This is a genomic window from Pseudomonas sp. IT-196MI5 (assembly GCF_949767415.1).
Lineage (GTDB): Bacteria > Pseudomonadota > Gammaproteobacteria > Pseudomonadales > Pseudomonadaceae > Aquipseudomonas.
The window spans coordinates 283,448-341,118 of sequence record NZ_CATKPZ010000011.1; the positions used below are offsets into that span (position 1 = coordinate 283,448).

46 protein-coding genes and 2 pseudogenes (2 of these 48 running past the window's edge) are annotated in these 57,671 nt (G+C 60.6%); 26 read left to right on the forward strand and 22 right to left on the reverse strand.

Translation table 11 applies throughout. The annotated features are described in order from the left end of the window. The 9 genes from prfB to ACM6IK_RS08915 form a co-directional block, all read right to left on the reverse strand. Positions 1-100, reverse strand: a protein-coding gene (gene prfB / locus ACM6IK_RS08875) for a peptide chain release factor 2 (RefSeq protein ID WP_414873997.1) whose coding sequence is annotated in 2 segments (ribosomal slippage) — positions 1-27 and positions 29-100 — 1,095 coding nt in all (it extends 996 nt beyond the left edge of the window). Because the reading frame shifts where the segments join, the coding sequence is not laid out codon by codon here. A 259-nt stretch (positions 101-359) separates the two neighbouring features. Then, complete coding sequence (locus tag ACM6IK_RS08880; RefSeq protein ID WP_414873998.1) at positions 360-1,361, reverse strand: diguanylate cyclase domain-containing protein; 1,002 nt, start codon at positions 1,359-1,361, stop codon at positions 360-362. A gap of 48 nt (positions 1,362-1,409) precedes the next feature. Continuing rightward, complete coding sequence (locus ACM6IK_RS08885) at positions 1,410-2,420, reverse strand: chemotaxis response regulator protein-glutamate methylesterase (RefSeq protein WP_414873999.1); 1,011 nt, start codon at positions 2,418-2,420, stop codon at positions 1,410-1,412. Next, the gene (locus ACM6IK_RS08890; protein WP_414874000.1) at positions 2,417-4,696 is read right to left on the reverse strand and encodes a hybrid sensor histidine kinase/response regulator; all 2,280 of its coding nucleotides are present in this window, start codon (positions 4,694-4,696) and stop codon (positions 2,417-2,419) included. Before ACM6IK_RS08890 ends, ACM6IK_RS08885 begins: the two co-directional genes overlap by 4 nt. Beyond that, the gene (locus tag ACM6IK_RS08895) at positions 4,693-5,373 is read right to left on the reverse strand and encodes a chemotaxis protein CheW (RefSeq protein ID WP_414874001.1); all 681 of its coding nucleotides are present in this window, start codon (positions 5,371-5,373) and stop codon (positions 4,693-4,695) included. The genes ACM6IK_RS08890 and ACM6IK_RS08895 overlap by 4 nt, the downstream gene beginning before the upstream one ends. Next, on the reverse strand, positions 5,370-6,641 hold the full coding sequence (locus ACM6IK_RS08900; RefSeq protein WP_414874002.1) for a CheR family methyltransferase: 1,272 nt from the start codon (positions 6,639-6,641) through the stop codon (positions 5,370-5,372). The genes ACM6IK_RS08895 and ACM6IK_RS08900 overlap by 4 nt, the downstream gene beginning before the upstream one ends. Beyond that, a complete protein-coding gene (locus ACM6IK_RS08905; protein WP_414874003.1) occupies positions 6,638-7,174 on the reverse strand; it encodes a chemotaxis protein CheW in 537 nt (178 codons plus the stop codon). Before ACM6IK_RS08905 ends, ACM6IK_RS08900 begins: the two co-directional genes overlap by 4 nt. Continuing rightward, positions 7,174-8,796 carry a methyl-accepting chemotaxis protein gene (locus ACM6IK_RS08910; RefSeq protein ID WP_414874004.1) on the reverse strand — a complete coding sequence of 541 codons (1,623 nt, stop codon included), beginning with the start codon at positions 8,794-8,796 and terminating at the stop codon, positions 7,174-7,176. Before ACM6IK_RS08910 ends, ACM6IK_RS08905 begins: the two co-directional genes overlap by 1 nt. 321 nt (positions 8,797-9,117) lie before the next feature. Continuing rightward, the gene (locus ACM6IK_RS08915) at positions 9,118-9,810 is read right to left on the reverse strand and encodes a tellurite resistance TerB family protein (RefSeq protein WP_414874005.1); all 693 of its coding nucleotides are present in this window, start codon (positions 9,808-9,810) and stop codon (positions 9,118-9,120) included. Positions 9,811-10,004: 194 nt separating this feature from the next. Between ACM6IK_RS08915 and ACM6IK_RS08920 the strand changes: the two genes are divergently transcribed. The 8 genes from ACM6IK_RS08920 to ACM6IK_RS08955 all read left to right on the forward strand — a co-directional run bounded on the left by ACM6IK_RS08920 (position 10,005) and on the right by ACM6IK_RS08955 (position 20,070). Then, positions 10,005-10,919 carry a LysR family transcriptional regulator gene (locus ACM6IK_RS08920; protein WP_007975056.1) on the forward strand — a complete coding sequence of 305 codons (915 nt, stop codon included), beginning with the start codon at positions 10,005-10,007 and terminating at the stop codon, positions 10,917-10,919. Positions 10,920-11,068: 149 nt separating this feature from the next. Next, a complete protein-coding gene (locus ACM6IK_RS08925; protein ID WP_414874006.1) occupies positions 11,069-12,526 on the forward strand; it encodes a gamma-aminobutyraldehyde dehydrogenase in 1,458 nt (485 codons plus the stop codon). Between the two features lie 84 nt (positions 12,527-12,610). Continuing rightward, positions 12,611-13,762: a putative ABC transporter substrate-binding protein YdcS gene (gene ydcS, locus ACM6IK_RS08930; RefSeq protein ID WP_414874007.1), complete on the forward strand. Its 1,152-nt coding sequence runs from the start codon at positions 12,611-12,613 to the stop codon at positions 13,760-13,762. A gap of 210 nt (positions 13,763-13,972) precedes the next feature. Beyond that, entirely contained in the window at positions 13,973-15,010 is a 1,038-nt protein-coding gene (locus ACM6IK_RS08935; RefSeq protein ID WP_414874008.1) for an ABC transporter ATP-binding protein, read from the forward strand. Position 15,011: 1 nt separating this feature from the next. Beyond that, positions 15,012-15,959: an ABC transporter permease gene (locus ACM6IK_RS08940; protein WP_414874009.1), complete on the forward strand. Its 948-nt coding sequence runs from the start codon at positions 15,012-15,014 to the stop codon at positions 15,957-15,959. Next, the gene (locus ACM6IK_RS08945; RefSeq protein WP_414874010.1) at positions 15,949-16,773 is read left to right on the forward strand and encodes an ABC transporter permease; all 825 of its coding nucleotides are present in this window, start codon (positions 15,949-15,951) and stop codon (positions 16,771-16,773) included. Before ACM6IK_RS08940 ends, ACM6IK_RS08945 begins: the two co-directional genes overlap by 11 nt. 159 nt (positions 16,774-16,932) lie before the next feature. Continuing rightward, complete coding sequence (locus ACM6IK_RS08950) at positions 16,933-18,357, forward strand: gamma-aminobutyraldehyde dehydrogenase (RefSeq protein WP_414874011.1); 1,425 nt, start codon at positions 16,933-16,935, stop codon at positions 18,355-18,357. 228 nt (positions 18,358-18,585) lie between these two features. Next, positions 18,586-20,070 (forward strand): APC family permease, encoded by a 1,485-nt coding sequence (locus ACM6IK_RS08955; RefSeq protein ID WP_414874012.1) that lies wholly within the window; start codon positions 18,586-18,588, stop codon positions 20,068-20,070. 225 nt (positions 20,071-20,295) lie between these two features. On the opposite strand, the gene ACM6IK_RS08960 is transcribed toward ACM6IK_RS08955, so the two are convergent. Then, positions 20,296-21,333, reverse strand: coding sequence for a type II toxin-antitoxin system PemK/MazF family toxin (locus ACM6IK_RS08960; protein WP_108216601.1), 1,038 nt, complete (start codon positions 21,331-21,333; stop codon positions 20,296-20,298). A gap of 551 nt (positions 21,334-21,884) precedes the next feature. On the opposite strand from ACM6IK_RS08960, the gene ACM6IK_RS08965 reads away from it, so the two are divergent. Further along, complete coding sequence (locus tag ACM6IK_RS08965; RefSeq protein ID WP_414874013.1) at positions 21,885-22,397, forward strand: Bro-N domain-containing protein; 513 nt, start codon at positions 21,885-21,887, stop codon at positions 22,395-22,397. Between the two features lie 63 nt (positions 22,398-22,460). Here the strand turns inward: ACM6IK_RS08965 and ACM6IK_RS08970 are convergent, their stop codons facing one another. Continuing rightward, positions 22,461-22,646, reverse strand: a complete 186-nt coding sequence (locus ACM6IK_RS08970; protein WP_414874014.1) for a hypothetical protein — start codon at positions 22,644-22,646, stop codon at positions 22,461-22,463. Positions 22,647-23,063: 417 nt separating this feature from the next. On the opposite strand from ACM6IK_RS08970, the gene ACM6IK_RS08975 reads away from it, so the two are divergent. The 7 genes from ACM6IK_RS08975 to ACM6IK_RS09005 all read left to right on the forward strand — a co-directional run bounded on the left by ACM6IK_RS08975 (position 23,064) and on the right by ACM6IK_RS09005 (position 31,634). Further along, positions 23,064-24,692 (forward strand): glucan biosynthesis protein D, encoded by a 1,629-nt coding sequence (locus ACM6IK_RS08975; protein ID WP_414874015.1) that lies wholly within the window; start codon positions 23,064-23,066, stop codon positions 24,690-24,692. A 277-nt stretch (positions 24,693-24,969) separates the two neighbouring features. Then, entirely contained in the window at positions 24,970-25,884 is a 915-nt protein-coding gene (locus ACM6IK_RS08980; RefSeq protein ID WP_414874016.1) for a glutamate/aspartate ABC transporter substrate-binding protein, read from the forward strand. A 193-nt stretch (positions 25,885-26,077) separates the two neighbouring features. Next, entirely contained in the window at positions 26,078-26,824 is a 747-nt protein-coding gene (locus ACM6IK_RS08985) for an amino acid ABC transporter permease (RefSeq protein WP_223458269.1), read from the forward strand. Continuing rightward, the gene (locus tag ACM6IK_RS08990; protein WP_414874017.1) at positions 26,824-27,495 is read left to right on the forward strand and encodes an amino acid ABC transporter permease; all 672 of its coding nucleotides are present in this window, start codon (positions 26,824-26,826) and stop codon (positions 27,493-27,495) included. The genes ACM6IK_RS08985 and ACM6IK_RS08990 overlap by 1 nt, the downstream gene beginning before the upstream one ends. After that, positions 27,492-28,226 (forward strand): amino acid ABC transporter ATP-binding protein, encoded by a 735-nt coding sequence (locus ACM6IK_RS08995; protein ID WP_007985725.1) that lies wholly within the window; start codon positions 27,492-27,494, stop codon positions 28,224-28,226. The genes ACM6IK_RS08990 and ACM6IK_RS08995 overlap by 4 nt, the downstream gene beginning before the upstream one ends. 181 nt (positions 28,227-28,407) lie before the next feature. Then, positions 28,408-30,309 carry a sensor histidine kinase gene (locus ACM6IK_RS09000; protein ID WP_414874018.1) on the forward strand — a complete coding sequence of 634 codons (1,902 nt, stop codon included), beginning with the start codon at positions 28,408-28,410 and terminating at the stop codon, positions 30,307-30,309. Beyond that, a complete protein-coding gene (locus tag ACM6IK_RS09005) occupies positions 30,306-31,634 on the forward strand; it encodes a sigma-54-dependent transcriptional regulator (RefSeq protein ID WP_414874019.1) in 1,329 nt (442 codons plus the stop codon). Before ACM6IK_RS09000 ends, ACM6IK_RS09005 begins: the two co-directional genes overlap by 4 nt. A 125-nt stretch (positions 31,635-31,759) precedes the next feature. Here ACM6IK_RS09005 and ACM6IK_RS09010 read toward each other — a convergent pair whose 3' ends face one another. Continuing rightward, a complete protein-coding gene (locus ACM6IK_RS09010) occupies positions 31,760-32,794 on the reverse strand; it encodes an alpha/beta fold hydrolase (protein ID WP_414874020.1) in 1,035 nt (344 codons plus the stop codon). 241 nt (positions 32,795-33,035) lie between these two features. On the opposite strand from ACM6IK_RS09010, the gene metR reads away from it, so the two are divergent. After that, the gene (metR, locus tag ACM6IK_RS09015) at positions 33,036-33,953 is read left to right on the forward strand and encodes a transcriptional regulator MetR (protein WP_007985733.1); all 918 of its coding nucleotides are present in this window, start codon (positions 33,036-33,038) and stop codon (positions 33,951-33,953) included. A gap of 121 nt (positions 33,954-34,074) precedes the next feature. On the opposite strand, the gene ACM6IK_RS09020 is transcribed toward metR, so the two are convergent. The 4 genes and pseudogenes from ACM6IK_RS09020 to ACM6IK_RS09035 all read right to left on the reverse strand — a co-directional run. Beyond that, on the reverse strand, positions 34,075-34,572 hold the full coding sequence (locus ACM6IK_RS09020; RefSeq protein WP_414874021.1) for a GNAT family N-acetyltransferase: 498 nt from the start codon (positions 34,570-34,572) through the stop codon (positions 34,075-34,077). A gap of 2 nt (positions 34,573-34,574) precedes the next feature. After that, positions 34,575-34,691: pseudogene (locus tag ACM6IK_RS09025) on the reverse strand (LysE family translocator); the annotation flags it as partial. Between the two features lie 65 nt (positions 34,692-34,756). Then, complete coding sequence (locus ACM6IK_RS09030; RefSeq protein WP_414874022.1) at positions 34,757-35,191, reverse strand: NUDIX hydrolase; 435 nt, start codon at positions 35,189-35,191, stop codon at positions 34,757-34,759. Between the two features lie 89 nt (positions 35,192-35,280). Beyond that, positions 35,281-35,406 (reverse strand): annotated as a pseudogene (locus ACM6IK_RS09035) (HD domain-containing phosphohydrolase); the annotation flags it as partial. A 211-nt stretch (positions 35,407-35,617) separates the two neighbouring features. Between ACM6IK_RS09035 and ACM6IK_RS09040 the strand changes: the two are divergent. The 4 genes from ACM6IK_RS09040 to ACM6IK_RS09055 are packed head-to-tail and all read left to right on the forward strand — an operon-like array spanning position 35,618 to position 42,565. Then, positions 35,618-37,882, forward strand: a complete 2,265-nt coding sequence (locus ACM6IK_RS09040; protein ID WP_414874023.1) for an EAL domain-containing protein — start codon at positions 35,618-35,620, stop codon at positions 37,880-37,882. Beyond that, positions 37,879-39,753, forward strand: coding sequence for a putative bifunctional diguanylate cyclase/phosphodiesterase (locus ACM6IK_RS09045; protein WP_414874024.1), 1,875 nt, complete (start codon positions 37,879-37,881; stop codon positions 39,751-39,753). Before ACM6IK_RS09040 ends, ACM6IK_RS09045 begins: the two co-directional genes overlap by 4 nt. Beyond that, entirely contained in the window at positions 39,750-40,754 is a 1,005-nt protein-coding gene (locus tag ACM6IK_RS09050; protein WP_414874025.1) for a cytochrome-c peroxidase, read from the forward strand. Before ACM6IK_RS09045 ends, ACM6IK_RS09050 begins: the two co-directional genes overlap by 4 nt. Further along, the gene (locus ACM6IK_RS09055) at positions 40,751-42,565 is read left to right on the forward strand and encodes a DAHL domain-containing protein (protein WP_414874026.1); all 1,815 of its coding nucleotides are present in this window, start codon (positions 40,751-40,753) and stop codon (positions 42,563-42,565) included. The genes ACM6IK_RS09050 and ACM6IK_RS09055 overlap by 4 nt, the downstream gene beginning before the upstream one ends. A 70-nt stretch (positions 42,566-42,635) precedes the next feature. Here ACM6IK_RS09055 and ACM6IK_RS09060 read toward each other — a convergent pair whose 3' ends face one another. Together ACM6IK_RS09060 and ACM6IK_RS09065 are read right to left on the reverse strand one after the other, a co-directional pair. Then, positions 42,636-43,961 carry an APC family permease gene (locus tag ACM6IK_RS09060; RefSeq protein ID WP_414874027.1) on the reverse strand — a complete coding sequence of 442 codons (1,326 nt, stop codon included), beginning with the start codon at positions 43,959-43,961 and terminating at the stop codon, positions 42,636-42,638. Positions 43,962-44,201: 240 nt separating this feature from the next. Continuing rightward, complete coding sequence (locus ACM6IK_RS09065; RefSeq protein WP_414874028.1) at positions 44,202-45,023, reverse strand: carbon-nitrogen hydrolase family protein; 822 nt, start codon at positions 45,021-45,023, stop codon at positions 44,202-44,204. 124 nt (positions 45,024-45,147) lie between these two features. On the opposite strand from ACM6IK_RS09065, the gene ACM6IK_RS09070 reads away from it, so the two are divergent. Together ACM6IK_RS09070 and ACM6IK_RS09075 are read left to right on the forward strand one after the other, a co-directional pair. Beyond that, positions 45,148-45,948, forward strand: a complete 801-nt coding sequence (locus ACM6IK_RS09070) for a response regulator transcription factor (protein WP_414874029.1) — start codon at positions 45,148-45,150, stop codon at positions 45,946-45,948. A gap of 165 nt (positions 45,949-46,113) precedes the next feature. Further along, on the forward strand, positions 46,114-47,733 hold the full coding sequence (locus ACM6IK_RS09075) for an FMN-binding glutamate synthase family protein (RefSeq protein WP_414874030.1): 1,620 nt from the start codon (positions 46,114-46,116) through the stop codon (positions 47,731-47,733). 27 nt (positions 47,734-47,760) lie between these two features. On the opposite strand, the gene ACM6IK_RS09080 is transcribed toward ACM6IK_RS09075, so the two are convergent. The 3 genes from ACM6IK_RS09080 to ACM6IK_RS09090 are packed head-to-tail and all read right to left on the reverse strand — an operon-like array spanning position 47,761 to position 50,583. Next, entirely contained in the window at positions 47,761-49,269 is a 1,509-nt protein-coding gene (locus ACM6IK_RS09080) for a glucosyltransferase domain-containing protein (protein WP_414874031.1), read from the reverse strand. Between the two features lies 1 nt (position 49,270). Next, positions 49,271-50,212, reverse strand: coding sequence for a glycosyltransferase family 2 protein (locus tag ACM6IK_RS09085; protein ID WP_414874032.1), 942 nt, complete (start codon positions 50,210-50,212; stop codon positions 49,271-49,273). Beyond that, complete coding sequence (locus tag ACM6IK_RS09090) at positions 50,209-50,583, reverse strand: GtrA family protein (protein WP_414874033.1); 375 nt, start codon at positions 50,581-50,583, stop codon at positions 50,209-50,211. Before ACM6IK_RS09090 ends, ACM6IK_RS09085 begins: the two co-directional genes overlap by 4 nt. A gap of 245 nt (positions 50,584-50,828) precedes the next feature. Between ACM6IK_RS09090 and ACM6IK_RS09095 the strand changes: the two genes are divergently transcribed. Then, positions 50,829-51,968, forward strand: a complete 1,140-nt coding sequence (locus ACM6IK_RS09095; RefSeq protein WP_414874034.1) for an OpgC family protein — start codon at positions 50,829-50,831, stop codon at positions 51,966-51,968. A gap of 113 nt (positions 51,969-52,081) precedes the next feature. Here ACM6IK_RS09095 and ACM6IK_RS09100 read toward each other — a convergent pair whose 3' ends face one another. Continuing rightward, on the reverse strand, positions 52,082-53,503 hold the full coding sequence (locus ACM6IK_RS09100) for an amino acid permease (protein ID WP_414874035.1): 1,422 nt from the start codon (positions 53,501-53,503) through the stop codon (positions 52,082-52,084). Positions 53,504-54,124: 621 nt separating this feature from the next. Here ACM6IK_RS09100 and ACM6IK_RS09105 point away from each other — a divergent pair. Together ACM6IK_RS09105 and ACM6IK_RS09110 are read left to right on the forward strand one after the other, a co-directional pair. Beyond that, positions 54,125-54,583 (forward strand): REP-associated tyrosine transposase, encoded by a 459-nt coding sequence (locus ACM6IK_RS09105; protein WP_414874036.1) that lies wholly within the window; start codon positions 54,125-54,127, stop codon positions 54,581-54,583. 292 nt (positions 54,584-54,875) lie between these two features. Further along, on the forward strand, positions 54,876-57,671 hold the 5' portion of the coding sequence (locus ACM6IK_RS09110; protein ID WP_414874037.1) for a transglycosylase domain-containing protein. It continues 315 nt past the right edge of the window; only the first 2,796 of its 3,111 coding nucleotides appear in the window; it begins with the start codon at positions 54,876-54,878; its stop codon lies off the right edge, out of view.

Sequence of the window (57,671 nt, forward strand, 5' to 3'; positions counted from 1 at the left end):
CAGACGCTCATGCTTTTGATCGTAGTCAAAGATACCCCCGAATAGTTTCGGAGCGCTCGGACAAGTCCTTGATGGTGTTCAGGATCGGGTTGATTTCCATGACGGGCAGCACTCGTTGGCGAACTTTTGAAAGCCGGCGAGTATACCGGGAAACGGTCGGTAACGGCAGTCCGCTTGGCCGAAAAGGCGGGGTTGCAGACGTTCTTTACAGCGATTGAGGCCATTGTGGGAGCGAGCTTGCTCCGGGCGGCGTTCCGACGATGACGGCGTGTCAGTCCATGGAACTATCGACTGACACAACGCCATCGCGAGCAAGCTCGCTCCCACAGGGCTTTGCGTCGCTCAGGAAATAGGGTAGATCACTCCACCCCCACCTGATTACGCCCATTGTTCTTCGCCGAATACAGCCCCTTGTCCGCCGCCAGGATCAGGTCGCGGCAATTGCTGCCTGTTTTCGGGGTGATGGTCGACAGGCCGATGCTGATGGTCAGGCTCGAACCTTCGGTGGGCGAGTTATGCGGGATCTTCAGGGCGGCCACGGTCATGCGCAGCTTTTCCGCCACCAGCCGTGCACCGCCCTGGGAGGTGTTGGGCAGCACCAGGGCGAACTCTTCGCCGCCGTAGCGGGCCGGCAGGTCCGAAGGCCGGGCACTGGCGTCCTTGATCGCCGCGGCGACCTTGCGCAGGGCTTCATCGCCTTCCAGGTGGCCGAAGCTGTCGTTATAAGCCTTGAAGTAATCCACATCGATCATCAGCAACGACAACTGGCTTTGCTCACGCAGCGAACGGCGCCATTCCAGCTCCATGTATTCATCGAAATGCCGACGGTTCGACAACCCGGTCAGGCCGTCGGAATTCATCAGGCGTTGCAGCACCAGGTTGGTGTCGAGCAACTGCTGCTGGCTGACCCGCAACGCGCGGTACGCCGCGTCCCGTTGCAGCAGGGTCATGTAGGAGCGCGAGTGATAGCGGATGCGCGCGACCAGTTCGATGTTGTCCGGCAGCTTGACCAGATAATCGTTGGCCCCGGCCGCGAAGGCCGCGCTCTTGATCAACGGGTCTTCCTTGGTCGACAGGACGATGATCGGAATGTCCTTGGTCGCCGGGTGATTGCGGTATTCACGTACCAGGCTCAGACCGTCCAGCCCCGGCATCACCAGGTCTTGAAGAATCACCGTCGGCTTGATGCGCACGGCGTGGGCGATGGCCTGGTGCGGGTCGGCGCAGAAGTGGAAATCGATATTCTCTTCGTTCGCCAAACCGCGGCGCACGGCTTCGCCGATCATGGCCTGATCGTCCACCAGCAACACCATGGCGGCGTTTTCGTCGGTCTTGAAGTCGTCGAGCTGTAATTCAGTCATGTGCGGTCACCTGAGTACTACCTGAGCCAGGAATGAGGGCAAAAGTGCTCATTTGGCGAAAATCTCCAGCAATCGTGGCGCTATCTTGTCCAGCGGGCGAATCTCCACGGCAGCGTCGATGGCCGCAGCCGCCTTCGGCATGCCGTACACCGCACTGCTGCGTTGGTCTTGTGCGATGGTCAGGTAGCCCTGTTGGCGCATGAGTTTAAGCCCCTGGGCGCCATCGCGCCCCATGCCGGTGAGCAAAACCCCCACGGCGTCACCATTCCAGTAACTGGCCACGCTTTCGAAGAACACATCGATGGAGGGCCGGTAGATCTCGTTGACCGGCTCGGCGGTGTAGGCCAGCGTGCCGTTTTTCAGCAAGCGAATATGGTGATTGGTGCCGGCCAGCAATACCGTGCCGCTTTGCGGCGACTCGCCGTTCTCGGCCAGGCGCACATTGAGGCCGCTGGCGCTGCTGAGCCATTCAGCCATGCCGGCGGCAAACACCTGGTCAACGTGCTGCACCAGCACGATGGCCGGAGAGAAATCGCGCGGCAGTCCCTTGAGCAAGACTTCCAGCGCTGCCGGCCCACCGGCGGATGAGCCAATGGCGATCAGGCTCTGACGTGAGCCCGAACTGCGCAACGGTGCCGGCGTCGGACGCGGGAGGTTGCCCTTGTCGCCGATCAGCCAGCTGATGTTGAGGATCTTGCGCAACAACGGCGCGGCCGCTTCCTGGGCATTGCCGGTGCCGATGGCCGGGGTGTCGACCACGTCCAGCGCACCGTGGCCCATGGCCTCGAACACACGGTGCACGTTCTGCTGGCGATCCACGGTGACGATGACGATGGCACACGGGGTCTCGGCCATGATCCGCCGCGTGGCCTCGACGCCATCCATCACCGGCATGATCAGGTCCATCAGAATCAGGTCCGGTGTGTCCTGCGCACACTGGCGCACTGCCTCGGCACCGTTGCCGGCAACCCAGACCACCTCGTGGGCCGGCTCGAATGCCAGGGCGCGGCGCAGGGCCTCCACAGCCATGGGCATGTCATTGACGATTGCGATCCTCATGCCCGCGCTCCTCCGATGAGCTCGACCACTGCATCGAGCAAGGCGTCGTCATGAAAACTGGCCTTGGCTAGATAATAGTCGGCTCCGGCATCCAGTCCACGGCGCCGGTCCTCTTCACGATCCTTGTAGGACACCACCATCACCGGCAGCGATTGCAGGCGATTGTCCCGACGCAGCAGCGTGACCAGTTCGATGCCGTCCATGCGCGGCATATCGATGTCGGTGATCAGCAGATCGAAATCCTCCGAACGCAGCGCGTTCCAGCCGTCCATGCCGTCCACCGCAACCGTCACGTCGTAGCCGCGATTGAGCAACAGCTTGCGCTGCAACTCTCGCACGGTCAGGGAATCATCCACCACCAGAATTCGTTTGCGGGCCGCCTCGACCACCTGGTCGCTGCGACGGGCAATGCGCTCCAGACGCCCGGTGTTGAGCAATTTATCCACCGAACGCAGCATGTCTTCGACATCGACGATCAGCACCACCGAACCGTCGTCGAGCAAGGCCCCGGCGGAAATGTCCTGCACCTTGCCCAGACGCTCATCCAGCGGCAACACCACCAATGTCCGCTCACCGATAAACCGTTCCACTGCCACGCCGTAGATCGCATCGCGCTCGCGAATCACCACGACGCTCAGGGTTTGCCCGCTGTTCTGGCTGGCCGGACGTTGCAGCAACTGACTGGCCGCCACCAGGCCGACATGCCGGCCTTCGTGCCAGAAATGCTGACGGCCTTCGACCTGCACGATATCCGCCGGCTCCAGGTCGCACATGCGCTCGATATGCGCCAGCGGGAAGGCATAGGCTTCGTCGCCGACTTCCACCACGAGGCTGCGCACCACCGACAGGGTCAGCGGCACCTCAAGGTGGAAACGACTGCCCTCGCCCGCCGTCTGCTCCAGCACCACCGCACCGCGCAACTGCCGGACCATGTGCTGCACCGCATCCAGGCCAACGCCGCGACCGGACACCTCGGTGACCGTGTCGCGCAGACTGAAACCGGGCAGAAACAGGAATGTCAGCAACTCCTCTTCGCTCAACTGAGCAGCGGTTTGCGCGGGCGACAAACTTCGCTCAACGATGCTGCGACGGACCTTTTCCAGGTCCACGCCATTGCCGTCATCGCTCAATTCAAGCACCAGCAAACCGGCCTGATGGGACGCGCGCAGGCGAATCAAACCTTCAGCCGGCTTGCCCGCCAGCAGGCGTTGTTCCGGGGTTTCGATGCCGTGGTCGACCGCATTGCGCAACAAGTGAGTCAGCGGCGCTTCGAGCTTTTCCAGCACATCGCGATCAACCTGAGTCTTCTCGCCTTCAATCTCCAGTCGCACCTGCTTGCCCAGATCGCGCCCCAGATCACGGACCATACGCACCTGACCGGTCAGCACATCGGCAAACGGCCGCATGCGACAGGCCAGCGCCGTGTCGTATAACACCTGTGCCCGCTGGCTGGCATGCCAGGCGAACTCATCGAGTTCGGTGTTCTTTTCCATGAGCAGTTGCTGGGATTGCGCGAGCAAGCGGCGCGCATCCTCAAGGGTTTCCCGGGCCTCCAGGCTCAAGGCATGATCCTTGAGATGCACGTTGAGACTCTCCAGTGCACGCAGGCTGTTGCTCTGCATGCGCTTGAGGCGCTGCATGGTCGCAAGGTGCGGTTTGAGCCGCAGGGTTTCCACCAGGGACTTGCTCGACAGATCGAGCAGGCTGTTCAGGCGCTCGGCGGTGACACGCAGCACACGTTCGCCGTTTTCGGTGGTGCGTGTGGTCTTGCGCGGAGCTGGCGCCGATGGCGGTTCGTCGGCAGGCGCCGGCGACTCGACCCTGGGCGCGGGTGCTTCGAGTTGAAGTTCGGCCATCAGCGGTTCTGCTGGCGCGATCAACGGCGCCGTCGGGTCCAGTAACCGCGCCATCAATGCCACATAGGCGTCGATGTCCGCGTCCCCCGGCGTGCTGCCTGGCGTGGCAATGCGCATCAGCAAATCGGTGCCTTGCAACAACGCATCGATGTGCTCCGGACGCAGCACCAGGCGCCCTTCCTGGGCACTGACCAGGCAATCTTCCATCACATGGGCAACGCTGACCCCGGCATCGACGCCAACGATCCGCGCCGCCCCCTTGAGCGAGTGCGCCGCACGCATGCACGATTCAAGTTGATCGGCCAGGGTCGGGTCGCGCTCGAGCGCCAGCAAGCCGACACTCAAGACCAGGGTCTGGGCTTCGGCCTCCAGGCTGAACAGCTCCAGCAAAGAGGCATCGCGCATTTGCTCGGGGGTCATGTGAGGCTCCGGGTCACGGCGGACAGCAGCTGTTCTTCATCCAGCCAACGCAGGCTGCGACCTTTGAATTGCAACACGCCACGGGTGTATTTGGCGCTGGCCTGAGCACCCGAGCGCGATGCGGTATCGAGGATGCGCTCATCGATGGCGTGAATCCCGTCGACTTCGTCCACCGGCACCACCACTGGCCCGCCATGGGCCGCGATGATCAGCATGCGCGGCACGACCCGCGTGCCGGGTGCGACGTTGCTGGTGCCATCGAGGCCGAGCAGCTCCACCAGTGACAGGCAGGCAACCAACGCGCCGCGCACATTCGCCACGCCGAGCAAGGCTCGGGAGCGCTGGTGCGGCAAGGAGTGAATCGCCTGCAGTGGCGCCACCTCGACCAGACTGCGCGTGGCCAGGCCCAGCCATTCTTCACCCAGGCGGAACATCAACAACGAACGGGTTGTCACCTCGCTCTCGACCGTGACGGACACCGGCCCGCGGTCGTCCTGCTGTAACGCGTAGCGATCGAGCAAGCGTGTGGCGGCCGCCGAATACACCGCACAATTGCGGCAATGAATATGCTCGGCCAGCAACGGGCAGGACTTGTCACCGTGGATACCGATGCGGTTCCAGCAGTCGTCGATGGCCTGGGCATCCCGGGTGACGCGAAAGGTGTCGGAGGCGATCATCGTTTAAGCTCACTGTCGGCGGCGCGTGTACTGCGGGCGGCACGCACCTGCAATCGTCTGGCCCCCGCCGCGTCACCCTGGGCCTGCAGCAACGCGGCCAGGTGCATCAGCGCTTCGGGATGTTGCGGTTCGAGGTACAAGGCCTTGCGATAAAAGCCCTGGGCTTCGAGGACGTTTCCGACGACATCACTGAGCAGTCCCAGCCAATAGAACACCTGGGCCACCGGCTCATGACTGCGCAAATAGCTTTCACAAGCGGCCCTCGCCTCGGCACTTTTGCCTTCATTGGCCAGCGCGGCGATGTTCGCCAGCAGCACGGTCGTATCGGTGTCAGACGTTTTCGGCACAGAAGCCAGCGGCACAACACTGGCGAATGGACGACTGCGCACTGGCACTGGCGGTGGATTGCGCAACGGTTGTGGCACAGGCAATGGCGCTGGAACGAATGCCGGCAAGGGATCAGGGTCCGGCGTCCCCTGTCGACTGAATGCGAAAGACTGCGCGATACCGATCGAGCGCATCCCCAAACGCCCCAGCAGACCGCCTTCGGCCGGACCGATAAACAGCACGCCGTCAACGTGGGTCAGATGCTTGAGCACTTCGAAGACTTGCTTCTGGGTCGGCTGGTCGAAATAGATCAGCAGGTTGCGACAAAACACGAAATCGAACGGTGGTTCGCCGGCCAGCAACGCCGGATCCAGCAGATTGCCGACCTGCAAACGCACTTGCTCAAGCACCCTCTGATCGAGGCGATAGCTCTCGCCTTCATTGATGAAGTGACGGTCGCGAAACGCAATGTCATCACCCCGAAAGGAGTTCTTGCCATACAACGCCCGCCGGGCTTTTTCCACTGACAATGGGCTGACGTCCATGCCGTCGACCTTGAACTGGTGTGGCTTGAGCCCGGCATCGAGCAACGCCATGGCGATGGAATAGGGTTCTTCACCGGTAGAGCACGGCAGACTGAGAATCCGCAGTGCGCGCAAGTTATTGATCTCGGCCAGACGTTTGCTCGCCAGCTTCACCAGGGTGGCGAAGGATTCCGGGTAACGGAAGAACCAGGTTTCCGGAACGATCACCGCTTCGATCAATGCCTGCTGTTCGTCCCGCGAGTCCTGCAAGATGCGCCAGTATTCATCGGCCGAGGGTGCTTGCGCCGCAATGCTGCGCTGGCGCACCGCTCGCTCGATGATTGCCGGCCCCACCGAGGTCACGTCGAGTCCGATACGCTCTTTGAGGAAGTCGAAAAAGCGCTGATCGCTGCTCATGACCGCTCCTCCAGCAGCGCCGGATCCAGTGGCGGTGAGGGGAACAACAAGGCGCGAACCTGTTCGTCCAGCAGATCGCTGACCCGTACCCATTGCAGCAAGCCCTGCTCGTCCTTGCGCACAGGCCCGAGATAAGGCGCCTGGCGATTGTCCAGACCGTAGGGTTGAAAATCCGCCGGATCGCAGCGCAAGGTGTCGGTCGCCTGTTCCAGAATCAATCCGAGCAGCTGTGCTTCGCCAGTTTCATCCGGGCGATAGTTGACCAGCACCAGTCGCGTGCTGGTACGGGCCTGTGCAGGCGTACCGAACGTCAGTGCGCTCAAGTCGATCACCGGCACCACGGCGCCCTGATAGGCAAACACCCCGGCGACCCAGACGGGGGCATGGGCAATGGGCTTCAAGGGCAGGCGCGGCAACACTTCCGTCACTTCGATAGCTTGCAAGGCATAGCGCTCGCTGCCGATGCGGAACACCAGGAACAATGCATGCAGCGCCTGCTTCACAGCAGAGCGTTTGGCCAGGATTTCACTCATCAGACTTTGAATCGCGAAACGCCGCTGCGCAGCCCGACGGCCACCTGGCTCAGCTCATCGATGGCGAAACTGGCCTGACGCAGAGACTCGACGGTCTGGCTGCTGGCATCACCCAACTGCACCAGCGCGTGGTTGATCTGCTCGGCGCCGGTGGCCTGGGCCTGCATGCCTTCGTTGACCATCAGCACCCGCGGTGCCAGCGCCTGAACCTGATGGATGATCTGCGACAACTGCTCGCCGACCTGCTGCACCTCGGACATGCCGCGACGCACTTCCTCGGAGAACTTGTCCATGCCCATGACCCCGGCCGATACCGCCGACTGGATCTCGCGCACCATTTGTTCGATGTCGTAAGTGGCCACCGCCGTCTGGTCCGCCAGGCGCCGCACTTCGGTGGCGACCACGGCAAACCCGCGCCCGTATTCCCCGGCCTTCTCGGCCTCGATGGCGGCGTTGAGCGACAGCAGGTTGGTCTGGTCGGCGACCTTGACGATGGTCACCACCACCTGATTGATATTGCCGGCCTTCTCGTTGAGGATCGCCAGCTTGGCGTTGACCAGATCGGCCGCGCCCATCACCGAGTGCATGGTTTCCTCCATGCGCGCCAGGCCCTGTTGCCCGGAGCCGGCGGCCACGGAAGCCTGATCGGCGGCGGTGGAGACCTCGGTCATGGTGCGCACCAGATCCCGGGAAGTGGCGGCGATCTCACGGGAGGTCGCACCGATTTCCGTGGTGGTGGCGGCGGTTTCAGTGGCGGTCGCTTGCTGCTGCTTGGAGGTGGCAGCAATTTCAGTGACCGACGTGGTCACCTGCACCGACGAACGCTGGGCCTGGGACACCAGAGATGTGAGCTCGGTCATCATGTCGTTGAAACCGGTCTCTACCGCGCCGAACTCGTCCTTGCGTTCCAGATTCAGGCGGCTGCTAAGGTCACCGGTGCGCATGATTTCGAGGATTTTCACGATGCGGCTCATCGGCGCCATGATGGCGCGCATCAATAGCAGACCGCAGAGGCCGGCGGCCAGCACCGCGATCACCAGGGAAATGCCCATGATGGCTTTGGCGGTGACCACCGCATCATCAATGGCCGCGATCTCTGTGTCCGCCACGGTCTTGTTATGCTGCAGGATGTCATTGATCTTCATTCGACCCGCTATCCAGGTCGGGGTCAGCTCACCGTTGAACATGTTGACGGCCTCGGCGTTCTGGTTGCGTTTATGCAGCTCGATCACCGCGGCCAGAATCCGGTGGTAGTCCTCATGGAGTTTTTCGAACGCTGCGTAATCGACCCTGTCTTCTTCGTCGGCCATCGTTGCACGGTAGAGGTCCATCTGCTCCTTCAACCGCTCGGCGAAGCCCTTGAAGTTCGCGGCATCCTCGGCAGTGAAGCCCAGCCCTTCCCCCAGGCCGAGCATGGCCTGAATGCGTACATAACTGTCGGACCACGCGCCACGAATCATCGAACTGTAATACACCCCTGGCAGAGCGTCCTCACGCACGCTGGCCTCGCTGTTTTCGATCGTCAACAGCCGGGAATACGAGACGACCACCATCAGCAACATGATGGTGATAATTACCGCAAAGCTCGCCAAAATGCGTTGGCGCAACGTCCAGTTCTTCACAGTCATTCCTCGGGGCTGATACGAAATGCGGGGGAGTATAGCTGAGGGCGGTGTTTCATTTATAAGACGCTTGCACACCGCCGCTCATCCCACGGGCAAGCCGGGGGGCTCGGGATTGGGACTGTCCGCTAATTGAGGGGGCGGGTGTCAGGGATGATTGGGCAGAAAGAGACCGTGGAATGGTCATTGGAGATGTGGTGCGACTGAAAACGCCATCGCGAGCAGGCTCGCTCCCACATTGAATCTCTGGCGTACACAGAATCTGTGATCACTGAAGATCCCCTGTGGGAGCGAGCCTGCTCGCGAATGCAGCCTGAAGGCTTACAGGGAAGCCTGTCGAACCTGCTTCTCAAGCTCGGCTTTCAACCCCGGCTCCAGCTCGAGCTGCCGCGCCAGCTCATCGAGGTAGGCCTTCTCCATGAAGTTTTCCTCGTCCACCATCATCACGCTGGCGATGTACATTTCGGCGGCGATTTCCGGGGAGTGGGCGGCGCGGGCGACATCGCTCGGGTCCAGCGGCTTGTTGAGTTCGGTGTGCAGCCAGCGTTGCAGTTCCTGGTCGCTGTCGAGCCGGCTGAATTCGCCTTCGATCAAGGCTCGCTCACGCTCATCGACATGACCGTCAGCCTTGGCCGCAGCCACCAGCGCCTTGAGAATCGCCTGACTGTGCGACTCCACTTGCGCAGCCGGTACGCGGTTCAGGGTCTGCGGCTCCGTACCGGCCGCAACGCCCTGCTGCGCCTGCCAGTTGCCGTAGGCTTTATAGGCCAGCACGCCCAACGCGGCGAGACCGCCGTAGACCGCGACCTTGCCCCCGACTTTACGGGCCTTTTTGCTGCCGAGCAGCAAGCCCATGGCGCCTGCGGCCAATGCCCCGCCGCTCGCGCCGGAGAGCAATCCACCGAGGGCACCGGTACCACCGTTCGCGCCCTTTTGCGGTGAGCTACCGGCCTTGTTCTGCAACAGGTCCTGGCCGGACTTGAGTAGTTGATCGAGTAATCCGCGGGTGTTCATTTACCGCCTCCACAAGACGTTTAACCTGAAACCAAGACCATCAGCCTAAAACGAAAGTGCCCACGCCCCGGGGGCGAGAGTGCTTCCAGATGTTGCATTGCATTGATCCGCGCATTGCCGCCTGGCCCGGCCCATCAGAAAAAAAGATATACACTCTGGCCAATCGATAAAAACAGCCCACCGGGTGCTTTCCCATGATGACCTTGCGTCAGATCCGTCACTTCATCGCCGTGGCCGAGACCGGCTCGATCTCGGCCGCCGCGCAAACCGCGTTCATTTCCCAGTCGACCCTGACCCTGGCGATCCAGCAACTGGAAGAGGAAATCGGCGTCAGCCTGTTCAGTCGCCACGCCAAGGGCATGACCCTGACCCACCAGGGGCATCAATTCCTGCGTCAGGCGCACTTGATCCTGGCCACCGTGGACAACGCCAAGCGCAGCCTGCAACAGAGCACCGACCAGGTCGCCGGGCAGTTGATCGTCGGCGTGACCAGCCTGGTCGCCGGTTATTACCTGGCGGATTTGCTCACCCGTTTCCAGCGTGCCTACCCCAACGTGGAAATCCGCGTGATGGAGGACGAACGCCCGTACATCGAGCATTTGCTGGTCAGCGGCGAGATCGATGTCGGCGTGCTGATCCTGTCCAACCTCGAAGACCGCCACGCCCTGCAGACCGAAGTGCTGACCCACTCGCCGCACCGTCTATGGCTGCCGGCCCAACACCCGTTGCTGGAGCACGACAGCATCAACCTCGCCGACGTGGCCCGCGAGCCATTGATTCAGCTGAACGTCGATGAAATGGACCGCAATGCCCAGCGCATGTGGTCGGCAGCCTCGCTGCAACCGCGCATCACCCTGCGCACGGCCTCGACCGAAGCGGTGCGAAGCCTGGTGGCCGCCGGGCTGGGTGTGTCGATCCAGCCCGACATGACGTATCGCCCATGGTCACTGGAGGGCGACATCATCGAAGCGCGGCCGATTGCCGACCTCAGCCAGACCCTGGATGTCGGCCTGGCCTGGCGTCGCGGCACCGCGCGGCCGGCGCTGGTCGACCCGTTCCTCACGGTCGCCCGCGAACAACCCCACGGCGGGCGCAAGCCATCTATTTAATCGAACGCCACCTTCAGTATTTAGAATTTGTCGACCTCGGGTCCGCGCTCTAGTCTTGTTGCATCCAATAAAGACGGCCGGGCCCCAGTCACAGGGAGCGCCGCCATATGTCTACACAACAAGCCACACAAAAAAAGAGAACCCGAAAAATGGCTGGCGCGCAGACCCCGTTGTTCACCGCCCTGTTGATCGATGGTGAACTGGTCGCCGGGCAAGGCTTTGTCGAGCCGATCCTCAACCCGGCCACCGGCGAAGTCCTGACGCAGATCGCCGAAGCCAGCACCGAGCAAGTCGAAGCCGCGATCCTCGCCGCCCACCGAGCCTTTGCCGGGTGGTCACGCACCACGCCACAACAGCGTTCGAACCTGCTGCTGGAGATCGCCAACGCCATCGAAAAAAACGCCGACCTGCTGGCCCGCCTTGAATCCATGAACTGCGGCAAACCGCTGCACCTGGCCCGCCAGGATGACCTGAATGCCACGGTCGACGTGTTCCGCTTCTTCGCCGGTGCCGTGCGTTGCCAGACCGGCCAGCTCAGCGGCGAATACCTGCCGGGCTACACCAGCATGGTCCGTCGCGATCCTATCGGGGTCGTAGCGTCGATTGCGCCGTGGAACTACCCGATCATGATGGCCGCGTGGAAAATCGCCCCGGCCCTCGCCGCCGGCAACACCCTGGTGTTCAAGCCGTCGGAACACACGCCGCTGTCGATCCTGGCCCTGGCGCCAGCGCTGGCCGAGATCCTGCCACGGGGTGTGATCAACATCGTTTGCGGTGGTGGCGAAGGCGTCGGCAGCCACCTGGTGAGCCACCCTAAAGTGCGCATGGTGTCGCTGACCGGCGATATCGTCACCGGGCAAAAAATCCTCCAGGCCGCATCGAAAACCCTCAAACGCACCCACCTCGAACTCGGCGGCAAGGCCCCGGTGATCGTCTGCAACGATGCCGACATTCAGGCCGTGGTCGAAGGCGTGCGCACTTACGGCTATTACAACGCTGGCCAGGATTGCACCGCCGCTTGCCGGATTTACGCCCAGGCCGGGATTCATGACCGTTTGGTGGCCGAGCTCGGTGCCGCCGTCAGCAGCCTGCGCTTCGCCGGCAAACGCGACGCCGACAACGAAATCGGCCCGCTGATCAGCACCCGCCAGCGCGACCGCGTGGCCAGTTTTGTCGAACGCGCCCTCGGCCAGCCGCACATCGAGCGGGTGACCGGCGCAGCCGTGCATTCCGGCGCCGGATTCTATTACCAGCCGACCCTGTTGGCCGGCTGCAGACAAGGCGATGAAATCGTCCAGCGCGAGGTGTTCGGGCCGGTAGTTACCGTGACTCGCTTCGATGAGCTGGAACAAGCGGTGGACTGGGCCAACGATTCGGAATACGGCCTGGCTTCGTCGGTCTGGACCCAGAACCTCGACAAGGCCATGCAGGTCGCGGCGCGCTTGCAGTACGGCTGCACCTGGATCAACAGCCATTTCATGCTGGTCAGCGAAATGCCCCATGGCGGCCTGAAGCGCTCGGGCTACGGCAAAGACCTGTCCAGCGATTCGCTTCAGGACTACAGCGTGGTGCGGCACATCATGGCCCGCCATGGCGAACATCTCTGACTACGCTAATAACAAGCCACCAACGGCATGCTTCACCACGTTCAAGACACTGCCCCGACCATAATTAAAGAAGAGGGAATTCCCATGTTCGTGCACAAGACCGCACTGCTCAGTGCAATCACCACCGCACTGCTCGCCAGCGCCAGCGTCCAGGCCGCCGAGCCGCTCAAAGCTGTCGGGGCGGGCGAAGGCCAACTGGATATTGTGGCCTGGCCTGGCTACATCGAACGTGGCGAGAGCGACAAGGCCTACGACTGGGTCACCGGTTTCGAGAAGGAAACCGGCTGCAAGGTCAATGTCAAGACCGCCGCCACCTCCGATGAAATGGTCAGCCTGATGGCCAAGGGCGGTTACGACCTGGTGACGGCGTCCGGCGATGCCTCTCTGCGCCTGATCGTCGGCAAGCGTGTGCAGCCGATCAACACCGCGTTGATCCCGAGCTGGAAAAACCTCGACCCGCGCCTCAAGGATGGCCCCTGGTACGTGGTCAACAAGCAGACCTATGGCGCCCCGTATCAGTGGGGTCCGAACGTGTTGATGTACAACACCAACGTATTCAAGACCGCGCCCACCAGCTGGGGCGTGCTGTTCAATGCGCAAGACCTGCCGGACGGCAAGCCGAACAAGGGCCGCGTGCAGGCCTATGACGGCCCGATCTACATCGCCGACGCGGCGCTGTACCTGAAGACCGCCAAGCCGGAACTGGGCATCCAGAACCCCTACGAACTGACCGAGGCCCAGTACAAAGCCGTGCTCGACCTGCTGCGCGCCCAGCAGCCGTTGATCCACCGCTACTGGCACGACACCACGGTACAGATGAGCGACTTCAAGAACGAAGGCGTGGTCGCCTCCGGTGCGTGGCCGTATCAGGTCAACGGCCTGATGAACGAGAAACAGCCGATCGCCTCGACCATCCCGAAAGAGGGCGCCACCGGTTGGGCCGACACCACCATGATGCACGCCGAGGCCAAGCACCCGAATTGCGCCTACAAGTGGATGGACTGGTCGCTGCAACCGAAAGTCCAGGGTGACGTAGCGGCGTGGTTCGGCTCGCTGCCAGCGGTTCCGGCGGCGTGCCAGGGCAGTGAATTGCTCGGTGCAGAAGGCTGCAAGACCAACGGTTTCGACCAGTTCGACAAGATCGCCTTCTGGAAAACCCCGCAGGCTGAAGGCGGCAAGTTCGTGCCGTACAGCCGCTGGACCCAGGACTACATCGCGATCATGGGCGGCAGGTAACCCGCCCTCCCCTGTGGGAGCGAGCCTGCTCGCGATGGCGGTGTGTCAGTCGACAGAGATACTGACTGTTCTGCCCTCATCGCGAGCAGGCTCACTCCTACAGTTGGTCAGCGCCGTTGTTGCTACCGCGCTCAGTTTAAAGATGTTCGTTTTTTCAGAAGTCCAGGCAGGGCCGCTGCGACGGCCTTCGTCTTTTTGGAGCACCGCACCATGACGCTTGCAGTCCAGTTCACCAACGTTTCCCGTCAGTTCGGCGAAGTGAAAGCCGTAGACCGGGTTTCCATCGACATCCAGGACGGCGAGTTCTTCTCCATGCTGGGGCCATCCGGCTCGGGCAAGACCACCTGTTTGCGCCTGATCGCCGGTTTTGAACAACCGAGCGCAGGTTCCATCCGCATTCATGGTGAAGAGGCCGCCGGCCTGCCGCCGTACCAGCGCGACGTGAACACCGTGTTCCAGGATTACGCGCTGTTCCCACACATGAACGTGCGCGACAACGTCGCCTACGGCTTGAAAGTCAAAGGCATTGGCAAGGCCGAGCGCCTCAAGCGCGCCGAAGAATCCCTGGAGATGGTCGCCCTCGGTGGCTACGGCGACCGCAAGCCGGTGCAGCTCTCCGGTGGCCAGCGCCAGCGTGTAGCCCTGGCCCGCGCCCTGGTCAACCGTCCACGGGTGCTGCTGCTCGACGAACCCCTCGGTGCCCTCGACCTGAAACTGCGTGAGCAAATGCAGGGCGAGCTGAAGAAGCTGCAACGCCAGCTCGGCATCACGTTCATTTTCGTCACCCACGACCAGACCGAAGCACTGTCGATGTCCGACCGCGTGGCCGTGTTCAACAAAGGCCGCATCGAACAAGTCGACAGCCCGCGCAACCTGTACATGAAACCGGTCACCACCTTCGTCGCGGAATTCGTCGGCACCTCCAACGTGATTCGCGGCGACCTGGCCAGACAGTTGAGTGGCAACCCGCAGCCGTTTTCGATTCGCCCGGAGCATGTGCGTTTCGCCGAAGGCCCGCTGGCCAGCCACGAAATCGAAGTCACTGGCTTGCTCCACGATATCCAGTACCAGGGCAGTGCCACCCGCTACGAACTGAAACTGGAAAACGGCCAGACCCTGAACATCAGCAAGGCCAACAACCAATGGCTGGACACCAGCGCACAACACCAGACCGGCCAGCGCATCAGTGCTCGTTGGGCGCGTGAAGCCATGATCACATTGCATGACACCATTGCGGGCGGGGTGTGAGATGAACACCCTGGCTATCTCCCAAACCCGGTCGGGCAGCTCGCCGTTGCGCCGGTTCTCAAGCCTGCTGTATCGCCGGCCAAACCTGTACCTGTCGATGCTGTTGGTGCCACCGCTGCTGTGGTTCGGCGCAATCTACCTGGGCTCATTGCTGGTGCTGCTGTGGCAGGGTTTCTACACCTTCGATGACTTCACCATGGCGGTCACCCCCGACCTGACCCTGGCCAACTTCACCGCGCTGTTCCAGCCATCGAACTTCGACATCATCCTGCGCACCCTGGGCATGGCAGTCGTCGTGTCGATGGCCAGCGCCATCGTCGCGTTCCCGATTGCCTACTACATGGCGCGCTACACCACGGGCAAGACCAAGGCGTTTTTCTACATCGCGGTGATGATGCCGATGTGGGCCAGTTACATCGTCAAGGCCTACGCCTGGACGCTGCTGCTGGCCAAGGGCGGTGTGGCGCAGTGGTTCGTGCAGCACCTGGGGCTGGAACCGGTCCTGCAGTTCGTGCTGGGTATTCCGGGGGTTGGCGGCAGTACCTTGTCGACCTCGCACCTGGGGCGCTTCATGGTGTTCGTCTACATCTGGCTGCCGTTCATGATCCTGCCGATCCAGGCCTCGCTGGAGCGCCTGCCACCGTCGCTGCTGCAAGCCTCCGCCGACCTCGGTGCCAAGCCACGCCAGACCTTCATGCAAGTGATCCTGCCGCTGTCGGTGCCGGGTATCGCCGCAGGTTCCATCTTCACCTTCTCGCTGACCCTGGGCGACTTCATCGTGCCGCAGCTGGTGGGCCCGCCCGGCTACTTCGTCGGCAGCATGGTGTATGCCCAGCAAGGCGCGATCGGCAACATGCCGATGGCCGCCGCCTTCACTCTGGTGCCGATCGTGCTGATCGCCATCTACCTGTCCATCGTCAAACGACTGGGGGCCTTCGATGCACTCTGACTCTTCATCACAGGGGCAGGCCTCAATAGGCCTGAAAATCGCAGCATGGGGCGGGTTGCTGTTCCTGCACTTCCCGATCCTGATCATCTTTCTGTACGCCTTCAACACCGAAGACGCGGCGTTCAGCTTCCCGCCCAAGGGTTTCACCTGGAAGTGGATCGGCGTGGCGTTCTCGCGGCCGGACGTGCTGGAAGCGATCAAGCTGTCGTTGCAGATCGCCTCGATTGCCACCCTGATCGCCATGGTCCTCGGCACGCTGGCATCCGCCGCGTTGTACCGCCGGGACTTCTTCGGCAAGCAAGGCATCTCGCTGATGCTGATCCTGCCGATTGCCCTGCCGGGGATCATCACCGGTATCGCGCTGCTGGCGACCTTCAAGACGCTGGGAATCGAACCGGGGATGCTCACCATCATCGTTGGCCACGCAACCTTCTGTGTGGTGATCGTCTACAACAACGTCATCGCCCGCTTGCGTCGTACCTCCCACAGCTTGATCGAAGCCTCGATGGACCTTGGCGCCGACGGCTGGCAGACCTTCCGCTACATCATCCTGCCAAACCTCGGTTCGGCGTTACTGGCCGGCGGCATGCTGGCGTTTGCCCTGTCGTTCGACGAAATCATCGTCACCACCTTCACCGCCGGCCATGAACGCACCCTGCCGTTGTGGCTGCTCAACCAGCTCAGCCGCCCACGGGACGTGCCGGTAACCAACGTCGTGGCGATGCTGGTGATGATCGTGACCATGCTGCCGATTCTTGGTGCCTATTACCTGACGCGGGGTGGTGAGAGCGTGGCGGGGAGTGGTGGGAAATAAACTCAAAATAGACACCACTACCCCTGTGGGAGCGAGCTTGCTCGCGATGAGGCCATCACATTCAGCATGGTTGGTGGCTGACACACCGCCATCGCGAGCAAGCTCGCTCCCACAGGGACCGGTTTCAAAACAAGATCTGCATTGATGAGGACAAATGCCATGCAAACCAAACTCTTGATCAACGGCCAACTGCTCGACGGCGAAGGCCCCGCCCAACCGGTGTTCAACCCGGCGCTGGGGCGTGTGCTGGTGGAAATCAACGAAGCCAGCGAAGCCCAGGTCGATGCCGCCGTACGCGCCGCCGACGCCGCGTTCGACAGCTGGTCGCAGACCCCGCCGAAAGCGCGTTCGCTGCTGCTGCTCAAACTCGCCGATGCCATCGAGGCCCATGGCGAAGAGCTGGCCAAACTGGAATCGGACAACTGCGGCAAGCCCTACAGCGCCGCGCTGAACGACGAGATTCCGGCGATTGCCGACGTGTTCCGTTTCTTCGCCGGTGCCAGCCGCTGCATGAGCGGATCGGCCGGTGGCGAGTACCTGCCGGGGCACACCTCGATGATCCGCCGCGACCCGGTGGGCGTAATCGCCTCCATCGCGCCGTGGAACTACCCGCTGATGATGGTCGCCTGGAAAATCGCCCCGGCCCTGGCCGCCGGCAACACCGTGGTGCTCAAGCCGTCGGAGCAGACTCCGCTGACCGCCCTGCGCCTGGCCGAACTGGCGTCGGACATCTTCCCGGCCGGCGTGCTCAACCTGGTGTTCGGCCGTGGTCCTACCGTCGGCAGTCCGCTGGTCACTCACCCGAAAGTGCGCATGGTGTCGCTGACCGGTTCGATCGCCACCGGTTCGAACATCATTTCCAGCACCGCCGACAGCGTCAAACGCATGCACATGGAACTGGGCGGCAAGGCCCCGGTGATCATCTTCGACGATGCCGACATCGACGCCGCAGTGGAGGGCATCCGTACCTTCGGCTTCTACAACGCAGGGCAAGACTGCACCGCCGCCTGCCGCATCTATGCCCAGGCAGGCATCTACGACAAGTTCGTGGAGAAACTCGGCGCGGCGGTCAGCAGCATCAAGTACGGCCTGCAGGATGATCCGTCAACCGAACTCGGCCCGCTGATCACCGCGCAACACCGCGACCGCGTGACCGGTTTCGTCGAGCGCGCCATCGCCCAGCCACACATTCGTCTGATCACTGGCGGTAAAGCTGTCGAAGGCGACGGCTACTTCTTCGAACCGACCGTGCTGGCCGATGCGCTGCAGGACGACGAAATCGTGCGCCGCGAAGTGTTCGGGCCAGTGGTGTCGGTGACCCGATTCAGCGATGAAGCACAGGTGCTGGGCTGGGCCAACGATTCGGACTACGGCCTCGCCTCTTCCGTGTGGACCGCCGACGTCGGCCGCGCCCATCGCCTGTCGGCCCGTTTGCAGTACGGCTGCACCTGGGTCAACACGCACTTCATGCTGGTCAGCGAAATGCCCCACGGCGGTCAGAAACTGTCCGGTTATGGCAAGGACATGTCCATGTACGGGCTGGAGGACTACACCGTTGTGCGGCATGTGATGTTCAAGCATTAAGAAAAGCATCGCGAGCAGGCTCGCTCCTACAGTTGATCGCATTCCCCTGTAGGAGCGAGCCTGCTCGCGATGGCGTCACCGCAACACTCAAGGAAGAAACCGGCACCAACACCACCAGGCTCCACCCCGAAGAAGACCAAACAATAACCACCGATCCGGGCGGCGCCCCCAAGGCCCCGCCACGGTTTCGGACATCCGAAATCTGCCGATTTTCCGGAGCAAACACACATGAGTGCATCACCCGAACTCTCTGCAGCCCTTGCCGACAGCGATGCCGAGCAATTACGCAAGCTGGGTTACACCTCCAACTTCAATCGCAGCATGAGCCTGTGGGAAAACTTCGCCCTCGGCTTCACCTACCTGTCCCCGGTCGTCGGGGTCTATACCCTGTTCGGCTTGTGCCTGGCCGCGGGCGGACCACCGATGTTCTGGGCTTACTTGCTGGTCGGTTGCGGCCAGTTGCTGGTGTGCCTGATCTTCGGCGAAGTGGTTTCGCAATTCCCGATTTCCGGCGGCGTGTACCCATGGGCTCGCCGCTTGGTGGGCAAGCGCTGGGCGTGGATGGTCGGCTGGATCTACTCCATCGCCCTGTGCGTGACCATCGCTGCCGTGGCGGTGGGTGCCGGTCCGTACCTCGCCGCCATGATGGGCTTTGAACCGAGCAACAACACCAACATCATCATTGCCCTGTTCCTGACGCTGTTCGCCACCCTGGTCAACCTCAGCGGCACCAAAGTGCTGGCACGGATCGCCATGTTCGGCTTCCTCTGCGAGCTGGTGGGCGCGGTGATCGTTGGCGTTTACCTGCTGATCTTCGAGCGTCATCAATCTATCAGCGTGTTGTTCAACACCTTCGATATCAGCGTCGACGGCTCGTACCTGCCAGCGTTCCTCACCGCTTCGCTGGCGGGGATGTTCCTGTACTACGGCTTCGAGGCCTGCGGCGACGTGGCCGAAGAAACCCCGAACCCGAGCAAGCAGATCCCGGTGGCCATGCGCATGACCATCTACATCGGCGGCATCGCGGCGATGTTCGCCTGCCTGGCGCTGATCCTGGCCGTGCCGGACATGCAGGCCGTGATCAACGGTACCGACAAGGACCCGGTCACCACCATCCTCAACAACGCCTTCGGCCCGGTGGGTTCGAAAGTGGTGATGGGCGTGGTGATGATTTCCTTCATCTCCTGCGTGATCAGCCTGCAAGCGGCGGCCAGTCGTCTGCTGTATTCCTACGCCCGTGATGAAATGGTCATCGGCAGCCGACTGCTGAAAAAGATTTCACCTACGACTCAGGTACCCGTTGCCGCACTGTTCGTGTCCGGTGTCCTGCCGGCACTGATCATCATCCTCGGCTTCTTCCTGCAGGACGCGGTAGCCACCATCGTCAGCTTCGCGGCCATCGGCATCTACCTGGCGTTTCAGATGATCGTGCTCGCAGCCCTGTACGCCCGCATGAAGGGCTGGAAACCCAGCGGCAAATTCACCCTCGGCGCCTGGGGCTGGGCGGTGAACATCGGCGCGCTGGTGTACGGCGTCGGCGCCATCATCAACATGGCCTGGCCACGTACGCCGGACGCCGCCTGGTACATCAATTACGCGATGGTGCTGAGTACCGCCATCGTGATTGGTCTGGGCCTGCTCTACATGTGGATCGCCAAGCCGTATGACCACGGGAAGGCGCCTGCGGGGGATGCGTGGAAGGTTGGTCGGTAATAGTTCTTTGATCGGACGCGCTGCCCGCAGCGATGCGGGCAGGATTGAGGTTGCTAAAACATATTGAGCATTTGAACAGACATAAAAAAACCGCCCCTAAAGGCGGTTTTACTTTCACAGAAGAGGGTATTAACCCTGTCGCCTGGGTAGAGTTCTGCTCTCTTTGCCAGACCATGTGAGCCAATGGTATTAACCGATGAAGGCGGTGTCAATTCGTTTTGCTTGTTAAAAAACAGTGGCCGCGACTTCATTTTCAGCATCCAGATTTCGTTGAAATTCGAGCTCATCCTCATACTCAAGCCCCATTTCCGCCGCCCACCTTTTGGCTAGCTTCTGGACAGCAACAAGCTGCCTCAATGCGGTATTGCGAATGTCCAACTCTGTATTGAGTTGGTCGACGACCTCCTGCAGCTTTTGAGCTTTAAGCTGAGCCTGAAGTAAATCGTTGTACGGAACATAACCGGAGGCTCCCACGGCGTGAATCAGCGCTGACCTCAGCAACTTGCTCTCGGTGACACTCAGCGCAACAGGGTACTTAACGCTCCTCCCTGTATCCCTCCCGTCGCCGAAATAGCTGATTGGAGGCAAAATTCGTTGGGTCGAAACGCACTCAAGCATGCTGCAAAGCACATAGCTTTCTTTTCCGCTGTTTTGGTAGCGAGGCATTTTGTCCAAGGTAGCCTGTTCCAGCTTGAAGGCTGACCTGTCTTCGACGGCAATAGCTCTTGATGTCACAGGGGCAACCTGAACAAGATTTTTTGATATCACCTTCACAACGACAGCAAGCCTGCGCTTATGCATCTCGGCCTCAAGCAGCGTGTCCATGTACCGCTTGTTGGACTTGCTCGACGCATCTGTGCGTGCGCTTCGCTGCACGAACCCATAGTCCACTTCGACCAGTTTCCCTTGGCGCCCCAGAAGTTTCTGTAGCTTCAAGCTTTTGTCTTTTTTCAGCGTCTGATTCAGAAAAATCTCTTTAGAAACATCCTGTCTTTGAATCAGCACCGAAAAAACAGCGGGCCGCGTAGCCGTGGCGGCGGTCGACTTTATCGATTCGAGTCGCCAAAGGTGATTGCTGTCATTGATGAAGCATTTGGTCAGGAAAACCGGGTGTGGGGCTGTCCCCGGCTTGGAGCGCGGCATCCCTGGAATCAGTGTTTCACGGATATCTTCGTAAATTTCCGTTCCCAGAACGACTTGGCTGGATCCGCCGGTAGTTTTATTGATCACCGTTTCGAGATAACGGACAACGATCGTCTGCATTTGCTTCCCTGACTTGTAGAAAGAACGTTTTTTTCGCTGGACTCTTCTGAAAAAACTCGCGCCTCCCACAAGCGATTTATAGAAGAAGCACTAGCTGGAAACTCGATCAATGCAGAAAAATCTGCAGTCCAATCTTGAACCCGGAAAAGTTATAGGAAAAATCAGGGGCGCAACGCTATGTCACCTCGGTAGATGCAAAAACAGAAAATTCCTACAGATACAGCCTTCCTGAAAAACCCTCGATTCCTACAACACGCGTCGCCAGAGTAGACTTGGCGCCGCGAGCGCCTGACCGATAGGCTTTGTTCCGTCGCTGCCAAATTAGCGGCCCGGAGTCGAAGCCGGAACATATCAACATGGCGCATCCGCGCCCCCATATGAGCTGGGGCATTTTTTTGCCTTTCAGTTTCGCGTTATGGCGGGCCGTGTGGCGCGGGCCTCTCGGCTTCCATGTTGATCGAGAATGTTCCGACTTCGAACGCCCCACGGTCCGCCACCCAAATCTGTCGAAGGATTATTGGCGGCTCCTTTCTTCAACATGGAGTCGAAAAATGCATAAGCACACAACCCATCCGACTGAAACTCCTTCCTGCTTCATCCCTAAAGTCTTCACCCGCCACAACCGCTTCCTCCATGCCTTCATGCAAGACAACCAAGCCTGGTTCTGCGCACAGGATCTGGGTCGTCTGATGGGCAAACCACTCAACGAACGCCTGACCCTGAAACTCGACCCCGACCAACGTCGCACTGTCTGGCTGCTCAAGGACGGCAAAACGGTCGAAACCCTGATGGTCAGCGAATCAGGCATGTACGCCTTGCTGGTTCATCATTTCGTCCCGGAAAACCGCAACCTGCGCCAATGGTTGAGCAACGAAGTCATACCCTCGCTGCGTGATGCGAAATCAGAGCCTGTGGAAAACCTGCCAAGCCTGAGTTCTCTGAATTGGGCCGGAGTCTCGGTGCCCTTGCTGCATTACCAACATCACGCCTGGATCAAGTGGCGAGACATGCCTGAGTTGATGCAGGTGCAGCGTCCCTTCCCAATCGCTGGCACTTGCCGCTGAAGGGATAAATCGAGCTGATAAAAAAGGGACAGACTTCACAGTCCGTCCCTTTGGTTTGCCTTATTAAAACCTCGAAACACTCCTCATCGCATCCACCAGATACCTCATCGCGATCCTGTCGCTCTCCGACAGCTCCCGATAGCGCTCCACCAGTTTCATTTCCTCGCTATTGAGCCGGCGTCTTCGCCGCACGCTGGCCAGGCAAGGAAAGATTCCCAACAATTCAGTGATGTTCTGTACTTTCGACATGGACGATGTCCTTCTCTAGACGTCAAAGAAACTGCAAAAAACCGCATCGCCCTATCCCTTTTCAGCAGCCGCTGGGTGCCCACTGAACCGCACCGGTCCGAAGGGCATAAACCGGTCATGTGCACAGAATAGAAATATTCCGGGCGCTGAAAAGCAATTTTTAGAGTAATTAGTCGAAAAAAGCAGAAATGCCCTCTAAATCAGAAACCCCTGTCGGAATTGTTTCCCGACATGTCTTGTTTCATTGCCGGGCCAGCGCAGTGCCATCAATCAATTTTGCTCAGTTACCGAACGGTTTAAGCTAGCCGGCCTCTGTATAAAAGTCCGTTGCGTTTGGCCGAAGGCATGTCCGAACCGATATTTCTGATCCAGCACGTGCCAGGAACGGCGCGGGATTGTTCACGACAGGTTGTATTTATGCACCGCAGGAACTTGCTCAAAGCCTCCATGGCCATCGCGGCCTACACCGGTTTGTCCGCCACTGGCCTGATGGCGGCCCAGGCCTGGGCCGCCAGCGGCGGCACCGCTGATGGCGAGGCCACCGCGTTCGATTTCGAGGCGCTGAAGCTCAAGGCCAAACAGCTCGCCAGCCATCACTACCAGGACACCAAGCAACAATTGCCGCCGACCCTGGCGAGCATGACGCCGCAGAACTTCAATGCGATCCGCTACGACGCCAGGCACTCTTTGTGGAATGACCTGAACGGTCAGCTGGATGTGCAGTTTTTCCACGTCGGCATGGGGTTCAAGCAGCCGGTGCGCATGTACAGCGTCGACCCCAAGACCCGTCAGGCGCGAGAGGTGCATTTCCGTCCGTCGCTGTTCAATTATGAAAACACCACGGTCGACACCGCACAGCTCAAGGGCGATTTGGGTTTCTCCGGCTTCAAGCTGTTCAAGGCCCCGGAACTGGACAAACACGACGTTGTGTCTTTCCTCGGCGCCAGTTACTTCCGTGCGGTGGACGCCACCGGCCAGTACGGTTTGTCGGCCCGCGGGCTGGCCATCGACACCTACGCCAAAAAGCGCGAAGAATTCCCCGACTTCACCAAGTTCTGGTTCGAGACGCCGGACAAGGACAGCACCCGCTTCGTGGTCTACGCCCTGCTCGACTCGCCGAGTGCCACCGGTGCCTACCGCTTCGATATCGACTGCCAGGCCGAGCGCGTGGTGATGGAAATCGATGCCCACGTCAACGCACGCACCGCCATCGACCAACTGGGCATCGCGCCGATGACCAGCATGTTCAGTTGCGGCACCCACGAACGCCGGATGTGCGACACCATTCACCCGCAAATCCACGACTCCGATCGCCTGGCCATGTGGCGCGGCAACGGCGAGTGGATCTGCCGCCCGCTGAATAACCCGGCGACCCTGCAATTCAATGCCTTCGCCGACAAGGACCCGAAAGGTTTCGGCCTGGTACAGACCGACCACGAGTTCGCCAGCTATCAGGACACCGTCGACTGGTACAGCCGCCGCCCGAGCCTGTGGGTCGAACCGACCACCCCATGGGGCGAAGGCTCGATCGATCTGCTGGAAATCCCGACCACCGGCGAAACCATGGACAACATCGTCGCCTTCTGGACCCCAAAGAAGCCGGTGGCGGCCGGCGATTCGCTGAACTACGGCTACAAGCTCTACTGGAGCGCACTGCCACCGGTCGGCACTCCGCTGGCGCGAGTCAACGCGACCCGTTCAGGCATGGGCGGATTCACCGAAGGCTGGGCGCCGGGCGAACATTACCCGCCAGTCTGGGCCCGTCGTTTTGCCGTGGACTTCACCGGCGGCGGCCTGGACCGATTGCCTGAAGGCGCGGGCATCGAGCCGGTGGTCACTTGCTCGAACGGCGAGGTCAAGGATTTCAGCGTGCTCAAGCTCGATGACATCAAGGGCTACCGCATCCTGTTTGACTGGTACCCGACCAATGACAGCGTGGAACCGGTCGAGCTGCGCCTGTTCATCCGCACCAACGACCGCACGCTGAGCGAAACCTGGTTGTATCAGTACTTCCCGCCAGCCGCGGACAAGCGCAAATATCCGTGACGACCAAGTAGCACCCGACCACCATTCGGTTTTCCGAACGCGACCTGCGGGTCAGTTCGGTTAACCGGATCATCCAGCCTCAATATTCGCGCAATAAATATTTAATTTCCTTATAAATCAATAGCATGACCTATTCGCACTGGTCTGGCACGAGTCATGCTCTACACTTCTTCGACGAATGTCCTTTGCGCCCTCTCTCAGTAGCGCTCAGGTGATTTGCAGCACAAAAGGGCCGATGAACTGGCTCCATAAAAAAAACAATGTCGAGGAAAATTTGATGCGCATCGTTCCCCACATCCTGGGCGCAGCCATTGCTGCCGCTCTGATCAGCACGCCAGTTTTCGCCGCCGAACTCACCGGCACCCTGAAGAAGATCAAAGAGTCCGGTGTCATTACCCTCGGGCATCGTGACGCTTCCATTCCGTTCTCCTACATCGCGGATGCTTCCGGCAAACCGGTCGGCTACTCCCACGACATCCAGCTGAAAGTCGTCGAAGCGCTGAAAAAAGACCTGGACATGCCGAACCTGCAGGTCAAGTACAACCTGGTGACTTCGCAAACCCGTATCCCGCTGGTGCAGAACGGCACCGTGGACCTGGAGTGCGGTTCCACCACCAACAACGTCGAGCGTCAGCAGCAAGTTGACTTCTCCGTTGGCATCTTCGAAATCGGTACTCGCCTGCTGTCCAAGGCAGACTCCAAGTACAAGGATTTCGACGACCTCAAAGGCAAGAACGTCGTGACCACCGCCGGCACCACGTCCGAGCGCATCCTCAAGGCGATGAACGCCGACAAGCAGATGGGCATGAACGTCATCTCCGCCAAAGACCATGGCGAATCCTTCCAGATGCTGGAAACCGGCCGTGCCGTGGCTTTCATGATGGACGACGCCCTGCTGGCCGGTGAAGCAGCCAAGGCCAAGAATGCGAAAGACTGGGCAGTGACCGGTACTCCGCAGTCCTACGAAATCTACGGTTGCATGGTGCGCAAAGGCGACGAGCCGTTCAAAAAGGCTGTGGATGACGCCATCAAGGCCACCTACGCATCGGGCGAGATCAACAAGATCTACGAAAAATGGTTCATGCAGCCAATCCCGCCAAAAGGCCTGAACCTGAATTTCCCGATGAGCAACGAGCTCAAGGCCCTGATCGCCAATCCGACCGATAAAGCGGCTGACGACAAGAAATCCTGATTTCTGACTAACCTTATCTCCTGACAGGGCGCATGCCCTTTCAGGAGGTGGTCACTTCCTGCTGGCATTTTCTGGAAACACTCGAACCGGTGGCTGTCGAGCCGGGCGCGTGTGCCTGTCCCTCAAGGCAGGCGGGAACGGAGCTTCCCCCAAGCGGGCACTTGCACATCGATTGAACTGAGGGGAGACCCTAATGAATTACAACTGGGACTGGGGCGTGTTCTTCAAGTCCACCGGCGTGGGCAGCGAGACCTATTTCGACTGGTACGTGACCGGTTTGGGCTGGACCATCGGCATCGCCATCGCGGCCTGGATCATCGCCCTGACACTGGGCTCGATCCTGGGCGTCATGCGTACCGTGCCGAACCGCATCGTATCGGGCATCGCCACCTGCTACGTCGAACTCTTCCGTAACGTGCCGCTGCTGGTTCAGCTGTTCATCTGGTACTTCCTGGTACCTGACCTGCTGCCGCCGGACCTGCAAGAGTGGTACAAGCAGGATCTGAACCCGACCACCTCGGCCTTTCTCAGTGTCGTGGTGTGCCTGGGCCTGTTCACCACCGCCCGGGTTTGCGAACAGGTGCGTACCGGCATCCAGGCCCTGCCAAAAGGCCAGGAATCCGCGGCCCGCGCCATGGGTTTCAAGCTGCCGCAGATCTACTGGAACGTGCTGCTGCCCCAGGCCTACCGGATCATCATTCCGCCGCTTACCTCGGAATTCCTCAACGTCTTCAAGAACACGTCCGTGGCCTCGCTGATCGGCCTGATGGAACTGCTGGCGCAGACCAAACAGACTGCCGAGTTTTCCGCCAACCTGTTCGAAGCCTTCACCCTGGCCACGCTGATCTACTTCACCCTGAACATGAGCCTGATGCTGCTGATGCGCATGGTCGAGAAGAAAGTCGCCGTGCCGGGCCTGATTTCCGTAGGGGGTAAATGATGGAATTCGACTTCTCGGGCATCATCCCGTCCCTGCCGGGCCTGTGGAACGGCATGATCATGACCCTCAAGCTGATGGCCATGGGCGTGGTCGGCGGGATCATCCTCGGCACCCTCCTGGCATTGATGCGTCTGTCCCACAGCAAAGTGCTGTCGAACATCGCGGGCGCCTACGTCAACTATTTCCGTTCGATCCCGTTGCTGCTGGTCATCACCTGGTTCTACCTGGCGGTGCCGTTCGTGCTGCGCTGGATCACCGGCGAAGACACGCCGATCGGCGCGTTCGCCTCCTGCATCGTGGCCTTCATGATGTTCGAAGCGGCATACTTCTGCGAAATCGTCCGTGCCGGTGTGCAGTCGATTCCCAAGGGCCAGATGGGCGCTGCCCAGGCGCTGGGCATGACGTATGGCCAGATGATGCGTCTGATCATCCTGCCGCAGGCATTCCGCAAGATGACCCCACTGTTGCTACAACAGAGCATCATCCTGTTTCAGGACACCTCGCTGGTCTACGCCGTCGGCCTGGTGGACTTCCTCAATGCTTCGCGCGCCAGTGGCGACATCATTGGCCGCTCCAATGAGTTCCTGGTTTTCGCCGGCCTCGTGTACTTCACCATCAGCTTTGCCGCCTCGCGGCTGGTCAAGCGTCTGCAAAAAAGGTTCGCCGTATGATCTCTATCAAAAGCATCAACAAGTGGTATGGGGACTTCCAGGTACTGACTGATTGCAGCACCGAGGTCAAAAAAGGCGAAGTGATCGTGGTGTGCGGGCCATCCGGTTCCGGCAAATCGACCCTGATCAAGTGCGTCAACGCCCTGGAACCGTTCCAGAAAGGCGACATCGTGGTCGACGGCACCTCCATCGCCGACCCGAAGACCAACCTGCCGAAACTGCGTTCGCGCGTGGGCATGGTGTTCCAGCACTTCGAGCTGTTCCCGCACCTGACCATCACCGAAAACCTGACCATCGCGCAGATCAAGGTGCTGGGCCGCAGCAAGGAAGAGGCCACCAAGAAAGGCCTGCAACTGCTCGAGCGCGTCGGCCTGTCGGCTCACGCCCACAAGCACCCGGGCCAACTGTCCGGTGGCCAGCAACAGCGTGTGGCGATTGCCCGTGCGCTGGCGATGGACCCGATCGTCATGCTGTTCGACGAACCGACCTCGGCGCTGGACCCGGAAATGGTCAACGAAGTGCTCGACGTAATGGTGCAACTGGCCCACGAAGGCATGACCATGATGTGCGTGACCCACGAAATGGGCTTCGCCCGTAAAGTGGCGGACCGGGTGATCTTCATGGATGCCGGCAAGATCATCGAAGACTGCAAGAAAGAGGAGTTCTTCGGCGACATCAACGCCCGCGCCGATCGTACGCAGCACTTCCTCAACAAGATTCTGCAGCACTAAAAGCACTGGGCAATAGCCAGAAGCCGCACCGCCCCCCCTGTGGGAGCGAGCTTGCTCGCGATAGCGGACTGACATTCAACATCAATGTTGACTGTGATGAAGTCATCGCGAGCAAGCTCGCTCCCACAGGGGGCGGCGTGGGCTTGCAGATTTGTGTGGTGGTTGACCCAAGGCATCTGTGATGAAATGCGACCCCAATCTTTATCGCGCAGCAATGCCATCACTCGCCGTGAAACCCCGTCTGATTCGCCATTTGTTCCTGCCACCGCTGATCATCGCCATGATGATCGGACTGGGCTATATCGGCTTCTGGGTCAGTGAGCACTATGGCATTCGCAGCCTTGGCGAGAACGGCCAGCGACAGCTGGAACTGCACGCCCGTGCCGTCGAAAGCGAAATCAGCAAATATACCTACCTGCCCAGCCTGCTGGAGCTCGAAACCAGCGTTTCGCAGTTGCTGGCCGACCCGACCCCGGAACACCGGCAAACGGTCAACGATTACCTCGAAGGCCTGAACCGGCGCAGCCGCAGTCGGGCCATCTACGTGATGGACACCACCGGTCGCGTCATGGCCACCAGCAACTGGCGCGATGTCGACAGTTACCTGGGTGAAGACCTGTCCTTTCGCGCCTATTTCCAGAACGCCGTGCGCGGTCAGCCCGGGCGCTTCTACGGCATCGGCAGTACCAACGGCGAACCCGGTTACTACCTGGCCCATGGCCTGGAAGAACACGGCAAGATCATCGGCGTCGCGGTGGTCAAGGTACGCCTGGAAGCCATGGAAGAACGCTGGCAGCGGGCGCGCCTGGAAGCCTTCGTCAGCGACGAGAACGGCATCATCATTCTCTCCAGCGATCCGGCTCGGCGTTTGAAATCGGTGGTGCCGCTGAGCGAAGAAACCAAGGAAAAACTCGCCCGCAGCCTGCAGTACTACTGGTTCCCGCTCAATGAACTGCAGCCGCTGGCCCGGGAAATTCTGTCCGAAGGCGTGGAAAAACTCACGTTCCCGGCCAACAGCGAACTGGCGTCCGACGATGAAAACATCAGTTACCTGGCGCAAACCCGGCCGCTCAGCGATACGCCGTGGAATTTCACCCTGCTCACGCCGCTCCAGGATTTGCGCCGCGAAGCGATCAACCAGGGGATTCTGGTGGCCGTGGCATTTGCCCTCTGTGCCTTTCTGTTGATCGCCTGGAACGAGCGGCGCAAGGTCATCGCCACCCGTCTCGCGGCCCGGGAAGCCTTGCAGGAAGCCAACAACCAGCTGGAGCGTCGGATTACCGAACGCACCACCGACCTGCGCGCCAGCAACGAACGGCTCAAGGGCCAGATCCGCGAGCGCCGGCTCGCCGAAGAGACCTTGCGCCGTGCCCAGGATGAACTGGTGCAGGCCGGAAAACTCGCGGCCATCGGCCAGATGTCCACCAGCATCGCCCACGAACTGAACCAGCCGCTGGCGGCGCTGCGCACCTTGTCCGGCAATACCGTGCGCTTCCTCGAACGTGGCCAGCTCGATGTGGCCAGCACCAACCTCAAGACCATCAACGAACTGATCGACCGCATGGGCCGGATCACCGCCAGCCTGCGCTCGTTCGCCCGGCGCGGTGACGACAAGGGCCAGGCCTGCCTCGGCAAAGCGGTGGACGCGGCCCTGCAATTGCACAGTGCACGGGTGGAAAACACCCCTCTGCAATTGCACCGCGATTTCGAAGCTGTGCAGGTGCAGATCGACCAGACCCGTCTGGAGCAGATTCTGGTCAACCTCATCGGCAACGCCCTCGACGCCATGCAAGCACAACCGCAACCCGAGTTGTGGCTCGAAGGCGAAGCGTACGATGGCAAATACCGCCTGCGCGTGCGTGACAACGGCCATGGCGTCGACGCCGAAGCGCGCAAGCACCTGTTCGAACCCTTCTTCACCACCAAACCCGGCGAACAGGGCCTGGGCCTTGGCCTGACCCTTTCCGCCAGCCTGGCCGCCGCCACCGGCGGTCACCTGGGTGTCGAGCACCCGTCCAGCGGTGGTACCGCATTCGTCCTCAGTTTACCGTTGGTAAGCCCCACTCCCGCCGAGCCAATATGAACAACGACCTTAGTGTACTGATCGTCGAAGACGACCCCCATGTGCTGCTCGGCTGCCAACAGGCGCTGACCCTGGAAGACATTCCCTGCATTGGCGTGGGCAGCGCCGAAGAAGCCCTGGAGCGGGTCGGCGACGATTTCGCCGGCATCGTCGTCAGCGACATTCGCCTGCCGGGCATCGATGGCCTGGAATTGCTGACCCGGCTCAAGGCCCGCGACCGCAGCCTGCCGGTGGTGCTGATCACCGGGCACGGCGACATTTCCATGGCCGTCGGCGCGATGCAGAAAGGCGCCTACGACTTCATGGAAAAGCCGTTCTCTCCGGAGCGCCTGGTGGACGTGGCCCGCCGCGCCCTGGAGCAACGCAGCCTGGCACGGGAAGTGTCGTCGCTGCGCCGGCAACTGGCCGAACGCGACTCCCTCGAAGGGCGGATCATCGGACGCTCGCCGGCCATGCAGAACCTGCGGGAGCTGATTGCCAACGTCGCCGATACCTCGGCCAACGTGCTGATCGAAGGCGAGACCGGCACCGGCAAGGAGTTGGTCGCGCGCTGCCTGCATGATTTCAGCCGGCGGCACACCAAGCAGTTCGTCGCCTTGAACTGCGGCGGCCTGCCGGAGAACCTCTTCGAAAGCGAAATCTTCGGCCACGAAGCCAACGCCTTTACCGGCGCGGGCAAACGGCGGATCGGCAAGATCGAACACGCCGACGGCGGCACGCTGTTCCTCGACGAAGTGGAAAGCATGCCCCTGCCCTTGCAGATCAAATTGCTGCGGGTATTGCAGGAACGCACCCTCGAACGCCTCGGTTCGAACCAGAGCGTAGCGGTGGATTGCCGGGTGATCGCGGCGACCAAATCCGACCTCGTCGAGTCGAGCAAGGCCGGCGAATTCCGCAGCGACCTGTACTACCGCCTCAACGTGGTGACCCTGGAACTGCCGCCATTGCGCGAACGCCGTGAGGACATCCTGCAACTGTTCGAACACTTTTTGCAGCAGTCGTCCCTGCGCTTCGACCGCGCGGTGCCCGAGCTGGACAACCAGACCGTTTCGAACCTGATGAGCCACGACTGGCCGGGCAACGTGCGTGAACTGCGCAACATTGCCGAGCGCTTTGCCCTGGGCCTGCCGGCGTTCAAGAAAACCGGTGCCGGTGCTGGCAATCAAGGCCTGGCCTTTGCCGAAGCAGTGGAAGCGTTCGAGCGCAACCTGCTCAGCGATGCCTTGCAACGCAGCGGCGGCAACCTGACCCAGGCCAGCCAGGAACTGGGCATGGCCAAGACCACGCTGTTCGACAAAGTGAAAAAATACGGGCTAAGCCACTGATGGACCATGCATTCTCCTGTGGGAGCGAGCTTGCTCGCGATAGCGCCGGATCAGTCGACATCATCGTTGGCTGAAACACCGCTATCGCGAGCAGGCTCGCTCCTACAGGTGATCGGGGGGGGGGGTTAGAGAAGGTTGCGATCGGCCACCGGCTCGATCTGCGCCCAGTGCGAAGTGTCTTCACGGTGCTCGCGCAAATACGGCAACACCGCCGCCAGCAACGGCGCCTTGAACGCCTCCTGGAAGCGATGGGCCAGGCCGGGAATCAGGATCAATTGGCTGCCGCGCAGATGCGCCGCCAGATGCACCCCGTGCATCACCGGCAACAACGGGTCGGCCGTGCCATGCACCACCAGCGCCGGCACCCGCAACTGATTGAGCAACGCCACCCGGCTCGGCTCGGCGAGAATGGCCATGATCTGGCGTTTCACGCCCTCGGGATTGAACGCCCGGTCATAGGACAGCGCCGCCTGATGCAGCAGCACCTGACGATCATCGGTGACCATCGGGCTGCCCAGCGCCGCCAGCAAGTCGGCCTGTTGCTCCAGGGCCACTTCGCGGCTCGGTGCACCGCGCCGGGACAACAACTGCACCAGCGCCGCACTCGGTGCTGGCAAGCCTTCGGCGCCAGAGGTGGTCATGATCAGGGTCAGGCTCTCGATCCGTTGCGGTGCCATGGCCGCCATGTGCTGGGCGATCATCCCGCCCATGCTGGCGCCCAACACGTGGAATTGATCGATGTGCAAAGCGTCCATCAGCCCCAGGCCATCATCGGCCATATCGGTCAGCGAATACGGCGACGACACCGGCAATCCGAGTTTGTAGCGCAGCACTTCGAAGGTCAGGTTGGCTTCGGCCGGCGCTTGCCGCCAGGTCGACAGGCCGACATCGCGGTTGTCATAACGGATCACCCGGAAGCCCTGCTGGCACAGGGCGACCACCACCTCGTCCGGCCAGTGAATCAACTGCCCGCCCAGGCCCATCACCAGCAGCAAGGCCGGGTCCGACGCACGGCCGATGCTCTGGTACGCCAGGCTTACCTGGGCCAGATCCACCCGTTCGGTCGGAACATCGACGTCACAACGCGAAGCCGCCAGGGACGGCAGGCCGAACAGCAGCGCGGCCAACAATACGATTCGTGAAAAGAATGAAGCACCCATGAAAAACACCAAAACGCAGAACCCCAGTAGAGCGCGAGTCTGATGAAGTTTGTTCAAGCGCGCTGCCACAGTTCCATGACAGTTTGATGAAGAGTGCCGGGCGGTCGTCTTCAGGACCGCGTTATCGTTCACCGCGAGCAGGCTCCTGTGTAAAAGAGGGCACTTCTGTCGACAGCCAACCCAACATGAGACAAACTCAACCTTTTCGATTTATCGACAAGTTTTCCTCATGGAGCCCCCGGTGCTTGAAATCCGTCACCTCAAGACCCTGCACGCCTTGCGCGAAGCCGACAGCCTGGTGGATGCGGCCGATCGCCTGCACCTGACCCAGTCGGCCCTGTCTCACCAGTTCAAGGAGCTGGAGGAGCGCATGGGCATGCCGCTGTTCGTGCGCAAGACCAAACCGGTGCGTTTCACCAGCGCCGGTCTGCGCCTGCTGCAATTGGCCGACGCCACCCTGCCGCTGCTGCGCGCCGCCGAGCGAGACATCAGTCGCCTGGCCGGTGGCACCGCCGGGCGCTTGCACATGGCCATCGAATGCCACAGTTGCTTCCAGTGGCTGATGCCGACCATCGACCAGTTCCGCGACGCCTGGCCGGAAGTCGAACTGGATCTGGCCTCGGGCTTCTCCTTCGCTCCCCTGCCAGCCCTGGCCCGTGGCGATCTGGACCTGGTGGTGACCTCCGACCCGGTGGATCTGGCCGGGATCACCTATGTACCGCTGTTCACTTATGAAGCGATGCTCGCGGTGGCCAACCAGCACCGCCTGGCCAGCAAGGCCTACATCGTCCCGGAAGACTTGCTCCCGGAAACCTTGATCACCTACCCGGTGGAACGGGACCGGCTGGACATCTTCACCCGCTTCCTCGAACCCGCCGACATCGAACCGGCCCAGGTCCGCACCTCGGAACTGACGGTGATGATGATGCAACTGGTGGCCAGCGGTCGTGGCGTGTGCGGCATGCCCCATTGGGCACTGCATGAATACAGCTCACGGGGTTATGTGAAGGCCAAGCGGCTGGGGGAGAAGGGTTTGTTCGCCACACTGTATGCGGCGATCCGCGCCGACATGCTGGATGCGCCGTACATGCGCGACTTCCTGCTGACGGCCAAGGACACGTCGTTTTCGACATTGGATGGAGTCAGCGCAGTTCGATAGAGCAACAAAAATCCCTGTAGGAGTGAGCCTGCTCGCGATAGCGGTCCGACATTCAATATCTGCATTGACTGACACGCCGCCATCGCGAGCAGGCTCGCTCCTACAGGGTTCTGCGGTGACTTCAGAGTTCGCGCCACATGTGGATCTTGTCGAAGTAATCCTCCTCTACCCGCACCGCCATCGGTTCCAGGCCGAACTGGACGAAACCGCAGCGCTGGTAGAGGTTGAACGCGGCATCGTTGCCGGCGGTGACGGTCAACTGGATCAGGCGCACCCCCGCATGGCTCTGCGCCTCGGCCAATGCCGCCTGAACCAGTTGATAACCGAGCCCGCGCTGGCGGACCGTCGGTGAAACATACATGCCAAACAGTGTCACCTTGTGCCGGGCCTTTTCCCGAGTCTCGAATGCGAGGCCGATGATGCCGGCCAACCGACCTTCTTCGATCGCCCCGAGCACCAGGTCCAGCTTGCCCGTCAGGCGCGCCTCCCACCAGTCCAGCGGCATTGCCGCCCGCTCGCGCACGCTCGAAGTGAAGGCCTGCGGGTGCAGGTCGTAGGCTTCGAGCATCAGCGCCCGGTAGCCCAGGGCATGGCTGGCATCCAGTCGTTCGATCCACATGCTCAAGCCATCCGTTTTTGCTCAAGCATCAGCCGCAGTGCCAGCCCGGACAACACGAAGCCCATGAAATAGTGCTGCATCGCCAGCCAGGTCGGGTTGTTGACGAACCAGGATGCAACGCGGCAGCGGCAAAAATCAGCAGGTCCTGAAGGCGGGATCATGGGCGAGGTCCTTTGCGTAATGTTCAGGCGATCGCGGTCAGCGATGCCCGATAAAACGGCAGGATCAGGTCCCGTGTCAATGGCGCCAGGCTGAGATCGCCGTCGGTGGCCGGGTCGATCCAGATCACTTCTTCGATCTCTGCCTCCGGGGTGACGTTTGAATCAATACTCAGCTGAAATAGCTCGGCGTGGACGACAAAACCCGGCTCGTTGGCGGCCGGCGCCGAGAAGTGACCGAGGTAAACGGCCTGCGCCGGGTCGATGTCCAGCCCCAGCTCCTCTTCCAGCTCACGGGCCAGCGCATGAACCGGCAATTCATGGGGCTCGATCTTGCCACCCGGCTGCATGAACGCCGTGGTGCCACGCTTGCGTACCAACAGTGTGCGGCCATCAAGGCCGATCAGCAGGGCAGCGGCGATATGGATAATACGCGGTGAAACAGCGGATGCAGATGTCATGTGTCAGCCATGGAGCCTGATGGAAATCACAAGGATCCCATGTCCGACCGTCCGCCGTCATGCCTTGGCCTGAAGCCGCTGCGGGGCCGGTCGGGGAAACCGCTGCCGTCCCAGCGTTCCTGATGGTGCAGGATCAACCGCGCCGCATCCTTCATCGGGGCCAGGGTCATCAGTAGCGATTCGCTCTGCTTCGGATAGCCACGATAGCGGGCGCGGGCCTACGTCCTTTCTTGCCCATGCCTGAATGACAGGCTGGATGAATTTTCCGCCACGGGCGCAAATCATCGCCTTGAACCCGACAGGCGAAGTGACGAACTGACAACTATGCTCACACACTGAATGATATAACCGGCCCGCAAGCAGGCCTGTGGAGGGAAAAAGGATGCTCCCGAAGTTGAACGTGCGCACCCCGGCGGGTGCCGATCAATGAATTTCCGGCTGCCGCAAATCAATCGCCGCATACTCATCGTAGACGACACCGCGTCGATTCATGCCGATTTCGCCAAGATACTCAGCCCGGTCACTGTCGAAGACGACAGTCTGGGACAAACCGAAAGCCTCCTGTTCGGCACCCGGTCCACCACGCAGACCCAACATTTTGAACTGGACTCGGCGTTTCAGGGCCGCGAAGCCCTGGACAAGCTCGAGGCCGCCCTGGCGGATGATCGTCCTTATGCAATGGCATTCATCGATATGCGCATGCCGCCTGGCTGGGACGGCCTGGAGACCATCGAACGGTTGTGGCAGGTCGATCCCAAATTGCAGGTGGCGCTGTGCACCGCCTATTCAGACTACTCCTGGGAGGACATCGATCAACGACTGGCGCTGAACGACCGCCTGCTGATTCTGAAGAAACCCTTCGACGCCATTGAGATACGCCAGATGGCCAGCGCCCTCACGGTCAAATGGCAGATGACCGAAGACGCCGCGCTCAAGATGAACCTGCTGGAACAAGCGGTCCAGGAACGCACCCGGGAACTGTCCGATGCCAATATCATCGTGCAGAACAGCCCGACCATCCTTTACCGGTTACGTGGCGAGCCGTCGTTTCCGCTGATGTACATTTCCCATAACATCACCCGCTACGGTCACATTGCCGCCGATCTGGTGAGCTCGGCCAACTGGGCCCAGCAGTTGATCCACCCGGAAGATCAGGCCAGTGTCGATGCGGCCATGGCCCGGGTGCTGGACCGCCATGCGCTGGGCGCCTCGATTGAATTTCGCCTGCGCACCGGCCAGGGTGCATGGCGCTGGGTGGAGAACCGCTACATTCCCGTACGCGACCATGACGGTCGCCTGCTGGAAGTCGAGGGAATCATTCTCGACATTACCGAACGCCGGTTGGCCGAAGAAAAAATGGCCTTGCTCGCCCGCACGGACGGGCTCACCGGCCTGGCCAACCGCACCACCCTGATCGAACGTCTGCATCAGGCCTTTGCTGCCGCACGCCGAGGCGCAGAGGCATTCGCGGTATTTTATCTGGACCTGGATCACTTCAAGCGGATCAACGACACCCTCGGCCACCCGGTGGGCGATCTGCTGTTGCAGGAAGTGGCCCGGCGCATCAAATCCGGCGTGCGGGAAAACGATGTGGTGGCACGCCTGGGCGGAGACGAGTTCGCGATCCTGCAACTGGACGTCAGCGATCCGACCCAGTCCGCCGCCATGGCGGCCAATATCCGCGATGCACTGCTGACGCCGTACAACCTCGCCGGCAATGCCCTGCATATTTCAGTCAGCATCGGCATCAGTACCTACAGCGTCGCCTGCCTCGACGCCGACAGCCTGCTGAGCCAGGCGGACATGGCGCTGTACCGTTCCAAGGAAATGGGCCGCAACCAATATCACTTCCACTCGCAGGAGATCACCCAGGAGGTGGCCGAGCGCATGGCCATCGCCAATGACTTGATGAAGGCCATCGAGCGCGATGAACTGGCGCTGCATTACGTTCCGGAAGTGGATATGCACAGCGGCAGGATCCTGGGCATGGAAGCGCAAGTGCGCTGGTGCCATCCCCGGCGCGGCGAGCTGCCGGCCTCGGCTTTCGTGCCCGCGGCGGAAAAGACCGGTGCCATCATCCCTCTCGGACGCTGGGTGCTGGATCAGGCCTGCCGGCAGATGAGCCTGTGGCGTAACGAGGGAATGGCGCCCCCCGTGATGGCGATCAAACTGTCCCTGGCGCAGCTCAAGAGTGGTCCGGAACTCATTTACGACGTGCTGCGCACCACTGCGCGATGGGAGCTCGCCCCCTGGGACCTGCGTTTCGACGTGACCGAAGCGACTCTGGCGCAAACCAAGTGGACACAAAACGATGTACTGCCACGCCTGCGTGAGCTGGGGGTGAAAATCGCCATCGATGATTTCGGCACCGAATATTCATCATTCGATTACCTGAAAACCTACCGGGTCAATCACCTGAAGCTCAACCAATCCTTTATCGACGGCGCGACCCAGGATGCGGCTGGCGCCAACGGCCTGCGGGCAATCGTCAACTTCGCCCGGGACCTGGGTATCGGCATCATTACCGAAGGCGTCCAGCCGTCGGATCGGCCCCGCACGCCAGAGTCAGCCGCCCCGCTATCAAGCGCGCAAGGCCTCTACTTCAGCGAGGCCGTGAATCCTGAACAAGCGACCCGACTGCTCAAGGACGGGAGCATAGGTCCCCCGTCCTCCAGGGAGGATGAGGGATGAAAGCAATTTTCCCCCCGACCAACCGACGTATTCTCATCATTGACGATGCACCGGCGATCCATGCCGACTTTCGCAAGATCCTCACCCCGGACACCAGCGACGATGTGGAACTGGACAGCCTCGAACACTCACTGTTCGGGACTCGGCAATCACCACGTCTCACCTTCCAGATCGACTCCGCCTACCAGGGCAAGGAAGCCCTGGAGCTGGTCGAACGTGCACTGGCCGATAGCCGCCCCTATGCCCTGGCATTTATCGACATGCGTATGCCGCCCGGCTGGGACGGCCTGGAAACCATTGAACACCTCTGGAATGCCGACCCGAACCTGCAAATTGCCTTGTGCACCGCCTATACCGACTACAGCTGGGAGGCCATGGCCGAACGACTGGAGTTCGGTGACCAGTTACTGATTCTGAAAAAACCTTTCGACACCCTGGAAATCCGCCAGATGGCCAATGCCCTGACCTGGAAATGGCAGCTGGCACAGGACGCGGCGCTGAAGTTGTTGAGCCTTGAGCAGACCATCGAGGCACGGGTCCACGAACTGCTCAAGGTGTCGCACCTGCTACAGTACGACGCCCTCACAGGGCTGCCCAACAGCACATTGCTGGGTGATCGACTGAGCCAGTCGCTGGCCACTTGCCGACGCCATGACAAGCATCTGGTGGTGATGTTTCTCGGGCTCGACCGGTTCAAGCGCATCAACAACGCTCTGGGCCACCCGGCCGGGGACGAAATGCTCAAACGGGTCGGGCAACAACTGCTCAAGTACGTACGAGAGACCGACTCGGTCTTTCGCTATGGCGCCGATGAATTCGTGGTGATCCTCAGCGACATCAACCACCCCCAGCAGACCCGTGGCATCGCCGAAAAACTGCTGAGTGCCGTGCGTAGCCCACAGTCGATCGCCGGCCAGGAGATCAGCATCACCGCCAGCCTGGGCATCAGCATTTATCCCGATGACGGGTTAGAGGCCATTGACCTGATCAAAAAAGCCGAATCCGCCATGCGCAACATCAAGGAAAGCGGCCCGAACGACATCGGTTTTTTCATCGAAGCCATGAACCAGCGTGCCCGGGAGCAGCAGAGCATCGAGTCGGGTATTCGTCAGGCCCTGCAAAAGCACGAATTCGTCCTGCACTACCAACCGAAAATCGAACTGCGCAGCGGAAGGGTGGTTGGTGCCGAGGCGCTGGTGCGCTGGCAAAAACCCGGGGGTGGCTGGATCTATCCTTCCGAGTTCATCCCCGTGGCCGAAGACAGCGGCCTGATCGTGCCACTGAGCAAGTGGGTATTGGCCGAAGCCTGTCGCCAGACACGACGCTGGCAAGCAGCCGGACTGCCGGCGATCCGCATGTCGGTCAACACATCGGCCATCGACTTTCGTCAACGTGATTTCGTCGAAGGCATCGAACAGATACTCCAACAGACGGGAATGCCCCCCTGCCTGCTGGAACTGGAAATAACCGAAGGTGTACTGATGCAGAACGTCGAGGCGACCATGACCGCGTTGCACCGGCTCAAGACGCTGGGAGTGTGGCTGGCCATCGATGACTTCGGCACCGGCTATTCCAGCTTGAGCTATCTGCGCCGGTTCCCCATCGATGTGCTGAAAATCGATCAGTCGTTCATTCGCGGCCTGAGCAATGACACCAACGATGCCGCCCTGGTCGGCGCGATCATCAGCCTGGGCAGGAGCCTGGAACTGAATGTCGTCGCCGAAGGCATCGAGACCGAGGAACAACTGGCGTTTCTCAAGGCCCATCAATGTGAGGAAGGCCAAGGTTACTACTTCAGCAAGGCCTTGCCGGCAGACGCTTTTGCGCGGCTGCTGGCCGTCGGATGGGCGGAACAGCGAGACGACTCATGAACAGCCAGAAACTGCAGCCCGGCGTCGAGTTTTCCAGGCAATCGCCTGTGCCCCTTGCGCATCGAGCGCTTGCGCTGCTGCTTTACGGTTTCTGCGCAGTCGCCGGTGCCGCGCCGCTGGACGAACCGCTCAAACCTTTGCCCGAGATACCGAAACAGAACCCCAATCAGGTCGAACTCGGTCGCAGGCTCTTCAGTGATCCGCGCCTGTCGGTCAACAACACCCTGTCCTGCGCCAGTTGTCATCAACTGGACAAGAGCGGGGCCGACACCCGCGCATTTTCCCTCGGCTTCGATGGACAACCGGTATCGATCAACACGCCGACGGTGTTCAACGCCAGCCTCAACTTTCGCCAGTTCTGGGACGGTCGCGTCGAAACCCTCGAGGCGCAGAGCAACGTGGTCATTACCAGTCCCCACGAAATGGGCAGTGACTGGAACACCATCGTCCGGCGGATTTCCGAAGATGCAGACTACCGCGCAGGCTTCAGCGCGGCGTACCCGGATGCAGTGACCAAGACCAACATACAGGGCGCCCTGGCCGCCTACGAGCGCACTTTGCTCACGCCCGGATCCCGTTTCGATCAATACCTGCTGGGCAATACGGACATCCTGACCCTCGAGGAGAAATACGGCTATCAGCGCTTCAAGGACTACGGCTGCATTGCCTGTCATCAGGGCGTGAACATCGGTGGCAACATGTTCCAGAAATTCGGGGTGTTCGGTGATTACATCGCCGATCGCGGCAACCCGACCGTGGCCGACCAGGGACGGTTCAACATCACCGGTGACGAAGCGGATCGCTCGGTGTTCAAGGTCCCGAGCCTGCGCAACGTCGCGCTGACCGCCCCCTACTTTCACGACGGCTCGGCGCCCACCCTCGAAAGAGCCGTGGACGTCATGTTCCAGTATCAGTTGGGGCGCATGCCGAGCGCGGAAGACAAAGCGTTGATCATCAAGTTCCTCAAGACCCTGAGCGGAAAAAGGGAGGGGCAGCCATGAGAAAAATTTCTCGTCGCGCCAGCCTGCTGTTTCTCGGGATCATCGCCGTGACCCTGGCTTCCGCACTGGTCTTTCTCTACCTCAAATCCAGCTCGGCACGGACCGTGGCATACACCGAGTCCCGGGATCTGGTACGCCAGATCAAACAGCAGGACTCACGGTGGGAAACCGAGATCCTCAAATCCAGGGTGGCGATTTCGCACAACTACGACCCTCTGGTTTCCCCCATGAACGAGATGAACCGGCTGTGGGAACGCTTCGACACCATGGAGTCCGGCCATGGCCGCAACAACTCACGGCAATGGGACGATGCCCACGAGGGTTTTCTGCAGGCGATGCAGGAAAAGACCCATCTGGTGGAGCGGTTCAAGTCGCACAACGCCTTGTTGCGCAACTCCCTGGCCTTCCTGCCCACCGCCGAGGACGACATCCAGGCGCAACTGTCCAACCTGCCTGACCTCGACAAGCTGCAAGTGCAGAACATCGCCACCGACACCTATGACCTGTTGCTCAGCGCCCTGGAGTTCGCGCAGGTCACCTCCGCCGACAAGGCCGCCGACATTCAGGTGGGGCTGAGCAAACTGACGGTGAACATGCAGCGCTTGCCCGTGGAATTTCACGCCCCGATCAGGGTCCTGAGCAATCACGTTGCCTTGATTTTGCGTGAGCAGCCGATCGTCAACGGCTTGCTCGAAGAGATCGAAGCGGTTCCGGTGGCCGATCGTCTGGACAACATCACCAGCATGCTTGACCGTGATCAGCAACAAGCCGAGAAGACCGACAAGCAGTACCATTTCTACCTGTTGCTGCTTTCCGTCTTGCTGGTGCTGGTATTGATCTGGCTGACCATCCGCCTGATCCGCAGCTTCGCCGAGATCAATCGGGTCAATTCGGCCTTGCAGACCGCCAACGACGTGCTCGAACAACGGGTCGAGGAGCGTACCCGCGAGCTCAGGAATGCCCAGAGCGCACTGCTCGACGCCGCACGCCAGGCCGGCATGGCCGAAATCGCGACCAATGTGCTGCACAACGTCGGCAACGTGCTCAATAGCGTGAACATCTCTTCCGACCTGATTGCGCGAAAGCTTCGCAGCAGCAAGACCCAGGGCCTGGGCAAGGCAATGCAACTGATTAACGAACACCCGCAAGACCTTGGGCATTTCCTGACTCAGGACGACAAGGGCAAGCTGCTACCCGGTTATCTCAATCAACTGGTCGACGCCATTGCCCAGGAACAGCAGGAAATGGCCGACGAACTGGGGCTGATGAGCAAGAGCGTCGACCACATCAAGGACATCGTTGCCACCCAGCAATCCTATGCCGGTACCAGCAGCATGACGGAACCGCTGTACATCAGCGAACTGCTCGAGGACGCCCTGCACATGAATGCCGGTGCGCTGACCCGGCACCACGTCACCGTGATCAGGGAATACAGCGAGGTGCCTCAGGTGATGGTTGACAAGCACCGCTTGCTGCTGATCCTGATCAACCTGATCAGCAATGCCAAGTACGCAATGTCCGACCTCGGCAACCGGTCAAGGGAATTGACCCTCGGTGTGCGAATCATCGACGACACTTTCCTGGAAATCAGCGTCAGGGATGATGGCGAAGGTATCGCCCCGGAAAATATGACGCGGATTTTTGCCCACGGTTTCACCACCCGCAAGGAAGGTCATGGTTTCGGCCTGCACAGCTGCGCGCTGGCGGCCATCGAGATGAACGGCCACCTCACCGCCCACAGCGACGGTCCGGGCCTGGGCGCGCTGTTTACCTTGCAGATACCGCTGATCACCGTAACGGAGAACGCATAACTGGGGGCCGGTACTACATTTCGCGTACAACTTCCGCTACGCCAAACCCGACCGGCCGCCTGACGGCGCCTCAGAGCGCTTCCTGGAAATCCATCTCCGGCGGCTGCCGACGGAAACCGCCGGTCAACACCGCCAGGTACACCACGCCAATCGCCAGCCAGCTCAACCCCAGATAAACCGCCAGATGATCGAGGCTGACCATCAGCCACAAATCCGCCACCAGACCTATGAACGGGAACAGCAGGAACAGCACGAATTCGCGCGGGCCTTTTTTCTCGCCACCGATCCAGTAATGGAAGATCACCGACAGGTTGACCAGGCTGAACGCCAGGAACGCGCCGAAATTGATGAACGAGGTCGAGGTGGTGACGTCCAGTTTCAGTGCCAGCAACGCCACCACCGCGCACAGCAGGATGCTGTTGATCGGCGTGCCGAAGCGCTCGTGCAAGGTGCCGAAAAACGCTTTCGGCAGCACCCCGTCGCGGCCCATGGCATACAGCAGCCGCGAACCGCTGGCCTGGGCCGACAGCCCCGAAGCGAACTGGCCGACGATCAGGCCGATCAGGAAGATCGAAACGAACAGGTCGCCACCAATGTTGCGGGCAATTTCATAGGCTGCCGAGTCGACGCTGTCGAACTGGAACGACGGATGGGCGATCTGCACGAAGTACGACACGCCGACGAAAACCAGCCCGCCGATCAGGGTAATCAGCATGATCGCCCGGGGAATGGTACGCCGTGGATCGCGGGTTTCTTCGGTCAGGGTGCTGACCGCGTCGAAACCGAGAAACGAGTAACAGGCGATGGCCGCGCCGCTCATGATCAACGGCATCTGCATGTCGCCATTGAAGAATGGCTTGATCGACCACAACGGCGTGCTCGCATCGCCGTCGACGTAATGCACGCACAACGCGACGAAGGCGATCAGCACCAGGAACTGCACCAGCATCAGCAAGGCATTGATGCCATTGGCCAGTTTCAGCCCGACGATGTTGATCGCGCTGGTGATGCCGATGAACGCCAGTACCCAGATCCACTGCGGCACCGCCGGGAATGCGGAGTTGAGGTAGGCCGCGCCGATCAGCCAGATCGCCATCGGCAGGAACAGGTAATCGAGCAGCACCGCCCAACCGGCGATGAACCCGAGTTTCGGGCTGATGGCCTTGCGCACATAGCTGTAGGCCGAGCCGGCCACCGGGAATGCCGAGGCCATGCGCCCGTAGCTCATGGCGGTGAAAAACATTGCCACCAGCGCCGCGAGGTACGCGGCCGGCACCATGCCGGCGGTGGATTGGGCAAGGATGCCAAAGGTGCCGAGGACAATGATCGGCGTCATATAGGCGATGCCAAACAGCACCACCGACCCCAGTGACAGGGTGCGTTGCAAACGAGCCATGAGCGACTACTCCGAATTTTATTGGATTTATGGCAGAGCCGAGTTCGGCGCAAATTACGGGTGTTGTGTTGTTGTTCTTGGGTGAATGGTCAAACAGGTGTGTCGTCTGTCAGGACCCCATCGCGAGCAAGCTCGCTCCCACAGGATTTGTGTCGTTCACAAAACCTGAATCCACTGAAGTCCCCCTGTGGGAGCGAGCTTGCTCGCGATGGCGTCAGCCCGGTCGACAAGCAATCCGGATCAGCGCACAGGAATCAGCAGCTCCCGCACCCCGCCAACCTGCTCAACCACCTCCCCCGGCAACCTCAGCCGCTGATCATCCAGATACCGATAATCCTGGCGCGCCGCCGTCAACCGGTGCAGGTCCAGTTCGACCGCGAACTGCCCTTCCTCGCGTCCGGCTTCGAACAACAAGGTGCCCAGCGGATCGACCAATGCGCTGCCACCGGCAAACAACAAGCCACCGTCACCCTCTTGCACCCGGTTGACCATCAGCGCAAACGCCTGGTTTTCCTGGGCGCGGGCCATGATCGCGGTGCGGTGGGTCGGGCCGTACGGGTCCATGTTGCCGTTGGTGACGATCAACAATTCGGCGCCCAACTGCGCCAGGGCGCGAGCGCTTTCGGGGAATTCGATGTCGTAGCAAATCAGCAGGCCCACGCGCACGCCGTTCCACAGGCAAGTGGCGTAGCGATCGCCCGCCTCGTAGACCCCGCGATCCGAAGCCCACAAGTGCGTCTTGCGGTATTTCAGCGCGATGCCTTCAGGAGTGATCAGCAGCGTGGTGTTGTAGAAACGGCCGTTGTCGTTCTCGGCCATGCCGATGGCCACGGCGATATCGCGCTGGCGGGCGGCGGCGATCACCGCACTGACGGACGGCCCGTCCAACGCCTCGGCCACCTCGGCCACGGACTGCGCCGAAGGGAAACCCATCAAGTGGCCTTCAGGGAACAGAATCAGTTGCGTATCGGCAGCGCTCGCGGCAATGGCCGCCAGGGTGCGCTCGAGGTTGTAAGCCGTGTCGTTGTCACGGCCTGCCAATTGGGCGAGTTCGACCTTCATGGGTATTCCTTGTCATGGGCCGGGCGGCAGAAAGATTGCCCGGTCGGTGTCTGTGCGCCAGTATGCGCAGCAAGCAACCGGGCGGGGAATTACGCCGCTGGGGTAACACGATAGGGGTAGATGCATGACACTCTCGTTGGACGACATCGCCTGGCACCGCTCGGTGGGGCAACTGATCGACGCCCTGGACAAGCCCAATTTCTGGACCCAGCTTGTCCGGTTGCTGGACCAGTACGTGCCCTTCGACAGCTGGGTGGCCCTGCTTTTCAGTGCCGACCAGCGCCCGCAGGTGTTTGCCGAGTGCCCCGGCGAGGATGGCAGCCCTGATCAACTGTTCCAGGATTACCTGCGCGGCCTGTATCTGCTCGACCCCTTCTACATCGCCTGCCGCGAGCAATCGCGCACCGGGCTGTATCGCCTGTCCGAAGTGGCCCCGGAGCACTTCGAGCTGACCGAGTATTACCAGCGCTACTTTCGTCTGAATGTGGTGGCCGACGAAATCCAGTTCAATTGTCAGCTTGAGGGCGAGCGCACGCTGTGCCTGTCGCTGGGTAGCACGCAGCGCTTCAGCGGCCAGCAGATTGCCTTGTTGTCGTTGATCCAGCCGTGGGTGCTCGGCCTGTTGCGCCAACGTCTACCCTATGAAATCAACGAGGTCGTGGCCCTGGCCCCTGCACCAGCGCAAGCCGATTGGCGGGTACAGCTGGAGGCCTCGGTGCAGCAACTCAAAGGCGCGCAGTTGACGGCCCGGGAGCTGGATGTCGGGCGTTTGATGCTCAGCGGTTGCTCCAGTAAAGAAATCGCCCGTAAGCTGGAAATCTCGGTCGAAACCGTGAAGGTCCACAAGAAACACATGTACAGCAAGCTGGGGATCAAATCCCAGTCCGAGCTGTTTTCGATTTTTCTCCAGGCACAAAATGCCTGAACAGCATGTGGATTGCTTTGCTTTTCTGTGGGAGCGAGCTTGCTCGCGATAGCGGTTTCATATTCAGCATTGATGTTGACTGACCCGCCGCCATCGCGAGCAGGCTCGCTCCCACAGTGTTTTGTGTTTAGCCAAATTTATTGAGTCCGAACCCAAGGAAACCGTATGAGCCTGTCACTCCTGAGCCGTTACGCCTTCTTTGCCGTCTGCGTGATCTTCACCCTCGCCAGCCTGCCGTTTCTTGAATACGACTGGCTCTGGCCGATAACCGCCGTCACCGCCGTCCTCAGCCTGATCGGCCTGTTCGATCTGCTGCAAAGTCCCCACGCGGTGCGCCGCAATTACCCGATCCTCGGCAATATCCGCTACCTGGTCGAAGGCATCCGCCCGGAAATCCGTCAGTACCTGCTCGAATCCGACAGCGACGCCCTGCCCTTCTCCCGGGCCCAGCGCTCGCTGGTCTACTCCCGGGCCAAGAACGAAACCGCCGACAAACCCTTCGGCACGCTGATCGACGTGTACCAGTCGGGTTTCGAATTCATCGGCCATTCCATGCGCCCCGCGCTCTTGAGCGACCCGAGCAGTTTCCGGGTCACCGTCGGCGGGCCGCAGTGCACCCAGCCGTATTCGGCGTCGGTGTTCAATATCTCGGCCATGAGTTTCGGTTCCCTCAGCGCCAACGCCATCCGCGCGTTGAACCAGGGCGCCAAACTCGGCAATTTCGCCCATGACACCGGCGAAGGCAGCATCAGCCCCTATCACCGGGAAAACGGTGGCGACCTGACCTGGGAACTGGGCAGCGGTTACTTTGGTTGCCGCACCAGCGACGGTCGCTTCGACCCGGAACGCTTCGCCGCGCAAGCGCAAACGCCGCAGGTACGGATGATCGAAATCAAGATGAGCCAGGGCGCCAAGCCCGGCCATGGCGGCATCCTGCCCAAGCACAAGGTCACCCGGGAAATCGCCGAAACCCGCGGCATCTCGATGGGCGAAGACTGCGTGTCACCGTCGCGCCACAGTGCGTTTTCCACGCCAATCGAAATGATGCATTTCATCGCACAACTGCGTGAACTGTCCGGCGGCAAACCGGTGGGCTTCAAGTTCTGCCTCGGCCATCCATGGGAATTCATGGGCATCGCCAAGGCCATGCTGGAGACAGGCATCCTTCCGGACTTCATCGTGGTCGATGGCAAGGAAGGCGGCACCGGCGCGGCGCCGGTGGAGTTCACCGATCACATCGGCGTGCCGATGCGCGAAGGCCTGCTGTTCGTGCACAACACCCTGGTGGGCCTGAACCTGCGGGACAAGATCAAGCTCGGCGCCAGCGGCAAGATCGTCAGCGCCTTCGACATCGCCAGCGTGCTGGCCATCGGCGCCGACTGGGCCAACTCGGCGCGCGGCTTCATGTTTGCCATCGGCTGCATCCAGTCGCAAAGCTGCCACACCAACAAATGTCCGACCGGCGTCGCCACCCAGGACACCCTGCGCCAGCGCGCGCTGGTGGTACCGGACAAGGCCCAGCGGGTTTACAACTTCCACCGCAACACCCTCAAGGCCCTGGCGGAAATGCTCGCCGCCGCCGGCCTCGAACACCCCTCGCAGTTGTCCGCCAAGCATCTGGTGCGACGCATGTCGGCGACCGAGATCAAACTGTTCTCGCAGTTGCACGTGTTCCTCAAGCCGGGCGAGTTGCTGACCGGCGAAGTGAACGGCGAGTTCTACTCGCGGATGTGGCAAATGGCGCGGGCGGACAGTTTCGAGCCCAGTGAAATAGCGGCCGCATGACCTCGCCGCCCCGGTCGAAATCGTACGTCACCATCGCAGCGTTTTGCTCGGGGCCGGCTCCTTCATCACGATAAAACCGTAATCACCGATCAGGTAAATCCGGTAGAACTGGCTGTCCACCAGCGGCACATAGCCCTGATAGCCGACCCGTGTCGCGTTGCGCCGCTCCCGCTCCGCCACCACGTTGGTGATACCCGCTTTCGGCAGATTCTCGGCCAGCATGTAAAAGTCGGTATTGAGCAGGTAGTGCAGTACCGGCATCTGCTTGAATGAGCCTGCCGCCGCCGTTAACCAATAGTCGGAATAAGTCACCGACATATAGATCCGCTTGGCCTCGCGCAGTGCCTGATGGCTGACGATGTCGTAATCAAGGCTGGCCAGCGCCGTGGACGCAAAGGTTTTCTGCACGGTCAGCACCCGGCCATAGGCGAACGACAGCGACAGCATCGCCAGCAGCGGAATGATCAACAGCAGTGGCAGTCGTTCATGGATCGACGCCAGCGCCAGATGACTCAAATAGCACAGCAACACCAGCAGCACGGCGAAGCCCATCAAGGTACGGGCGCCCTCGTTGAAGTCGCGGAAAAACAACGCGACACCGGACACCAGCAGCGTCACCAGCGGCAATGTCAGCAAACACATCACACCGATCAACAGCGTCTTCGGTGCGCTGTCCTGACGCGCCGCGACGTTCAGTCCCAGCCGCACCGCCCCGGCCATCGCCAACAGCAACAACCCGCCGAATACCCAGAGCCATCCACCATTGAACAGCAGCACGACTTTTTCCAGGACCCGGGCCATGTTGATCTGGATCTGAAATAGAGGATGCGCCGACCAATCGAGCAACGCTGTGCGATTGGAGTCCATGAACGGACCAGCACTGACGCTGTAGATCAACCCGCCAAGGATGAGCTGGGCGGCTTTCCAGCCCAGCAGGTCGCCCCATGGTACCGGGGCGGTTTTATCGTTGGCGGCCCTGAGCAACTCCAGGCAACACAAGCCCAGGAACACATTCAGGCTGATCTGATACAACCCCAGCGCCAGTGCTATCAGGAACGACGGCACCAGCCATTGCACGCTGCGCAAAGGGTGACGAAAGGTGATCGCGTAGATCACCGCCACCAGGCTCAGGGCTGTGGCGGGACCGTCGTATTGATAAGACAGGTTCTGCAGGAAGAACGGGTTGTACCAGAGCGGCAACAGCACCAGGCAGCAAGCGACGGTGGGCTGGCGCAAGTAATGGAACGTCAGGCTGGTCAGCGCCGACGCCATGGCCAGCGTGACAATCAGCAAGGGCAAGGGAAAGATGTTCGGCGCGGCATGACTGAAGGTCAGGGCGTTGTAGAACAGCTGGGCGAACAGTCGCCCCTGTTCAGCCCAGGCCATGCCCGCCGCCAGCGAGCGCCAGTTGTCATCGATGTAGGGGAAGTCCGCGAGGATCAACGGCAGGACATACAAGAAGGTCGCGAACAGAAAAAACCGCCAGACCTGATGCCGGCTGAGCTCGCGAACGAGGAAGTCGTTGAACCGCCCCATGCTAACGCCCGCCCCGGTCTTTACCGCCGACGATGTCCCTGATCACGTAGCGCGGCCGGTGTTTGGCCTCGATATAGATGCGACCGATGTATTCGCCGAGGATGCCGATGCCGATCAGTTGCACGCCACCGAGAAACAGGATCGCCGTCATCAGCGATGGATAACCGGGGACGTTGTTGCCGAAGAAAATCTTGTCCAGCACCATGTACACCGCGTAAAGCACCGCGAAAATGGAAATGCCGCCACCGACGTATGTCCACAAGCGCAGGGGCACGGTGCTGAACGAGGTCACGCCTTCCAGCGCCAGGTTCCACAGTTTCCAGCCATTGAACTTGCTGCTCCCCGCCACCCGCCCGGCCCGCTCGTACTCCACCACCGCCGTGTTGAACCCGGCCCACGACAACACACCTTTCATGAACAACTGGTGCTCGGGCAAGGAACGGATCACGTCGACCACCTTGCGATCCATCAGCCGGAAGTCCCCGACATTTTCCTCGATTCGGGTGTAGGCGATGCGATTGAGCACATGGTAGAAAATCGACGCGCTGTGGCGTCTGAGGTAGCCGTCGACGTCGCGATTACGGCGCTTGGCGAGTACCACATCGGCGCCCTTTTGCCATTGCTCGACCAATAACGGGATGACACTGATCGGGTCCTGCAGGTCGACATCCATGGGAATCACGGCATCGCCGCTGGCATGTTCCAGACCGGCAAACAGTGCCGGTTCCTTACCGAAGTTGCGCGAAAAATTGATCAGCATGACCTGATCATCCGCCTGGGCCAGTGCCGTAGCCTGTTCGGCCGTGCGGTCGCAGCTGCCATCGTTGATGAACACGATCTCGACCTCGGCATCGCGCAGGTGCAACTCGCGTCGCACCGCCTGATAAAACAGGTTGATCGCTTGCTCTTCATTGAACACCGGGACAATGAGCGAGATTTTCATTGATCACGCTCGCGAAACACCACGTATTTGGAATACAGGAAGCCGAACACCAGGCTCAATGCCGAAAACAGGGCCACGGTGAACAAACCGTGCAATTGCCAGACGTCGCCCAGATGGCCGACACCCAGGCTCAATGCCCCCATGCCCAAAAGAAACAGCAGATAACCTGCGACCGTGGCACTGGCGGCGAAGGTAAATTGCGCGTTCATGTAGAAGGAAAACGAGGCCGCCACGCAGAAGGCTGCCAGGTTGCTGAGCGCCTGACTGAGGCCGGCTGCCACGCTCAGCAGGAAAAAGACCTGCCAGTGAATCAGGGTATTGGCGACCCCGATCACCGTGTAACTGGAAAGCCCCTTCCACAACAGTCTCATGTGAGGCTCCCGTTTTAAGAGCGTTGCGCTCATTGATATTGGAGCCTGTCTTCTGTCAGAAAGTGCAGGTTGACGGACCTTTCAGACCAGCGGTTGAGCCTCGGGGCAATGCCCGAGACATCCGGTAATACCCCGGTTTTGCAATTGCCCGCGAATCAGTCCACCCTGCGCGCCGCCGCTTGGGCGCGGGGCCTTTTGCGCCCACGGCCGATCCCATTTTTACCTGCTGTCACGAGCCTGCTGTCATGACGTTAGCGCGCGATCACCGGATCGACTTTTTTCGTGGTCTGGCACTGATCTTCATCTTTTGGGATCACGTGCCGCACAACCCGTTGGGGCAAATCACCCTGCGTAACTTCGGTTTCAGCGATGCAGCCGAGGTTTTCGTGTTTCTGGCAGGTTTCGCGGCCGTGCTGGCGTACGGCAAAGTCCTGGCGCGCGAAGGCGTACTGATCGCCTGCGTGAAAATCCTGCGCCGGACGTGGGTGCTCTACGTGGTGCATATCTTCCTGCTGGCGATGCTGATGGGCATTGTGTTTTTCGCCAACAGCCATGTGGAAACACGGGATCTGGTGGAGGAAATGGGCATGCATCACTTCATCAGCAACCCGCAGCAGGCCTTGATCGATGAACTGCTGTTGCGCTTCAAGCCAAACCTGATGGACCCGTTGCCGCTATACATCGTGCTGTTGGCAGGTTTGCCCCTGGTGCTGCCCGTACTGGTGCGCAAGGCCTGGGTAGTGGTCGCGATGTCATTGGCGCTGTACCTGATGGTGCCACTGGCGGGCTGGAACCTGGCGGCCATCAAGGACGGCGTGTGGTATTTCAACCCGGTTGCCTGGCAGTTGCTGTTCGTACTCGGCGGTGCCGCTGCGATTCACAGCCAGCGCCCGCGCCTGCCCGACACTCGCCCGTTGCTTCGCCAGCCGTTGTTTGTCAGTGCGGCGCTGTATGTAGTGGCCGCGGGTGTGTTGACCGTCCTGTGGCGTTGGCCGGACCTACACGATGCCGTGGTGCCGGCGAGCCTGAAGAACCTGCTGTACCCCATCAGCAAGACCGACCTGTCCCCCGTGCGCCTGCTGCATTTCCTCGCATTGGCCTACGTCACGGCGAAGCTGATTCCCGACAGCGGATGGACACAAAACTGGCTCGCGCAGCAAAGTTGCCGAATGGGCCGTTTCTCGCTGGAGATTTTCTGCTTGGGCGTGTTGCTGGCGCCCTTGGCGGACATGGTCAATGCGTTGACCGACGATGCGTTTGCCATGCAGATTTTCACGGCGCTGGTGGGGGTCGGGTTAATGGCATTGCTGGCGACCTGGCTTGAGTTCAACAAGCGTTTGAACCGTACTGCTCAGGCAGCCCAAGGATCGACCGCAATATTGTAGGAGCGAGCTTGCTCGCGATGGACTCAAGAGCGCCGCATTTAGCCAGTAAATACGCGTAATCGTTAACGACCATCGCGAGCAAGCTCGCTCCTACAGGTTTCGGGCGTTACGACTTACGAAGCCGAACGCACCGCACCTTGCGTAACATTCGTCGGTTGCAGCTTGAACATGTAGAACAGCACCGTCAGCAACACCAGGAACGCAGGTCCCACATACAACGCCACGCGGGTGTCCGGGAAGTACGCCATCAGGCCGACCACCAGCACCAGGAACGCCAGCGCCAGATAAGAGCTGACGGGGTACAGCCACATACGGTATTTCAGGCCGGCCGCTTCGCTGGCGCTCAGGCCTTTGCGGAATTTGAGCTGGGCCAACAGGATCATCACCCACGTCCAGATCGCGCCGAAGGTGGCGATGGACGTCACCCAGACAAACACCTTCTCCGGTACCAGGTAGTTCAGCAGCACGCCCAGCAGCAAGGCGAAGATCGACAGCAGCAGCGCACGACGCGGTACGCCGTTGTTCGAAGTCTTGGCAAAACCGGCCGGGGCCTGGCCGTTCTGCGCCAGGCTGTAGAGCATGCGCCCGGTGCTGAAGATGCCGCCGTTGCACGACGACAGTGCCGCGGTAATCACCACGAAGTTGATGATGCCGGCGGCGGTCTTGATGCCCAGACGCTCGAAGGTCATGACGAACGGACTGCCCTGGGTACCGATTTCGTTCCACGGGTAGATCGACAGGATCACGAACAACGCGCCGACGTAGAACAGCAGGATCCGCCAGAACACCGAGCCGATCGCATTGGGAATGGTTTTCTGCGGGTTCTTCGCTTCACCGGCGGTCAGGCCGATCATCTCCACACCCAGGTAGGCGAACATCACCATCTGCAGCGACATCAGCACGCCAGTTACACCGTTGGGCATGAAACCGCCGTGGCTCCACAGATTGGAGATGCCCAGGGCCACGCCGTCGTTGCCGAAACCGAAGGCGATGATGCCGATGCCGCCTAACACCATCGCAACAATGGTGACGATCTTGATCAGGGCAAACCAGAACTCGAACTCACCGAAAGCCTTGACCGCGATCAGGTTGATCGAGCCCATGCTGATCAAGGCCGCGAGCGCCCAGATCCAGCGCGGCACGTCGGGGAACCAGATACCCATGTAGACCGCCACGGCCGTGATTTCCGCGACGCAGGTCACCAGCCACAGGAACCAGTAGTTCCAGCCGGTCAGGAAGCCCGCCAGCGGGCCGAGGTAGTCTTGGGCGTAACGGCTGAACGAGCCGGCGACCGGGTTGTGCACGGCCATTTCGCCGAGGGCGCGCATGATCACCAGGATCGCCAGACCGCCGATGATGTAGGACAACATGATGGCGGGCCCGGCCATTTGGATGGCCTTGGCCGAACCGAGGAACAGACCGACGCCGATACAGGCACCGAGTGCCATCAGGCGAATATGCCGTTCGCCGAGTTCACGTTTAAGCGGACCGCCCTGAGCGGTCTCGCCGTTGGGCTGGTGATTGCCTACGGGCATAAGGGGTACCTCATCTTGTTGTTGGATATGACCACCGAGCGTTGAAGCCCCCGACCGATAAGCCAGCTGCTTCGCGTAACCGGGCCTGCTTTATAAGCAGAACCATCCTGTAGGACAAAACCTGCAAGATCAGCGGGTCGGGCAGTATAAAAAGCTGACGACAGAGATATTCACTATATAAACCACTAAATTCAGCCATAAACCCCGGCAATAACGCGACTTTTGGAGAGGCATCACCTGGATATTGTAGGAATTTTCGTCATTTAAACGGCGCGGAGTATTGCACAACAATGGTGCGTCGTCATGCCCCTGCCAAAGCCGTATTTACCCCTTCGACATGTCTAAAACAAGCATTCCAGCCGACTGCTTTTGTGGCGAGGGAGCTTGCTCCCGCTGGACTGCGAAGCAGACCCAAACACTGTAATCGCTTGTTCCTGAACAATTACGTTGTCTGGTTTTGCGCCTGCTGCGCAGACGAGCGGGAGCAAGCTCCCTCGCCACAAAAGCGCTGCATGGATCTGAATCCTTCAGTGATTTGGGAAATTTCACTCAGCAATTGCAGGATCAAGCAGGAAAACGAGTAGCTAGCGTATTAAGCTAAACGCCAAAGGAAGCAACGGAATGCATCCCCATCCAAACTCACATCTATTGCGCCGTGGACGTTACTCGAAACAAGGTAGGGGTTATCTCATTACCGCAGTCGTGCATCAGCGCCGCCGAATATTCGCGGATTGGCGGCTTGGACGCCTATTGGTTGAGGAGTTCAGGCGAGCCCACGAGCAAAAATGGGTCAACTCAATGGCCTGGGTCATCATGCCGGACCACTTCCACTGGTTAATACAGCTTGAACGGTACACGCTGGCGCAACTCATGCAGGCCATCAAATCCCGCAGCACGCTGACGATCAACCGGGCGTTAAACGAGAGCGGTGCTTTCTGGCAAACCGGCTACCACGACCGGGCAATTCGCGATAACGAGGACCTCCTGCCGTTTGCTCGCTACATAGTTGCCAATCCATTGCGGGCAGGATTGGTGGAAAAGATTGGCGACTATCCGCTCTGGGATGCGTGCTGGCTGTAAACAGGCAGTCCATACGCCGAGCGTTTTGTGGCGAGGGGGCTTGCCCCCGTTGGACTGCGAAGCAGGCCCATCATTCAGGTCACCTCTGTCGCGTCTGGCACACCGGGATTACCGGATTTGCGACTGCTTCGCAGCCGAACGGGGGCAAGCCCCCTCGCCACAAGTGCTTCAATCAGCCTGAATATCGGTGCGTCCGTGCATCATTTTACCCCTCACATTTTTTTCACCCTCGCCAACCACCGTCTAAGCTTGAGTCAAGTCCGATCAATCTGCGTAAATGGATCAGTCGACTATGGGCGCTTTGTGGCAAACCGATTCGAGTAAAACCGTGGTTCCGACTGAACGTGAGGATGAAGCGCCGCCACCTGAAAAACCCCGCCGTTCCAGACACGGATGGGGAGCGTTCTGGCTATTGCTGTTGATCATCGCGATTGTCGTGGGGCTGGCGGCTGCGAGGGAAATGCGCACCTCGAAATTCCAGGCCCGGGAAGTCAGCAAATACGCAGCGTCCCTGAGCTTTGAGCTCAAACCCGGCCCCAGCGATGCGATCCGCTATCCGGGCGACGGTCCGTTCGATCGGCGCCTGGGCTACAGCTCGCTGGATGAATTCCTGCCGCGCCTGATCAAGCGCAATTTCGTCGTTGAGGCGCAAACCCGCTTTTCTCCGGCGCTGTTGAAGTACAGCGACAAAGGCCTGTTCGTGCCTTATGCCGAGAAAATCCAGGCCGGGCTGTCGATCACCGATTGCCGCGCAGCGCCGCTGTACCAGTACAACTATCCGCAGCAGCTTTATTCAACCTTTGCCTCGATCCCGCCGGTGGTGGTCAACAGCCTGCTGTTCATCGAGAACCGCTTCCTGCTGGACCCCGGGCAACCCCTGGCCAACCCGGCGGTGGACTGGCCGCGGTTCGGCATGGCGGCGTGGTCACAGGTGGCCAAGCTGTTTCACGTACCCGGCCAATCCGCCGGCGGCAGTACCCTGGCCACGCAACTGGAAAAGTACCGGCACTCGCCCGATGGCTTGACGGTCAATGGCGCGGAAAAAATTCGCCAGATGATCTCTGCCACCGTACGCGCCTATCAGGCCGGGCCACAAACCCTCGAAGCCAGGCAGAACGTGGTTCGCGACTACCTCAACAGCGTGCCGCTGTCGGCCGTACCGGGCCACGGCGAAGTGCATGGCATGGCTGAGGGCTTGCGCGTGTGGTATGGCTCCGACTTCAACAAGGCCAACGAAGTCTTGACCAGCACAGCAACGGACCCAAAAACCATGGCGGAAAAAGGCCTGGCCCTGCGTGAAATGCTGTCGCTGATGATTGCCCAGCGCCGCCCGTCGCATTACCTGACCAAGGGTCACGATGAACTGGCCGACCTCACCGACAGCCATATTCGCCTGCTGGCGCAAAACAATGTGATCGACGCTCAGTTCGCCGCCGCCGCCCTGGCCAGCAAATTGACCTACCGCGACTGGGCCACCCAGCCGACCATTCAACCGATCGAAGCCAACAAGGGCATCAGTGTCGCGCGCAGCCGCCTGGCCGGCATGCTCAATCGCCCGTTGTATGACCTCGACCGCCTCGACCTGTCCGCCACCAGCACCCTGCAAGGCGAGTTGCAAGCCGAGGCCACCGAGTACCTGAAAAAACTGGCCGACCCCGCTTTTGCCACGCAAATCGGCCTGATGGGCGAACGCCTTCTGACCCCCACCAGCACCACCCAGGTTCGCTATAGTTTCACCCTGTTCGAACTGACCCCGGACGGCTCGCGGGTACGGGTGCAGACCGACAGCACCGACCAGCCATTCGACATCAACGAAGGCAGCAAACTGGAGCTGGGCTCCACCGCGAAAATGCGCGTGCTGACCACCTACCTGCAAATCATCGCCGAGCTGCACGACAAATACGCCGGCATGACCGTCCCGGAACTGAAGAAAGTCGACGTGCCGGAGCAGGACCGCCTGAGCCGCTGGGCGGTCGATTACCTGATCGAAAACAAGGACCGCGACCTGCAAAAAATGCTCGGCGCAGCCTTGGACCGCAAATACTCCGCCAGCCCCGGCGAAGCGTTCTTCACCGGTGGCGGCCTGCACGTGTTCAACAACTTCCGCAAGGAAGACAACGACCGCATACCGACCCTGCGCGACGCCCTGCGCGAGTCGATCAACCTGCCGTTCATCCGCCTGATGCGTGACCTGGTGCGCTACACCACCTACTCCGGCCCGAACAGCAGTGCCGAACTGATCAAGGACGACCGCGACCCGCGGCGCCAGGAATACCTGGCCGAATTCGCCGATCGCGAGGGCACTTCGTTCCTGCTCAAGTTCTGGAAGAAGTACAAGAACAAGGACACCCAGGACAGGCTCGAGACCTTCCTCGACAGCATGCGGCCGACCCCGATCCGCATGGCCGCCGTGCACCGCTACCTGCTGCCACAGGCCAGTCAGGCAAGCTTCAACGCTTTCGTGCGCTCGCACCTCACCGGCGCCAAGCTCACTGAAAAACTCACTGACGAGCGTCTCGTGCGGCTCTACGAGGCCTACGCTCCCGGCTCCTATGACTTGCCGGACCAGGGCTTCATCGCCAAGGTTCACCCGCTGGACCTGTGGCTGATGGGCTACCTGCTCAATCACCCCGACGCCAAGTGGGGCGACATTGTCAAAGCCAGCCAGTTCGAACGCCAGGAAGTCTACAGCTGGCTGTTCAAAAGCAGGCACAAGGGTGCCCGCGACAGTCGTATCCGCACCATGCTGGAGATCGAAGCATTCCTCGACATTCATCAGCGCTGGCAGAAAGTCGGCTATCCGTTCGATCACCTGGTGCCCTCACTGGCGACCGCCATCGGCAGCTCCGGCGACCGTCCGGCAGCATTGGCGGAACTGATCGGCACCATCCTCAACGACGGTGTGCGCATGCCGACCCTGCGTATCGACAGTCTGCATTTCGCGGCCAACACACCGTATGAAACCAAATTGATCAATGACCCGAACGTCGGCAAACGGGTCATGCCATCCGAAGTCGCCACGGCCATGCGCGAAGCCTTGTCGCAGGTGGTGGATGCCGGTACGGCGAAACGGGTGTCCGGCAGCTTT

What these genes read in the sequence shown, in the direction of transcription:
- ACM6IK_RS08880 (WP_414873998.1), bottom strand. Translation starts at nt 1,361, where the DNA reads ATGACTGAATTACAGCTCGACGACTTCAAGACCGACGAAAACGCCGCC.
- ACM6IK_RS08885 (WP_414873999.1), bottom strand. Translation starts at nt 2,420, where the DNA reads ATGAGGATCGCAATCGTCAATGACATGCCCATGGCTGTGGAGGCCCTG.
- ACM6IK_RS08890 (WP_414874000.1), bottom strand. Translation starts at nt 4,696, where the DNA reads ATGACCCCCGAGCAAATGCGCGATGCCTCTTTGCTGGAGCTGTTCAGC.
- ACM6IK_RS08895 (WP_414874001.1), bottom strand. Translation starts at nt 5,373, where the DNA reads ATGATCGCCTCCGACACCTTTCGCGTCACCCGGGATGCCCAGGCCATC.
- ACM6IK_RS08900 (WP_414874002.1), bottom strand. Translation starts at nt 6,641, where the DNA reads ATGAGCAGCGATCAGCGCTTTTTCGACTTCCTCAAAGAGCGTATCGGA.
- ACM6IK_RS08905 (WP_414874003.1), bottom strand. Translation starts at nt 7,174, where the DNA reads ATGAGTGAAATCCTGGCCAAACGCTCTGCTGTGAAGCAGGCGCTGCAT.
- ACM6IK_RS08915 (WP_414874005.1), bottom strand. Translation starts at nt 9,810, where the DNA reads ATGAACACCCGCGGATTACTCGATCAACTACTCAAGTCCGGCCAGGAC.
- ACM6IK_RS08920 (WP_007975056.1), top strand. Translation starts at nt 10,005, where the DNA reads ATGATGACCTTGCGTCAGATCCGTCACTTCATCGCCGTGGCCGAGACC.
- ACM6IK_RS08925 (WP_414874006.1), top strand. Translation starts at nt 11,069, where the DNA reads ATGGCTGGCGCGCAGACCCCGTTGTTCACCGCCCTGTTGATCGATGGT.
- ydcS (WP_414874007.1), top strand. Translation starts at nt 12,611, where the DNA reads ATGTTCGTGCACAAGACCGCACTGCTCAGTGCAATCACCACCGCACTG.
- ACM6IK_RS08935 (WP_414874008.1), top strand. Translation starts at nt 13,973, where the DNA reads ATGACGCTTGCAGTCCAGTTCACCAACGTTTCCCGTCAGTTCGGCGAA.
- ACM6IK_RS08940 (WP_414874009.1), top strand. Translation starts at nt 15,012, where the DNA reads ATGAACACCCTGGCTATCTCCCAAACCCGGTCGGGCAGCTCGCCGTTG.
- ACM6IK_RS08945 (WP_414874010.1), top strand. Translation starts at nt 15,949, where the DNA reads ATGCACTCTGACTCTTCATCACAGGGGCAGGCCTCAATAGGCCTGAAA.
- ACM6IK_RS08950 (WP_414874011.1), top strand. Translation starts at nt 16,933, where the DNA reads ATGCAAACCAAACTCTTGATCAACGGCCAACTGCTCGACGGCGAAGGC.
- ACM6IK_RS08955 (WP_414874012.1), top strand. Translation starts at nt 18,586, where the DNA reads ATGAGTGCATCACCCGAACTCTCTGCAGCCCTTGCCGACAGCGATGCC.
- ACM6IK_RS08960 (WP_108216601.1), bottom strand. Translation starts at nt 21,333, where the DNA reads ATGCAGACGATCGTTGTCCGTTATCTCGAAACGGTGATCAATAAAACT.
- ACM6IK_RS08965 (WP_414874013.1), top strand. Translation starts at nt 21,885, where the DNA reads ATGCATAAGCACACAACCCATCCGACTGAAACTCCTTCCTGCTTCATC.
- ACM6IK_RS08970 (WP_414874014.1), bottom strand. Translation starts at nt 22,646, where the DNA reads ATGTCGAAAGTACAGAACATCACTGAATTGTTGGGAATCTTTCCTTGC.
- ACM6IK_RS08975 (WP_414874015.1), top strand. Translation starts at nt 23,064, where the DNA reads ATGCACCGCAGGAACTTGCTCAAAGCCTCCATGGCCATCGCGGCCTAC.
- ACM6IK_RS08980 (WP_414874016.1), top strand. Translation starts at nt 24,970, where the DNA reads ATGCGCATCGTTCCCCACATCCTGGGCGCAGCCATTGCTGCCGCTCTG.
- ACM6IK_RS08985 (WP_223458269.1), top strand. Translation starts at nt 26,078, where the DNA reads ATGAATTACAACTGGGACTGGGGCGTGTTCTTCAAGTCCACCGGCGTG.
- ACM6IK_RS08990 (WP_414874017.1), top strand. Translation starts at nt 26,824, where the DNA reads ATGGAATTCGACTTCTCGGGCATCATCCCGTCCCTGCCGGGCCTGTGG.
- ACM6IK_RS08995 (WP_007985725.1), top strand. Translation starts at nt 27,492, where the DNA reads ATGATCTCTATCAAAAGCATCAACAAGTGGTATGGGGACTTCCAGGTA.
- ACM6IK_RS09000 (WP_414874018.1), top strand. Translation starts at nt 28,408, where the DNA reads ATGAAATGCGACCCCAATCTTTATCGCGCAGCAATGCCATCACTCGCC.
- ACM6IK_RS09005 (WP_414874019.1), top strand. Translation starts at nt 30,306, where the DNA reads ATGAACAACGACCTTAGTGTACTGATCGTCGAAGACGACCCCCATGTG.
- ACM6IK_RS09010 (WP_414874020.1), bottom strand. Translation starts at nt 32,794, where the DNA reads ATGGGTGCTTCATTCTTTTCACGAATCGTATTGTTGGCCGCGCTGCTG.
- ACM6IK_RS09020 (WP_414874021.1), bottom strand. Translation starts at nt 34,572, where the DNA reads ATGTGGATCGAACGACTGGATGCCAGCCATGCCCTGGGCTACCGGGCG.
- ACM6IK_RS09030 (WP_414874022.1), bottom strand. Translation starts at nt 35,191, where the DNA reads ATGACATCTGCATCCGCTGTTTCACCGCGTATTATCCATATCGCCGCT.
- ACM6IK_RS09040 (WP_414874023.1), top strand. Translation starts at nt 35,618, where the DNA reads ATGAATTTCCGGCTGCCGCAAATCAATCGCCGCATACTCATCGTAGAC.
- ACM6IK_RS09045 (WP_414874024.1), top strand. Translation starts at nt 37,879, where the DNA reads ATGAAAGCAATTTTCCCCCCGACCAACCGACGTATTCTCATCATTGAC.
- ACM6IK_RS09050 (WP_414874025.1), top strand. Translation starts at nt 39,750, where the DNA reads ATGAACAGCCAGAAACTGCAGCCCGGCGTCGAGTTTTCCAGGCAATCG.
- ACM6IK_RS09055 (WP_414874026.1), top strand. Translation starts at nt 40,751, where the DNA reads ATGAGAAAAATTTCTCGTCGCGCCAGCCTGCTGTTTCTCGGGATCATC.
- ACM6IK_RS09060 (WP_414874027.1), bottom strand. Translation starts at nt 43,961, where the DNA reads ATGGCTCGTTTGCAACGCACCCTGTCACTGGGGTCGGTGGTGCTGTTT.
- ACM6IK_RS09065 (WP_414874028.1), bottom strand. Translation starts at nt 45,023, where the DNA reads ATGAAGGTCGAACTCGCCCAATTGGCAGGCCGTGACAACGACACGGCT.
- ACM6IK_RS09070 (WP_414874029.1), top strand. Translation starts at nt 45,148, where the DNA reads ATGACACTCTCGTTGGACGACATCGCCTGGCACCGCTCGGTGGGGCAA.
- ACM6IK_RS09075 (WP_414874030.1), top strand. Translation starts at nt 46,114, where the DNA reads ATGAGCCTGTCACTCCTGAGCCGTTACGCCTTCTTTGCCGTCTGCGTG.
- ACM6IK_RS09080 (WP_414874031.1), bottom strand. Translation starts at nt 49,269, where the DNA reads ATGGGGCGGTTCAACGACTTCCTCGTTCGCGAGCTCAGCCGGCATCAG.
- ACM6IK_RS09085 (WP_414874032.1), bottom strand. Translation starts at nt 50,212, where the DNA reads ATGAAAATCTCGCTCATTGTCCCGGTGTTCAATGAAGAGCAAGCGATC.
- ACM6IK_RS09090 (WP_414874033.1), bottom strand. Translation starts at nt 50,583, where the DNA reads ATGAGACTGTTGTGGAAGGGGCTTTCCAGTTACACGGTGATCGGGGTC.
- ACM6IK_RS09095 (WP_414874034.1), top strand. Translation starts at nt 50,829, where the DNA reads ATGACGTTAGCGCGCGATCACCGGATCGACTTTTTTCGTGGTCTGGCA.
- ACM6IK_RS09100 (WP_414874035.1), bottom strand. Translation starts at nt 53,503, where the DNA reads ATGCCCGTAGGCAATCACCAGCCCAACGGCGAGACCGCTCAGGGCGGT.
- ACM6IK_RS09105 (WP_414874036.1), top strand. Translation starts at nt 54,125, where the DNA reads ATGCATCCCCATCCAAACTCACATCTATTGCGCCGTGGACGTTACTCG.